At 68.7% G+C, this 54165-nt stretch carries 61 protein-coding genes and 1 pseudogene (1 of these 62 only partly in view); 24 read left to right on the top strand and 38 right to left on the bottom strand.

Translation table 11 applies throughout. The annotated features are described in order from the left end of the window. On the bottom strand, positions 1-1260 hold the 5' portion of the coding sequence (locus tag ACTWQA_RS29995; protein WP_443162399.1) for a cation-translocating P-type ATPase. Its footprint begins 1194 nt before the window's first position; the window shows 1260 of its 2454 coding nt (coding positions 1-1260); the start codon lies at positions 1258-1260; the stop codon falls past the left edge of the window. Positions 1261-1615: 355 nt separating this feature from the next. Here ACTWQA_RS29995 and ACTWQA_RS29990 point away from each other — a divergent pair, with 355 nt between their 5' ends. After that, positions 1616-1795, top strand: coding sequence for a hypothetical protein (locus ACTWQA_RS29990; protein ID WP_443162398.1), 180 nt, complete (start codon positions 1616-1618; stop codon positions 1793-1795). A gap of 52 nt (positions 1796-1847) precedes the next feature. Continuing rightward, on the top strand, positions 1848-2297 hold the full coding sequence (locus ACTWQA_RS29985; protein WP_443162397.1) for an SDR family NAD(P)-dependent oxidoreductase: 450 nt from the start codon (positions 1848-1850) through the stop codon (positions 2295-2297). On the opposite strand, the gene ACTWQA_RS29980 is transcribed toward ACTWQA_RS29985, so the two are convergent. Beyond that, the gene (locus tag ACTWQA_RS29980; RefSeq protein WP_443162396.1) at positions 2224-3000 is read right to left on the bottom strand and encodes an MIP/aquaporin family protein; all 777 of its coding nucleotides are present in this window, start codon (positions 2998-3000) and stop codon (positions 2224-2226) included. The two genes, ACTWQA_RS29985 and ACTWQA_RS29980, sit on opposite strands and share 74 nt — an antisense overlap. Further along, positions 2984-4858 carry a glycoside hydrolase family 15 protein gene (locus tag ACTWQA_RS29975; RefSeq protein WP_443162395.1) on the bottom strand — a complete coding sequence of 625 codons (1875 nt, stop codon included), beginning with the start codon at positions 4856-4858 and terminating at the stop codon, positions 2984-2986. Before ACTWQA_RS29975 ends, ACTWQA_RS29980 begins: the two co-directional genes overlap by 17 nt. On the opposite strand from ACTWQA_RS29975, the gene ACTWQA_RS29970 reads away from it, so the two are divergent. After that, positions 4842-5252, top strand: a complete 411-nt coding sequence (locus tag ACTWQA_RS29970) for an NAD-binding protein (protein WP_443162394.1) — start codon at positions 4842-4844, stop codon at positions 5250-5252. The genes ACTWQA_RS29975 and ACTWQA_RS29970 overlap by 17 nt on opposite strands. Positions 5253-5282: 30 nt before the next feature. Here the strand turns inward: ACTWQA_RS29970 and ACTWQA_RS29965 are convergent, their stop codons facing one another. The 8 genes and pseudogenes from ACTWQA_RS29965 to ACTWQA_RS29930 all read right to left on the bottom strand — a co-directional run bounded on the left by ACTWQA_RS29965 (position 5283) and on the right by ACTWQA_RS29930 (position 12460). After that, positions 5283-5753 (bottom strand): YkgB family protein, encoded by a 471-nt coding sequence (locus ACTWQA_RS29965; RefSeq protein ID WP_443162393.1) that lies wholly within the window; start codon positions 5751-5753, stop codon positions 5283-5285. Positions 5754-5827: 74 nt separating this feature from the next. Next, on the bottom strand, positions 5828-6904 hold the full coding sequence (locus ACTWQA_RS29960) for a hypothetical protein (protein ID WP_443162392.1): 1077 nt from the start codon (positions 6902-6904) through the stop codon (positions 5828-5830). 60 nt (positions 6905-6964) lie between these two features. Beyond that, positions 6965-7589, bottom strand: a pseudogene (locus tag ACTWQA_RS29955) (TnsA-like heteromeric transposase endonuclease subunit). 294 nt (positions 7590-7883) lie between these two features. Next, entirely contained in the window at positions 7884-8348 is a 465-nt protein-coding gene (locus ACTWQA_RS29950) for a recombinase family protein (RefSeq protein ID WP_443162391.1), read from the bottom strand. Further along, on the bottom strand, positions 8345-8527 hold the full coding sequence (locus ACTWQA_RS29945) for a hypothetical protein (protein WP_443162390.1): 183 nt from the start codon (positions 8525-8527) through the stop codon (positions 8345-8347). The genes ACTWQA_RS29950 and ACTWQA_RS29945 overlap by 4 nt, the downstream gene beginning before the upstream one ends. 183 nt (positions 8528-8710) lie before the next feature. Beyond that, positions 8711-9571, bottom strand: coding sequence for an NADP-dependent oxidoreductase (locus ACTWQA_RS29940; RefSeq protein WP_443162389.1), 861 nt, complete (start codon positions 9569-9571; stop codon positions 8711-8713). A 257-nt stretch (positions 9572-9828) separates the two neighbouring features. After that, complete coding sequence (sigJ, locus tag ACTWQA_RS29935) at positions 9829-10719, bottom strand: RNA polymerase sigma factor SigJ (protein WP_443162456.1); 891 nt, start codon at positions 10717-10719, stop codon at positions 9829-9831. An 886-nt stretch (positions 10720-11605) separates the two neighbouring features. Then, positions 11606-12460, bottom strand: coding sequence for a sensor histidine kinase (locus ACTWQA_RS29930; RefSeq protein WP_443162388.1), 855 nt, complete (start codon positions 12458-12460; stop codon positions 11606-11608). A gap of 251 nt (positions 12461-12711) precedes the next feature. Here ACTWQA_RS29930 and ACTWQA_RS29925 point away from each other — a divergent pair, with 251 nt between their 5' ends. Next, positions 12712-13404, top strand: coding sequence for a TetR/AcrR family transcriptional regulator (locus ACTWQA_RS29925; RefSeq protein WP_443162387.1), 693 nt, complete (start codon positions 12712-12714; stop codon positions 13402-13404). Positions 13405-13710: 306 nt separating this feature from the next. On the opposite strand, the gene ACTWQA_RS29920 is transcribed toward ACTWQA_RS29925, so the two are convergent. The 6 genes from ACTWQA_RS29920 to ACTWQA_RS29895 are packed head-to-tail and all read right to left on the bottom strand — an operon-like array spanning position 13711 to position 19528. Beyond that, on the bottom strand, positions 13711-14073 hold the full coding sequence (locus ACTWQA_RS29920) for a hypothetical protein (RefSeq protein ID WP_443162386.1): 363 nt from the start codon (positions 14071-14073) through the stop codon (positions 13711-13713). Between the two features lie 20 nt (positions 14074-14093). Next, complete coding sequence (locus ACTWQA_RS29915; RefSeq protein ID WP_443162385.1) at positions 14094-14897, bottom strand: IspD/TarI family cytidylyltransferase; 804 nt, start codon at positions 14895-14897, stop codon at positions 14094-14096. Then, a complete protein-coding gene (locus tag ACTWQA_RS29910; protein ID WP_443162384.1) occupies positions 14890-16104 on the bottom strand; it encodes a 2-oxo acid dehydrogenase subunit E2 in 1215 nt (404 codons plus the stop codon). The genes ACTWQA_RS29915 and ACTWQA_RS29910 overlap by 8 nt, the downstream gene beginning before the upstream one ends. Beyond that, entirely contained in the window at positions 16104-17135 is a 1032-nt protein-coding gene (locus tag ACTWQA_RS29905) for an alpha-ketoacid dehydrogenase subunit beta (RefSeq protein ID WP_443162383.1), read from the bottom strand. Before ACTWQA_RS29905 ends, ACTWQA_RS29910 begins: the two co-directional genes overlap by 1 nt. Before the next feature lie 36 nt (positions 17136-17171). Next, positions 17172-18188 carry a thiamine pyrophosphate-dependent dehydrogenase E1 component subunit alpha gene (locus tag ACTWQA_RS29900; RefSeq protein ID WP_443162382.1) on the bottom strand — a complete coding sequence of 339 codons (1017 nt, stop codon included), beginning with the start codon at positions 18186-18188 and terminating at the stop codon, positions 17172-17174. After that, the gene (locus ACTWQA_RS29895; protein ID WP_443162381.1) at positions 18185-19528 is read right to left on the bottom strand and encodes an NAD(P)H-dependent oxidoreductase; all 1344 of its coding nucleotides are present in this window, start codon (positions 19526-19528) and stop codon (positions 18185-18187) included. The genes ACTWQA_RS29900 and ACTWQA_RS29895 overlap by 4 nt, the downstream gene beginning before the upstream one ends. 266 nt (positions 19529-19794) lie before the next feature. Here ACTWQA_RS29895 and ACTWQA_RS29890 point away from each other — a divergent pair, with 266 nt between their 5' ends. Further along, on the top strand, positions 19795-20049 hold the full coding sequence (locus tag ACTWQA_RS29890; protein WP_443162380.1) for an HPr family phosphocarrier protein: 255 nt from the start codon (positions 19795-19797) through the stop codon (positions 20047-20049). Between the two features lie 138 nt (positions 20050-20187). Here ACTWQA_RS29890 and ACTWQA_RS29885 read toward each other — a convergent pair whose 3' ends face one another. Then, positions 20188-21138 carry a sugar-binding transcriptional regulator gene (locus tag ACTWQA_RS29885; protein WP_443162455.1) on the bottom strand — a complete coding sequence of 317 codons (951 nt, stop codon included), beginning with the start codon at positions 21136-21138 and terminating at the stop codon, positions 20188-20190. Between the two features lie 295 nt (positions 21139-21433). Here ACTWQA_RS29885 and ACTWQA_RS29880 point away from each other — a divergent pair, with 295 nt between their 5' ends. From ACTWQA_RS29880 to ptsP, 6 genes are all read left to right on the top strand, one after another. After that, on the top strand, positions 21434-21832 hold the full coding sequence (locus ACTWQA_RS29880) for a transcriptional regulator GutM (RefSeq protein WP_443162379.1): 399 nt from the start codon (positions 21434-21436) through the stop codon (positions 21830-21832). A gap of 91 nt (positions 21833-21923) precedes the next feature. Continuing rightward, positions 21924-22553, top strand: a complete 630-nt coding sequence (gene srlA, locus ACTWQA_RS29875; protein ID WP_305925524.1) for a PTS glucitol/sorbitol transporter subunit IIC — start codon at positions 21924-21926, stop codon at positions 22551-22553. After that, positions 22550-23143 (top strand): hypothetical protein, encoded by a 594-nt coding sequence (locus ACTWQA_RS29870; RefSeq protein WP_305925525.1) that lies wholly within the window; start codon positions 22550-22552, stop codon positions 23141-23143. The genes srlA and ACTWQA_RS29870 overlap by 4 nt, the downstream gene beginning before the upstream one ends. 105 nt (positions 23144-23248) lie before the next feature. Continuing rightward, positions 23249-23620, top strand: a complete 372-nt coding sequence (locus ACTWQA_RS29865) for a hypothetical protein (RefSeq protein WP_305925526.1) — start codon at positions 23249-23251, stop codon at positions 23618-23620. Between the two features lie 2 nt (positions 23621-23622). Continuing rightward, positions 23623-24045: a PTS glucitol/sorbitol transporter subunit IIA gene (locus tag ACTWQA_RS29860; protein WP_443162378.1), complete on the top strand. Its 423-nt coding sequence runs from the start codon at positions 23623-23625 to the stop codon at positions 24043-24045. Between the two features lie 141 nt (positions 24046-24186). Next, positions 24187-25869 carry a phosphoenolpyruvate--protein phosphotransferase gene (gene ptsP / locus ACTWQA_RS29855; RefSeq protein ID WP_443162377.1) on the top strand — a complete coding sequence of 561 codons (1683 nt, stop codon included), beginning with the start codon at positions 24187-24189 and terminating at the stop codon, positions 25867-25869. A gap of 374 nt (positions 25870-26243) precedes the next feature. Here the strand turns inward: ptsP and ACTWQA_RS29850 are convergent, their stop codons facing one another. Together ACTWQA_RS29850 and ACTWQA_RS29845 are read right to left on the bottom strand one after the other, a co-directional pair. Continuing rightward, positions 26244-26897 (bottom strand): 4a-hydroxytetrahydrobiopterin dehydratase, encoded by a 654-nt coding sequence (locus ACTWQA_RS29850; protein WP_443162376.1) that lies wholly within the window; start codon positions 26895-26897, stop codon positions 26244-26246. Positions 26898-27447: 550 nt separating this feature from the next. After that, entirely contained in the window at positions 27448-30534 is a 3087-nt protein-coding gene (locus ACTWQA_RS29845; RefSeq protein ID WP_443162375.1) for a BTAD domain-containing putative transcriptional regulator, read from the bottom strand. A gap of 72 nt (positions 30535-30606) precedes the next feature. Between ACTWQA_RS29845 and ACTWQA_RS29840 the strand changes: the two genes are divergently transcribed. Both ACTWQA_RS29840 and ACTWQA_RS29835 read left to right on the top strand, forming a co-directional pair. Beyond that, complete coding sequence (locus ACTWQA_RS29840; protein WP_443162374.1) at positions 30607-31197, top strand: NADPH-dependent FMN reductase; 591 nt, start codon at positions 30607-30609, stop codon at positions 31195-31197. Continuing rightward, complete coding sequence (locus ACTWQA_RS29835) at positions 31194-31739, top strand: dihydrofolate reductase family protein (protein ID WP_443162373.1); 546 nt, start codon at positions 31194-31196, stop codon at positions 31737-31739. Before ACTWQA_RS29840 ends, ACTWQA_RS29835 begins: the two co-directional genes overlap by 4 nt. 398 nt (positions 31740-32137) lie before the next feature. Here ACTWQA_RS29835 and ACTWQA_RS29830 read toward each other — a convergent pair whose 3' ends face one another. The 6 genes from ACTWQA_RS29830 to ACTWQA_RS29805 form a co-directional block, all read right to left on the bottom strand. Beyond that, positions 32138-32440, bottom strand: a complete 303-nt coding sequence (locus ACTWQA_RS29830) for a zinc-binding dehydrogenase (protein ID WP_443162372.1) — start codon at positions 32438-32440, stop codon at positions 32138-32140. A gap of 75 nt (positions 32441-32515) precedes the next feature. Next, positions 32516-32659: a DUF4386 family protein gene (locus ACTWQA_RS29825; RefSeq protein WP_443162371.1), complete on the bottom strand. Its 144-nt coding sequence runs from the start codon at positions 32657-32659 to the stop codon at positions 32516-32518. Positions 32660-33012: 353 nt separating this feature from the next. After that, positions 33013-33237, bottom strand: coding sequence for a helix-turn-helix transcriptional regulator (locus ACTWQA_RS29820; RefSeq protein WP_305925532.1), 225 nt, complete (start codon positions 33235-33237; stop codon positions 33013-33015). A 3-nt stretch (positions 33238-33240) separates the two neighbouring features. Next, positions 33241-33660, bottom strand: a complete 420-nt coding sequence (locus ACTWQA_RS29815) for a hypothetical protein (protein ID WP_443162370.1) — start codon at positions 33658-33660, stop codon at positions 33241-33243. A 482-nt stretch (positions 33661-34142) separates the two neighbouring features. Beyond that, positions 34143-35324 carry a hypothetical protein gene (locus tag ACTWQA_RS29810; RefSeq protein ID WP_443162369.1) on the bottom strand — a complete coding sequence of 394 codons (1182 nt, stop codon included), beginning with the start codon at positions 35322-35324 and terminating at the stop codon, positions 34143-34145. After that, positions 35321-35842: a SigE family RNA polymerase sigma factor gene (locus ACTWQA_RS29805; protein ID WP_443162368.1), complete on the bottom strand. Its 522-nt coding sequence runs from the start codon at positions 35840-35842 to the stop codon at positions 35321-35323. The genes ACTWQA_RS29810 and ACTWQA_RS29805 overlap by 4 nt, the downstream gene beginning before the upstream one ends. Before the next feature lie 631 nt (positions 35843-36473). On the opposite strand from ACTWQA_RS29805, the gene ACTWQA_RS29800 reads away from it, so the two are divergent. From ACTWQA_RS29800 to ACTWQA_RS29775, 6 genes are all read left to right on the top strand, one after another. After that, positions 36474-37379, top strand: a complete 906-nt coding sequence (locus ACTWQA_RS29800) for an NADP-dependent oxidoreductase (RefSeq protein WP_443162367.1) — start codon at positions 36474-36476, stop codon at positions 37377-37379. 77 nt (positions 37380-37456) lie between these two features. Next, a complete protein-coding gene (locus tag ACTWQA_RS29795; RefSeq protein WP_443162366.1) occupies positions 37457-38518 on the top strand; it encodes an alkene reductase in 1062 nt (353 codons plus the stop codon). Between the two features lie 47 nt (positions 38519-38565). After that, on the top strand, positions 38566-38997 hold the full coding sequence (locus tag ACTWQA_RS29790; RefSeq protein WP_443162365.1) for a MarR family winged helix-turn-helix transcriptional regulator: 432 nt from the start codon (positions 38566-38568) through the stop codon (positions 38995-38997). A gap of 116 nt (positions 38998-39113) precedes the next feature. After that, entirely contained in the window at positions 39114-40034 is a 921-nt protein-coding gene (locus tag ACTWQA_RS29785; protein ID WP_443162364.1) for an SDR family oxidoreductase, read from the top strand. 97 nt (positions 40035-40131) lie between these two features. Then, positions 40132-40824, top strand: coding sequence for a LysR family transcriptional regulator substrate-binding protein (locus tag ACTWQA_RS29780; protein ID WP_443162363.1), 693 nt, complete (start codon positions 40132-40134; stop codon positions 40822-40824). A 38-nt stretch (positions 40825-40862) separates the two neighbouring features. Next, positions 40863-41753 (top strand): GNAT family N-acetyltransferase, encoded by an 891-nt coding sequence (locus ACTWQA_RS29775; protein WP_443162362.1) that lies wholly within the window; start codon positions 40863-40865, stop codon positions 41751-41753. On the opposite strand, the gene ACTWQA_RS29770 is transcribed toward ACTWQA_RS29775, so the two are convergent. Then, positions 41750-42529, bottom strand: coding sequence for an NAD(P)H-dependent oxidoreductase (locus tag ACTWQA_RS29770; protein ID WP_443162361.1), 780 nt, complete (start codon positions 42527-42529; stop codon positions 41750-41752). The two genes, ACTWQA_RS29775 and ACTWQA_RS29770, sit on opposite strands and share 4 nt — an antisense overlap. A gap of 138 nt (positions 42530-42667) precedes the next feature. Between ACTWQA_RS29770 and ACTWQA_RS29765 the strand changes: the two genes are divergently transcribed. Further along, complete coding sequence (locus ACTWQA_RS29765) at positions 42668-43513, top strand: helix-turn-helix transcriptional regulator (protein WP_443162360.1); 846 nt, start codon at positions 42668-42670, stop codon at positions 43511-43513. Between the two features lie 53 nt (positions 43514-43566). Here ACTWQA_RS29765 and ACTWQA_RS29760 read toward each other — a convergent pair whose 3' ends face one another. Beyond that, positions 43567-44427: an NAD(P)-dependent oxidoreductase gene (locus ACTWQA_RS29760; RefSeq protein ID WP_443162359.1), complete on the bottom strand. Its 861-nt coding sequence runs from the start codon at positions 44425-44427 to the stop codon at positions 43567-43569. Positions 44428-44520: 93 nt separating this feature from the next. Between ACTWQA_RS29760 and ACTWQA_RS29755 the strand changes: the two genes are divergently transcribed. Then, complete coding sequence (locus ACTWQA_RS29755; RefSeq protein ID WP_305925016.1) at positions 44521-45102, top strand: TetR/AcrR family transcriptional regulator; 582 nt, start codon at positions 44521-44523, stop codon at positions 45100-45102. 24 nt (positions 45103-45126) lie between these two features. On the opposite strand, the gene ACTWQA_RS29750 is transcribed toward ACTWQA_RS29755, so the two are convergent. Then, entirely contained in the window at positions 45127-46008 is an 882-nt protein-coding gene (locus tag ACTWQA_RS29750) for an NAD(P)-dependent oxidoreductase (RefSeq protein WP_443162358.1), read from the bottom strand. Positions 46009-46166: 158 nt separating this feature from the next. On the opposite strand from ACTWQA_RS29750, the gene ACTWQA_RS29745 reads away from it, so the two are divergent. Next, the gene (locus ACTWQA_RS29745) at positions 46167-46514 is read left to right on the top strand and encodes a winged helix-turn-helix transcriptional regulator (protein ID WP_443162357.1); all 348 of its coding nucleotides are present in this window, start codon (positions 46167-46169) and stop codon (positions 46512-46514) included. Positions 46515-46611: 97 nt separating this feature from the next. Here ACTWQA_RS29745 and ACTWQA_RS29740 read toward each other — a convergent pair whose 3' ends face one another. From ACTWQA_RS29740 to ACTWQA_RS29705, 8 genes are all read right to left on the bottom strand, one after another. Continuing rightward, entirely contained in the window at positions 46612-47493 is an 882-nt protein-coding gene (locus tag ACTWQA_RS29740) for an NmrA/HSCARG family protein (protein WP_443162356.1), read from the bottom strand. Between the two features lie 625 nt (positions 47494-48118). Further along, positions 48119-48445: a DUF1048 domain-containing protein gene (locus tag ACTWQA_RS29735; protein WP_443162355.1), complete on the bottom strand. Its 327-nt coding sequence runs from the start codon at positions 48443-48445 to the stop codon at positions 48119-48121. A gap of 1 nt (position 48446) precedes the next feature. Further along, entirely contained in the window at positions 48447-48803 is a 357-nt protein-coding gene (locus ACTWQA_RS29730) for a DUF1048 domain-containing protein (protein ID WP_443162354.1), read from the bottom strand. Beyond that, complete coding sequence (locus ACTWQA_RS29725; RefSeq protein ID WP_443162353.1) at positions 48800-49126, bottom strand: PadR family transcriptional regulator; 327 nt, start codon at positions 49124-49126, stop codon at positions 48800-48802. Before ACTWQA_RS29725 ends, ACTWQA_RS29730 begins: the two co-directional genes overlap by 4 nt. A 103-nt stretch (positions 49127-49229) precedes the next feature. Beyond that, entirely contained in the window at positions 49230-49394 is a 165-nt protein-coding gene (locus ACTWQA_RS29720) for a hypothetical protein (protein ID WP_443162458.1), read from the bottom strand. Further along, a complete protein-coding gene (locus ACTWQA_RS29715; protein WP_443162352.1) occupies positions 49349-49699 on the bottom strand; it encodes an NAD(P)H-binding protein in 351 nt (116 codons plus the stop codon). The genes ACTWQA_RS29720 and ACTWQA_RS29715 overlap by 46 nt, the downstream gene beginning before the upstream one ends. 26 nt (positions 49700-49725) lie before the next feature. Continuing rightward, the gene (locus ACTWQA_RS29710; RefSeq protein WP_443162351.1) at positions 49726-50454 is read right to left on the bottom strand and encodes an NAD(P)H-dependent oxidoreductase; all 729 of its coding nucleotides are present in this window, start codon (positions 50452-50454) and stop codon (positions 49726-49728) included. Next, on the bottom strand, positions 50451-51512 hold the full coding sequence (locus tag ACTWQA_RS29705; protein ID WP_443162350.1) for an LLM class flavin-dependent oxidoreductase: 1062 nt from the start codon (positions 51510-51512) through the stop codon (positions 50451-50453). Before ACTWQA_RS29705 ends, ACTWQA_RS29710 begins: the two co-directional genes overlap by 4 nt. A gap of 365 nt (positions 51513-51877) precedes the next feature. Between ACTWQA_RS29705 and ACTWQA_RS29700 the strand changes: the two genes are divergently transcribed. Further along, positions 51878-52618 (top strand): VOC family protein, encoded by a 741-nt coding sequence (locus tag ACTWQA_RS29700; RefSeq protein WP_443162349.1) that lies wholly within the window; start codon positions 51878-51880, stop codon positions 52616-52618. Positions 52619-52788: 170 nt separating this feature from the next. Continuing rightward, positions 52789-53259: a MarR family winged helix-turn-helix transcriptional regulator gene (locus ACTWQA_RS29695; protein ID WP_443162348.1), complete on the top strand. Its 471-nt coding sequence runs from the start codon at positions 52789-52791 to the stop codon at positions 53257-53259. 280 nt (positions 53260-53539) lie between these two features. Here ACTWQA_RS29695 and ACTWQA_RS29690 read toward each other — a convergent pair whose 3' ends face one another. Continuing rightward, complete coding sequence (locus ACTWQA_RS29690; protein WP_443162347.1) at positions 53540-54091, bottom strand: NADPH-dependent FMN reductase; 552 nt, start codon at positions 54089-54091, stop codon at positions 53540-53542. Positions 54092-54165 lie beyond the last annotated feature (74 nt).

Genomic DNA, 54165 nt, shown 5'->3' with positions numbered 1-54165 from the left:
CACGGCGGCCGCCAACCGCTCGGTGGTCTCGGTCGCGGCGCATCGGGCGAGTATCACCTCCGGGGCGCCCTTCACAGTCAGCACCGGGCCGGCTGTGACCACGGCCATCGACCGGATGTCGGCGTCAAAAGGCCTGGTGACCATCCGAGGCTCCGTCGGCCGCACTCCGTGGCGCTCCGCCTCGACCAGGAGGGCCACGTCCACCGCGTCGCCGAGCCCGTCACGGGCGTCGTTGCAGCGCACCGCTGCCCGCCACAGGTCCATGCCCGGGACCTCCAGGTGGTCGGCCACCGCCAGGCGGCCGGTGGTCAGCGTGCCGGTCTTATCCGAGGCGATCACGGTAATGGCGCCCAGCGCCTGGATCGCCGACAACCGCCGCACGATCACCCCAAGCCGCGCCATGCGCTGCGATCCAAGCGCCAGCGCGGTGGTGACGGCCGCCGCCATGCTCTCGGGCACCGCCGCGATCGCCAGCGCCACCCCAGCCAGCACCAGGTCGAATGGCTCGATCCCGCCCCGGGTGAAGCCGAGCACCACCATGACCACACCGGCCGCCACGGCCAGCACGCCGATGCGCTTGGACACCTGGGCCAGTTCGACCTCCAAAGGCCCCTTGACATGGCCGTGCAAGGCCGACGCGATGCGGCCCACCTCGGTGGTGGTACCTGTGGCGGTGACCACCGCGCTGCCAGAGCCGCGCACGACCATGCTGCCAGAGAACAGCTCCCCGTCTCGGTCACCCAGCGGCCCCTCCGTCAGCCCTCCGGCGCGTTTGCCCGCCGAGCGCGACTCCCCCGTCAGCATCGACTCGTTCGCCGCCAGCGAGGCCGCCTCGACCACCCGCGCATCGGCGGGCACCCGATCGCCCGCCGCCACCTCCACCACGTCGCCGACGACGACCTCGGCCGCCGGAATCCGGCGCACGACGCCACCTCGGCGTACCTTGGCCATCGGCGCGGTCAGCATCCGCAGCGCCCGGACCGCCTGCTCCGCCTTGACCTCCTGACTCAGCCCGATGACCACGTTGACGACCAGGATGGCGAGGATGGCCGCGCCCTCGGGCACCTCGCCCAGCACCACCAGCGTGACCAGCCCGGCGATCAGCAGCAGGAGCGACAACGGGTCGGCGAGCTGACGCATCGCACGCAACGGCAGCGAAGGTTGCTTCGGCTCCGGCAGCTCGTTGGGCCCGTGCTCGGCCAGCAGCCGAGCGGCCTCCTCATCGGCAAGCCCGGCGAACGCATGCGTAATGGCATCCATGTCCCCACCAGATCATCCCCGGCAGTGAGGCCGCGCGAGCCGAAAGCCCTCTTCGAAAAGGACCTTCGGCCCGACCCCTGCGTAAATGTCTCGCATCGCGTTGAGGTCACCTCGTACGTTATGGGTGACGGGCACGTCCACGCCCAGCGCAAAAGTGTGGTCGTGACAACGCCCCCAACTGAGCCGTCGCCAAGCCGTCTTTCCAGGCCATCCTCGTCGTTTGCCTCTTCTCCGCGTCCACCTCGGAAGGATGCCAGTGCCTTTGGTCCCCGAGACCCGGGACATTCGCCGCTACTCAGGCGAAACGTCGGGCATGCACCCTGGGGTTGTTCAGTAGCGTGGAGGTGAATCCATCATGATCGGTGGACGGATGGTCATGGAGGCGCCGGCACTCGATGTCGAGTTGCTGGCGCTGAAGAAGCGGCTCAGCGACCTGGAAGAGCAGGTCCGTACGCTGACGGCAGCGAACCTCGCCCTCGTACGGAGTGTGGAAGACCTCCGCCACACCTATGCCGGCCTGCCCCTTGAAGTGTGAGCCGTTGCCTGTCGAGTCGTTCGACTGAACCCCTATAACCCATTCTCGGCAGGTGCACGCCCCACAGAGCCCGGGGCGTGGCGGTAGGGTCTGTGGGTTCGCAACCACGGCCAGGGGCGGCTCCTACTTCTGGGCGTGCCCATTGACGACACTGAAGCCCGGCGAACATGTGTGCGGGCCGTGCGGCGCGCGAGGAGGCACGGCGAGGCTGTCCGGGGCCTTGGCCCTGGTCACCGGCGGAACCAGCGGGATCGGCAGGGCCGCCGCAGTGGCCCTGGCCGGGATCGGCGCCCGTGTGGCGCTGCCGGGCCGGGATGCGGAGCGCGACGCCCGGGTGGTCAAGGAGATCCAGACCGCGGGCGGTGAGGCGATCTTCCTCGTCGCCGCGCTGGCGCCGGGAATGGCCGAGCGCGGGCACGGCGCGATCGTCAATGTGTGCGGTCCTCGGGTGAGGTGTAGGCGCAGTTCAGGAAGCGGCATGGGTAGGCCTGGTCGTGTATGAGCTTCGCGCAGGCCACGGTCCCCCACAGGCGCCGGTGCAGCAGCGCCGCGGTGAGCGCGCCGAGTGTCGGTGCCACGAGGTATACCCACAGTCCCGTCCAGGTGCCGCCGACCAGCGCGGGGCCGATGCTGCGCGCGGGGTTCAGGCTGGTGCCGGACACCGGCGCCTCGGTGAACACCAGTACGGCCATGAGCGATGACGCGGCGGCCGCGGTGTACGGCATCAGGCGCGGGCGGTCGACGAAGGTGAGGATAAGCGTAAGGAGCAGGAACGTCATCACGGCCTCGGCGACCAGCGCGGTGGCAACGCCGCCGAGCCTGGGTACAGTCGCGCCGACCCGCACGCTGGCCGCCGCGCCGTCCCACGCCAGAAGCGCCGCCAGCGCGCCGGTGATCGCGCCCGTCACCTGCGCTGCGGCGTACTTCAGCGCCGAACCAGACGTCATCTTGTCCAGCATCCAGAACGCGGTCGTGACCGAGGGGTTCAGGTGGCCGCCGCTGATCCGGCCAAGTGGCGAGTAGATGATCCCCGCCGCCGAGGTGGCGATCAGGACGCCCGTCAGGAGCCTCCGCAGATCCTCGTTCGGCACCGTATCGACGAGCGGCGAGCCGGGTGCGAAGCCTGCGACGATCGCGCTGACGACGAGCAGGAGCAGGAGCGCCGTGCCGGCGAACTCGGCGGTGACCTCACGCCATCCGACCATCGCCGTTCCCCCGGCCCGCGCCGGCCGCCCCGCCGGCCCGCGCGGTCCGTTCGGCCTCGTCGATGGCCCAGGCGGCGTTGATGAGCCCGATGTGGCTGAACGCCTGCGGGAAGTTGCCGAGCAGCTCGCCGCTCCTGGGGTCGACCTCCTCCGACAGCAGGCCCACGTCGTTGGTGTACGCGGCGGCTCGCTCGAATGCCTCCCTGGCCCGGCCGACCTGCCCGGACATGGCGAGCGCTTGCGCCAGCCAGAACGAGCACAGCAGGAAGGTGCCCTCCTCGCCGGCGAGGCCGTCGATGCCGTCCGCGGTGCGGTAGCGGTAGACCAGGCCCTGGTCGTCGGTGAGCCGGTCCGTGACGGCGTCGATCGTGGAAAGCACTCGCGGGTCACCCGCGGGAAGGAAGCCGACGATCGGCACCATGAGGGCGCTGGCGTCCAGCTCGTCGGAGCCGAAGGCCTGCGTGAACGCCCCTACCCGGTCGTTCCAGCCCTCGCGCAGCAGGGTTTCGCGGATCTCGGCGCGGGTCCGCCGCCAGGACTCGACACGCTCCTGCGCCCGTAGGAGGCCGGCGAGGGCGATGCCGCGGTCCAGCGCCACCCAGCACATGAGCTTGGAGTACAGGAAGTGCAGCGGTTCCCCGCGTATCTCCCAGATGCCCTGGTCCTTTTCCATCCAGCGCTCGGCCGCGGTGTCGGCGCAGGCGACGAGGAAGCGCCGGACGTCGTCGTCGATGTCGCCGATCTGCCGTTCGAGACGCATGGCCGCATCGAGCAGCTCGCCGTACACGTCGATCTGCCGCTGGCTCCACGCGTCGTTTCCGACGCGTACCGGTCGGCTGCCGCGCCAGCCGCGCAGGTGCGGCAGGGTGCGCTCGCTCAGGTCGTGCTCGCCGCGGACGCTGAACATGATCTGCAGCGCGCGGTCCTTGCCCAGGGATGGGGCGGCGGCGGTGAGGAAGGCGAAGAAGTCGCTCGCCTCGTCGGGGCAGGCCGCGACCCACAGGGCGCCCATGGTCAGTGACGCGTCCCGTACCCACGTGTACCGGTAGTCCCAGTTGCGCTCGCCGCCGGCCCATTCGGGCAGCGACGTCGTGGCGGCCGCGACGATCGCGCCGCTGGGCTGGAAGGACAGCGCCTGCAGCACCCGCCCGCTGTGGTGCACCAGGTCGCGCCACGGGCCGTCGTAGGCCTGGTGGAGGCTGGACCACGACTGCCAGGCGACGATCGTGTCGTCCAGCCGGGCCGCCAGTTCCGCCTGGTCCCACACCCGCGAGGGAGTCTCCTGCAGCGTCGAGTGGTGCATCCCGAAGTGCCGTGTCTCGCCCTCTCGCACCGTGAACACGCCGTATCCGCTGCAGTCGCCGATGCCGAGAGGGACCGGCGTGGTCAACACGAGCCACTCGGCGCCGCCGCGGGCGGTCACGCCGCCGTCGACGACGGACAGGATCGGGTAGATCAGGCCGTACTCCGGCCGGGGCCGGTACTCCATCTCCATCGGCACCTCGCCGCCGACGCCGGACACCCGTCGGGCGAGCAGGTGCGGCACACCGACGCCAAGCCGGTGGCCGCCGTCGTCCGGGCCGGTGAGCAGGGCGTCGGTGAGAACGACCGTGCCGCTCCCGGTGCGGAAGGTGGTCTCCAGCACCATCGTCTGCGGTAGGTAGCGGCGCGTCGTCTCATACGGGACGGCCGGGCGGATCGCCCAGTGCCCGGCCTCGTCGTCCAGCAGGCGGGCGAAGACGGACGGCCCGTCGAACCGGGGGAAGCACAGCCACTCGGCCGATCCGTCCCGGCTGATCAGGCCGGCGGAATGGCGATCGGACACCAACGCGAGGTCGGCGATGGGTGTGGTGCTCATCAGTGCTCCCGGCTGCCATTGGCATCAAGAACTGGTCGAACTGTCCGCACTGGCTCCTGGCGATGTCGTCAATCCCGACATGGCGGTGCACATCTCTGCCGTTGGACTGTCCTTCGCTCAGCACGGGCCAAGTCGCTCCGCGGACGTCGACGCGCTGGCTCGACCGACCGGCCGAACACCCCTGGCATTCCGCCAGTACGTCCGCGCCGATCCCGACGCCTTGTTTCCGACCGACCGGCCCAGCGGCACGACCCTGCCCGGACGGCGTACGATCGTGGGCGCCGGATACCAGGGCATCGAGTTCGCCTCAATCGACCGCAGGTTCGGTTCACAGGTCACCGTGTTCGAAGCCGCTCCGATAATTCTGGGGCGTGAGGAGGGCCGGGCGGCATGACCGGCACATCCCTCATGGCTGGGGTCCGTCCTACGGGTCCGCGCCACCGGCGGCTTGCAGGGCGTCCGCGGCCGTCAGCAAGGAGGCTCCGAGGAGCACGACGTCCTTCACCAGGAACTGCCCCGCGAAGGACAGCTTCGGTTCCCCGCTTGTCTCTTGCCACGCCTCGGGCGTCGTAGCCAGGAAGCTGAGGGTGGTGGCGAACATGCCGACGGCGGCGAGGCTGCCGAGGGCTGACGCTCTCGGCGCAATCGGTTTTGCTCCGATCAGCGAGCCCAGAACAATTTCAGTGACGCCGATCAACCTAGCGACCTTCTTCTCCCCCAATCTGGCGATAAGCCACGAGAGCGGGGGGCTTGAGCTTACGAGGGGACGAATATTTTCTACCTCGTAGTCTTCAAATTTTATTCGCCCAATCTCCAGAAGGTTTATCACAAGTCCATACCGAACTGTCGAAATCCCCACACTACGCACTATTTCGCCGATGCGGTGCATTTCCATGAAATCCTCCCCTAATGCGTCGTTTATATCGCCCAGTGTAGGACTCGAAACATCAACCGACACTGAGCATCAGGTCATGCTTCACCATCGGCGTCGAGGCCACCGCCGATCACCGCTACGCGGTCGGCGACGGCATGCTCCATCCGCGCGTCGATGTCCAGCAGCCGCTGCCAGGGCAGCGCTGAGCGAGACATCGCGAGAGCCTGCGCCCAGCCGGGCCGCATCGGCTCAGGGGTGACGGTGCGGGCCAGCAACACGCTGGCGTCCACCGACTTCGTCGTCGGCCGCAGCACCGCGGCCGTCACGGTCCTGGTCGCAACATCGATCACGCCGGTCAGATCGACCCGGCCGACCACTCCGTCGTCCAGGCGGACCAGCACGTCCAGCGGCGTGGAGTCCATCTGCATCACCTCGCCCGGCGCCCACGCGTCCGCCTCACCGAACGGGCCGTCCGGGCGAGCAGCAAGGGAACGGCGGGTGCGAGCCGACCCGGTGGTGTGCTTGCCCGCCGACAGCTTGTCCAGCAGCCGATAGAGGCTGCGCTGCGAGGGCAGCTCCACCACGCCGCGGCCGTGCGTGGCCTCCAGGATCTGCTCGGTCCGCCAGAACAGATGGCTCGCTGTCCGCGACGAGGACTGCGTGGCCTCCTCGATCGCCTTCCGCATCGCCTCCACCACCGCCGGGTCCGCCCGCCCGTGCGGGGAGACCGGCTTGTCGACCCGGTGGTCGACCATCCCGACCACGCCGCGTGCCTCGTAACGGCGTCGCCGTTTGGCGATCGCACTCGCCGTCACCGGCCTGCCCGCCGCGACCAGCTCTGCGGCCTTGGCCTGCTCACGCCGGGTCAACGACACCGTCGCCGGGTCGTACTCCGGTTTCGGCCTGGTCCCCGCCGGAGCGTGCGGCGGAACACCGCGCAGCACCTCCACGATGTGCCGTTCCCACCACAACGCCTCCGCCGCCACCGCCTCCGGCAGCCCATCCAGCGGAGTCGATGAAGGAACCGCAAGACGGGACGAGCCGGTGACGACCTCGACGTCCTCGGCCGTCTGCAACTCGACCAGGGCCATGTCGGTGACCACTCCATCGGTGCCGGCCAACCGCACGTCCGTCCCCAGCACCGCGATCACCGTGTGCAGCGTCCCTGCCACCCGTATCCGATCCCCGATCGCCAGCCGCGCGGGCCGCCGCGGTCGGCGGGCTGCTCCCGCTCACCGCCGACCGCCCTGCGGCCAAGCGGTCCGCACCAGCGTCGCCGGGCCCAACCGCTCCTGCTCCAGGTCAGCGATCAGCTCGCACTGCCACATCAGGTGAAACAACGCAGGCAGCACCGCTAACCGGTCTCCCACTTCCTCTGCACCGGCCAGCAGAGGCGCCGGCGAGACGAACACCTCCCGCAGCCGGTCCCCGACCTCGGAGTGGCCAGCGCACCGCGGATGCCGGTAGCGGGACAGCCACCGAACATTCGCCCGCAGGACCGCGTCGATCTCTCCCACCCGCCGGAACTCCCAGCCCGCCAGAGCACACAGCCGCGCGGTCACTGCGAACGCCTCGGCGTCCCTGTCCTCGATCCGATCATCGGCGCGGACATCGAGGACCAGGCCCGTCCACCCGCCGAGCGAAGTAGTCCGGCGCATGCCGCCGCCAGCCCCGCTCGCCCTCCCAACGCAGCCAAAACGGCTGCGAAGCGATCCCCACAATCTCCCGGTCGAAGTCCAAAGCCTGAACGTGATCGCGTTCCAGCCAGGACTCATAACCCACATGACGTCCCGTCGTCGCCGCCCACCACCAGCCCGGGAAGTGCTCGAGCCCTGGAGACCACCGGAACGAGCGCACCGGCCTCACATCCTCGAACCGCACTCCCGAGCACGACGAGGACGTCACCCGACGCTCGGCCCCAAGCGCATCAACAAAATCCAGCTCGACCGGCCAGCCAAGACCCTCAAGCCGCTCGGCAGCGGCACCGCCCACAGGCCACCATCCAGCCCAAAACGATCAGTACACGAGCAAACCGTAGTGGCAGAACCGTCCCCATGAGCAAGATTCACTGACAAAAAGGAACATCGCCTGTCACAGGACACTGTGGCAGACCGGCAGCAAAGACTGGCCGATCGACACGACTGTCCCGTCTCAAATGATCTTCTTTGATCGCGATGCGCTGAGCAGGGCGTGTGGAATGTAGGTGAGACAGGCATGGGGTCGGATTCTCAGTCGTGTTGCCAGCGAGGCCTGGATTCGAGCAGGCGTCTCAGGCCTGTGTTGTCGGCCGGGATCGTTTCGGCGTTGCGGGCGAGGCTGACGGTCGCGGCCTTCGAAGGATTCGCTGTCGATGTTCTGCTCGACCTGGAGTCTGATGCCGCGGTTGGTGAGTTCGGTGCCGAGGACGACGAGATTCTGGATGGAGTAGAACAGCCGGTCGAGCCGGGTGACCTTCAAGGTGTCGCCGCGGCGCAGGCGCTCGGCCACGGTGTCGAGCGGTTCCCGCCAGGACTTCGCGAACGTGCCGACGCCTTCCCCTTCGAGCACCCGGAACACACCGGCCAGGTCGACACCGGCCGCGGCGAGCCGCGCGGTATTGACGCGCTGCGTGGTCATGCCCTCGGGTCGTCGACCTTGAGCTTGTCTCCGGTGTTGGAGACGAAGACGACCAGGAGCTTGGCCCGTTTGGTCCGGCTGGTGTTCTCGGTGAGGACGTGGTGGGCGCCCGGCTGCTCAACCCAGTTCTCGCCTTGGCGGCAGGTGCTCACGGGCTTGCCGGCGAGCTTACTGCGCACGGTGCCTCGAGGACGTAGGCGTAGACGAACGCCTTGCCGTGCCGGTGCGGCCTCGCACGTGCGTTGGGCGGGAAGTCGACGATCGCCGAGGTGAACGTCTTGCCCTTCACATTCGGGAGGCTCTGCTGGCGGCGGCCAGTAGTCCACCGGCGATCCGCATTCCGATCACAATGGGTCTCCTGTTCAGTCTTCTGTGACGCGGATGATCGTCTTGCCCCGGGTGCGCGTGGCGGGGGCGAACGCGGCGGGTGCTTCGGCGAGCGGCCGTACGGCGCCGACGACCGGCTTGAGCCGGCCGTCCCTCAGTCGCGTGGCGAGCTCAGTGAGCCGGGCGCGGTCGGGTTCGACGACGAAGAAGATCGCCCGCCCGGCCTTGGGCTGAACCTTGGGCGGCAGGGTGATGGTGACGAGCGTGCCGCCGGCCCGGACCAGGGCGGCCGATCGGTCGAGAATGTCTCCGCCGATCACATCGAACACGACGTCGGCCTCGCCGACGTCCTCCAGCTTCTCCGTCTGCAGGTCCAGGAAGGTGTCGGCGCCCAGTGCAAGCGCCCTGTCCCGGTCGGCGGACCGGCCAGTGCCGATGACACGGGCGCCGGCCTCGCGGGCGAGCTGTACCGCGATCGAGCCGACGCCGCCCGCGGCGCCATGGATCAGGACGGTCTGGCCTGTGGTCAGGCGGCCGTGGTCGAACAAGCCCTGCCAGGCGGTCAGGCCGGAGATCGGCAGTGCAGCGGCCAGGGTGTGGTCGACGTCCGCCGGCAGCGGCGCGAGATTGCGGGCCTCCACCGCGGTGTACTCGGCGAGCGAGCCGTTGCGGGTCCAGTCAGCCAGGCCGAACACCCGCTGGCCGACACTCAAGCCGGTCGTGCCGAACCCCAGCTCTTCGACGACACCCGACAACTCGTGCCCGGGCACGCTCGGCGTCCGGTCGCGGCCTGCGCGATCGGTCCACGTGGCCGGCCAGTCCAGCTCTCCAGGGGTGAAGCCCGCGGCGTGCACTCGCACGATGACGTCGTTCTCGGTCGCGTGGGGGTAAGGCATGTCCGACAGGGACAGGCCGGCGAGACCGGCTTCACGGTCTCGGACAGTGATGGCTTGCACAAAGGTCCTTCCTGAGGAGGGGCGCTCGAGCGCGCAGCCCGTTCACACGCAGGGCTCATCGCGGCTCGTCGGAGGAACGCAGCAGGTGGACGCGTGCCGTCCGGCATGATCGATCTCATCTGCTCACGAGCGTTCCTTCGTCTGTCCCGTTTGGGTTCTCATCAGGGAGACGAGGTGGCCCCTCGGGTTGTGACAGCTCAGACGTGAGAAAGCTTGTCCGGGTTGATGACCCTGCGGTACGCGGCGATCAGACCGTCTGTGATCTGCAGCGTGTCCACGGAGTAGACACGGCCCTCCCGGTGGCACACCAGGGCGAGCTCGCCGCCGACCTCGACGAGGTCGATGCGGTCCGGACGCCACTGGCGGCCCACGCGCACCATCACCTCAGCGACGCGTTCACCACCGTAGATGGGCTTGCGCATCGCGGCGACCTCGCCGCCGCCATCGGTGACGTAGACGGCGTCCGGGTGCAGCAGCCTGACCAGGCCAGCCAGATCCCCGGCCTCGTAGGCGGCGCGAAAGGCCGCCAGCACACGTTCGCGCTCCGCCTTCGACGCCTGCGGCGAAGACTGCTTCGCTTTGGTCACCCGCCGCCGCGCCCGCGAGGCCAACTGCCGGGCACCCGGCACGGAGACATCCAGCACTTCGGCGATCCGAACGAACTCGAGACCGAAGACATCGTGCAGGACGAAGGCCACCCGCTCCGGCGGGCTCAACTCCTCCATGATCAGGAGCATCGCTGAGCCGACGGACTCATCGACGAGGACCGGCTCGGATGCGTCCGGCCCCGTCAGCAGCGGTTCCGGCAGCCATGGCCCGACATAGGTCTCCCGGCGGAAACGGGCACTCTTGAGAATGTCGTACGACCGCCGTGCGGCCACCGTCACCAGCCAGGCCCGCAGATCATCAATGTCCTGCTGATCTGTGCCGGCCGCCCGCAGCCACACGTCCTGGGTCACGTCCTCGGCATCGGCCACACTGCCCAGCAGCCGGTAGGCCACGCCGAAAACCGCGGGCCGGTGCCTCTCCCATTCGGCTCCGAGCGTGTCCTCGTGCTCAGACCGTCCAGGCGCGTTCTCGTTGCCCATACAGATCGTGACCTCCTCCATCTTGCGGATCCAGCGTAGGCATCCGAGCTCGGGATCTACGCAGACAGCCCCGGAAGCGAGCCAGCGTGCACGCTCACACCGACGACGCGTCGTCCTTCATTCGACAGGGCGGTGTTTCATTGGTCGCCTGTGAAACAGCCCCCGCCGGGGAATATGCCTCGGCACCCTCGCCCACATGCTGGCGAGGGTGCCGAGGGCCAACCGTTCAGCGACGAGTTCGGCTGCGGCGGCGGCGCCTGGAGGTGGAGCCTCGCCGGCGCGGCAAATCGCTGTCCGAGCCGATCGTGCGGAGCGTGATGGGCAGGTAGTGCTGGATGGACATGACATCTCCCAGTTCATGGTGTGCCGGTCAGACGTGGACCGGCTTATGCGCATTCATTTAAGTTTCAAAGGTCCTCCAACCGGGGATGCGGGCGGAGACTTCCCCGAAATGGGCCGCTTTGGGGGCATTTCGCCTGGCGTTGGCCGCGTGCCGACCTGATCTGATCGTCCTTGGGTGTTGCTGGACCGGTCTGCCACCTAAATGGGGCGCAGACCAAGTAACGGTGAAGGCGTTGCTCGATATCCACCGGCCGCCCCTTCCAGCCGTACTTGGGCGGTGGGCCAAGCTGACCCGCGAGGACGGCAAGTCCTTCGCTTTGAGTTGGCCCACCGCGCTGCCGACGCCGCGGATCGAGGGCAACAAGGCTGTCTACGCGGGCGCCGCCGGTCTGCCAGGCGCCGACCTGGTGATTACCGCCCTGCTGACCGGTTTCCGGCACGATGTGGTCTTGCGGAAGCGGCCCACCGGTCCGGTGGAATTCAAGCTGCCCGTCATCACCGACGGCCTGACCCTCAGCTTCTCTGTGCTGGCCGGCACCGGGCATCATGCCCGTGCCGTTCGTTTCGCTGGTGTTGTGGGATGTCCGCTGATGAGCGGCAACTCCAGCACGAACCTCGCTCCACGTGGCGAGTCCTCGACCGTGAGGGTGCCGTGGTGGGCGTGCGCGATGTCGCGGGAGATGGCCAGGCCGAGCCCGCTTCCGCCGGGATCGCGGCGGCGGCCGTCGTCGAGGCGGACGAAGCGTTCGAAGACGCGTTCGCGGTGCGCGGGCGGGATGCCGGGCCCGTCGTCGGTCACCGCGACCGCGACCCCGTCGTCGGCCGGCTCGACAGTGACCTCGACAGAGGATTCGGCGTGCCGCTGCGCGTTGGCCAGGAGGTTGCCCAGCACGCGGATCAGTTGCATGCGGAAGCCGCGGATCTCCACCCCGGCGGGCGCGTGGACGTTCATCGGCACGGACGTGGACTGCGCGCTCACCTCGGCGGTGACGAGCTCTCCGAGGTCGATCTTCTCCGGGGGGCGCGGGTCGGCGGCCCGGAGTCGGGCCAGCAGCAGCAGGTCATTGACGATCGCCTCCAGCCGGTCGGCGGTGGTCAGCGCCGTCTGGAGCGTTTGCCGGGCGTCGACGTCGTCGGGGTAGAGCAACGCCTCCTCCAGTTGCGTGCGCAGCCCGGCGATAGGGGTGCGCAGCTCGTGGCTGGTCGTGGAGGCGAACTGGCGTAGCTGCTCCACCGCGCCGTCGAGCTGGCTGAGGGTCTGGTTCGTGGTGGTGGCGAGCCGGGTGATCTCGTCGTCGCCCGGCGGTACGGGAACACGCAGGCTGAGGTCGCTCACCGTGATCTGGGAGATCTGGGTCCTGATCGCCTCGAGCTGAGCAAGTCTGTCTGTAGCACTCATGGCTGCTTTCCCTTCAGGTGTCGGGAGTTCTTGGTCTTGATGTGCGGCTCACTGTGGCGTCGGCGGTGAAGCCGAACCCGCGAGGCAACGTCTTGTGGACGGCCGAGGCTCCCTCCGCTTGCACTTTCGTTACAGCAAATGACTGTAACGAAATTATTCCTCAACCCTCCAGCAGCCGTGCTTGTGTTACAGTTACGATCTGTAACGTATCTCGTACGGCATGGGCCCAGCCGTCATCCGCGAGGTGAGCCATGGTCCGAGGACGACAACCGCAGGGCGAACAACGTGGCGGCAATGGCACGACAGGCGAGGCCGAACGTACGCATCAGGGAGGCCGGCCTCGCGACACGGCCATCGACGAAGCCATCATCCGGGCCACCCGCGAGCGGCTCGTACGCGACGGCTACTCGAGGATGACGATCGGTGACATCGTCGCCGACGCCAAGGTGACCCGACCCACGCTCTATCGCCGCTGGAAGAACAAGTTCGACCTGGTGATGGACGCGCTCGATTATGGGTTTCGCAAGCAGCGCGAGACATACACCGTCGACCTTTCCGAGTTGTCTCCTCGAGACGCGCTCGTCGAAGCCGTCCGCCGACTCGACCCCGCGTACTTCAATCCCGACGCCATGGTGCTGATGGGCAACTTCGCCGGCGAGGCGCTTCGTACCCCGGAGCTGCTTGAGATTCTGCGCGAGCGCGGTGTCGAGCCTCGCGTCGCCCTGGTGGAGGAGGTGCTGAAGCAACTGCAGGAACGCCACGCGGTCAACGCCGACATCGATACCCGCACGATCGCGATGATGTGCTTCGGCAGTTACTTCGCCGCATTCTACTCCGGCGAGCCGAAGGAGGAGCTTCCCGAAAGCGTCGTGGCCGTACTTTGGCCAGCCATCGCCACCGCACCGCGAGGGCGTTCCGGCACTGGAACCGGACGATCCAAGTAGTTCTCATGGGACGGCCGTGGCGGATGTAGCCGGGGTGTGCGCGAGATCGGTGTAGATCCCATGCCGGACTTGCGCACTCCAACGGGCGGCGCTCGACCAGACGGCGCCGAAAGCCGCCCTCCGCCACCTGCCCGATCTGCGCGCAGCCGCCGACCGCATCGAAACCCTGGCGGCCGAGGACAGCCCTAGCCCGTCCCACCACACCACGCCCTGAACCCCAGCCAGGTGTCGAACTCGCCCCGTCCACCTTCCCACTGATGGAGGAGGAGGTGCGCTGGGCCTACGGCGTGCTCCTGTGCCGATGGCTCACTCCTGGCCGCCCGCCGCCTCACGGCCGCGCACTGGCATCGGACTGGTCCGGGCGTCGACGGCCTGTACGACGGCCGCGAGCTCCCGCATCATCTTCAGGGGCTTGATCAAGGCAGCGACGGGCTGGGTGCGAACGAACTCGCCAGGGTCGTGGACGAGGCGGCGGAGCAGCCGGCGCGGCTTGGTCACCAGTCTGTGCCGCAGATCCCCGAGATAGCGGCCCGGGTCCGCCTGGCTGATCTCGGTATCGCACTTGGTGCATCGGACACCCGCCAAGAGCCGGCCGAGATAGCGGATCTCATGGAGGGTGTCTGCGGCGCACCACTGGCAGGTCAGAACAGCACGGTGAACGTCGAACATACGGCTTCTCCCACTCACGGCTATGGCAGAACATAGCCGGTGCTCGTCAGGAGGTGCTCGGCCCGGAACAAGTCCTGCGGATGAGTGATCTCAAGATTCAGCGTGTCTCCCGTGACCCATCGCGACTTCACGGAGCTGAAGCGTGTGATGCACGACATCGTGTCCGCGCCCACGAACGAGTCCCGCGCGGCCGCCTCGAACGCGGCGAGCATCGACCTCGCCTCGAACGCCTGCGGGGTCTGCGGGCGGAGCAACCGCTGTGGAGATCCGATGACCATGTCGTCGGCATCGGCCTTGACAAGATCATCAGCGAGAAGGCCAGGGATCGCGCCGCCGAACATTCGCGCGGCGTGAATGACACCAGCGGTCAGCGTCGACGATGCCAGCGGACGCGTCACGTCGTGGATCACCACGACGTCGACGGCACCGGTGTCGATCCGTCCGGCGAGGTGCCGCAGAGCGAGCAACTGTGATTCCTGCCGTGTCTCCCGGCCCAGGACGATCTCCACGGGGAGCCCGTCGGTCTCGCGCGCCACGAGGCGGCGGGCCGTCTGGTAGTCCTCGGGCGGGACGACCAGGAGCAGCGGGCCGATCTCCTTCGTCGCGGCGAGCGCGCGGAGCGCCCAGGACATCAGGCTGCGGCCGAGCAGAGGGAGATAGGCCTTGTGCAGCCCTGGTGCGAATGCCGTGCTCTCGCCGCTCACCAAGACCACTCCCGCGGCGTGCGGGCTGCCTGGCACACGTTCGCGCGAGAGGGGGTCCATGGTCTCGGCGGGAAGGGCGGACGGCGGGTTCGCCGATGAGCGGTTTGGCGCCTCATCCATATGCTGGCCGCCTTCCGTGGTGCAATGCATCGGTATCGACCAGTATGGCGTTCAGCCTGGTGAGCAGGCGAGCGGCCTCGGTGGCATCTCCCACGCGTTGGTCCACGGTCAGGCCGGCCCGGCACCGCATCCGTACGGAGACGCGATCGCCGTCGACCACCGGATGCCGCCTCACCTCCCCGATGACGAGTGACGTGGCTTGGGGCGGGATCAGCGGGAGCTGACCGGCGGCGATGCCCAGACGGCCCACGTTGAGCAACGTCCCGGTGGCTCCCGAGAGAGAAGCCAGCGGAAGCCTGCCCTTGCGCGCCTGAGCGGCCAGGTCTCGAAGCCGCATGTCAAGCAGCGCCGGGGTGACCAGATCCGGATCATGCAGTACCGGAGCGAGCATTCCGCCGGTGGTGTCGACGGCCACCGCGACACCGACACGTTCCAGCAGGGTGAGCCGCCCGTCCGTCCACGTGGCGTTCAGCTCCGGGGCCTGCCGCAGCGCCGCCGCGAAGGCCCATACGAACAAAGTGGTCCAGCGGCATCCACGCCGGTCGGCCTCGAGCGCATCAAGGTCGAGATCGGCGTACAGGGTGAGCTGGGGTGCGGTGGTTGCGGCCATCAGCCGACGAGCGGTGGCCCTGCGCGCCGTCTGCCTCCGTGCTGCGGCGGAGGTGCGTGTCACCTGGTGGGCGGCGCTGAGGGACGGGGAGGCGACCGATCGCGGCGCCGCAGCCTGCTCGACGTCGATGACCCGGATGCAGCCGCCGGGCCCGCTCCCGGTCACGGTGCCGAGGTCGACCGAGAGCGCCACCGCGCGGGCTCGGGCCAGCGGCACGGCGGGTCGCCGGGCGGTGGGCACCGGGCTGGCCGTCCCCTCTGCGCCGGTTCCGGGGAGGTCGATTCGCCCGCCGGGGTCATCCTGGCCGATGTCTCCTGACGTGGGGGTGTCGAGCAGTCCGCTCAGGAGATCGTCGTCGCCGCTGGTGATGTAGGCGATGGCGGTCCCGACCGTGACCACCTCTTCGGGATCGGCCAGGATCCTGCTCAACGTGCCGTCCGCGGGTGCCTCGACCTCCATGTCGACTTTGTCGGTCGCCACCTCGCACACCGTCTCGCCGCTGCGGACCTGGTCACCTGGCTTCTTGTGCCAGGCCAGCAGCGTGCCCTCCTGCATGGTCATCGACATCTTCGGCATCAGGACCGGTATCTCGTGCATCACCACGTCCTGACCAGGTCCTCGGCGGCGGCCACGATGTCGGGAATTTGCGGGACGCTGGCGGTCTCGAGCTGAGGAGCGTACGGGATCGGCGCGTCCAGCCCGCACAGCCGCCGGATCGGCGCACGCAGGTGGCCGAACGCGCGCGACCCGACGGTCAGCGCTGCCAGCTCGGCGACGTAACCGCAGGTCAACGGTGCCTCCTGGACGAGCAGCAGGCGGCCGGTGTCGGTGACGGAGTCCAGCATCGGCTCGGCGTCCAGCGGTTTGAGTGTTCGCTGGTCGATCACGGTGGCCTCAATACCGACGGCCGCGAGGCGCTCGGCCGCCTCCAGCGCTCGGGACACCATCACACCAGTGCCGACAATGGTGACATCGGCGCCACGGCGGCGCACGACGCTGTGCCCCAGTGGGATCCGATCGGCGCCGGCCGGCACCGGGCCGCTGGTGCGATAGAGCAGCTTGTGCTCGAGGAGCACGACGGGATTGGGATCGTCGATGGCTGCCAGCAGCAGTCCCTTGGCATCGGCCGGCGTGGCGGGCATGACCACCTTGAGGCCGGGCACGTGCGCGAACCACGCTTCCAGACTCTGTGAGTGCTGGGCGGCGGCACCGGTTCCCGAGCCCGTCGGCGCGCGCAGCACCATGGGCACCGTGGCGGCACCGCCCAGCATGAAATGGATCTTCGCTGCCTGGTTGACGATCTGATCCATCGCCTGAGCCGTGAAGTCGGAGAACTGGATCTCCACCACCGGGCGCATGCCGCACAACGCCGCGCCCACCGCCGCCCCCACGATGCCGAGTTCGGCGATGGGAGTGTCGCGGACCCGTTCAGGGCCGAACCGGTGGATGAGGTCACCGGTGACGCCGAAGGCGCCGCCGTACACTCCGATGTCCTCACCCAGGAGGAAGACCCGGTCGTCGGCGGCGAGCGCCTCGGCCAACGCCTCGCGTACCGCCTCGGCGTAGCTCAGTTCCCGGACGCTGTCACCTGCCTGCGACGGGGCAGGGGTGGGCAGAGTCGTTGTCACGTGTCATACCTTCCGTGAGACGGGCTCGGGGGCGGATCAGGTGGCGTAGACGGCCTCGGCGAGCTCCGCCGGGTCCGCATCGGGTGCCGCGGAGGCGGTCTGAACGGCCGACCGCACGCTCTCGCGGGCCTGGGCCCGGCACTGCTCGATCTCGGCGGTGGTCAGCGTGCGCGCCGCCTCGGCGGCCTTCTCGAAGCGGACGATGGGATCCCGTTCCCGCCAGTCCTCGATCTCCTCACGAGTGCGGTAGAGGTTCTTGTCGCTCTTGGAATGGCCCTTCCACCTATAGGTGGTCGCTTCGACGAACGACGGCCCGGCGCCGGATCGCGCCCTCGACACCGCGACGGTGACCGCGGCGAAGACCTCCTGGACGTTGTTGCCGTCCACCGTGACGGCGGGGATGCCGTAACCGGCCGCCCGTTCGGCGAGTGGCGTCTTCGACGCCCGCCCAACCGGCATGGACATCCCGTAGTGGTTGTTCTCGCACACGAAGACGACCGGCAACGACCAGATGGCGGCCAGATTGACCCCCTCGTGCCAGGCGCCTTCGTTGACCGCGCCGTCGCCGAAGAAGCTGAGTGCCACCTCGTCGCCGCCGCGCAGCTGGACGGCGAGACCGGCGCCGGCTGCGATGGGCACGCCACCTGCCACGATGCCGTTGGCTCCGAGGTTCCCTGTCGCGACGTCGGCGATGTGCATGGATCCGCCTCGCCCGCGGCAGTATCCGGTCCGCTTGGCCAGGAGCTCGGCCATCATCCGGTCTGGGACCGCGCCCTTGGCGATGCAGTGGCCGTGGCCGCGATGGGTCGAGGTGATGTAGTCCGACGGGCCCAGGGCGAGGCAGGCGCCGGTGGCCACCGCCTCCTGCCCGATCGACAGGTGCATGGTGCCGTGCATCAGTCCGCGCGCGAACAACTGATCCACCGCCTCCTCGAAAAGGCGGATCGTCCACATGGTGAGCAGCACTCGCCTGGCCGTCGCGGGATCGCCGGCGAGGGCGGGCAGCGGCCGGTCGCCGTTCGCGACGTGCTTGGTGACGATGTCGGCGGTCATGCGCGCGTACCTGCGAGAGCCCAGGCCGGAGTGGGGACGAGCGGTGAGCCTCCGCCCTTCTCCTCGCCCGTCCATTGATCCTGCAAGCGGCGCAGCGTGGCGATGACGGTGTCGTCCCGCAGCGCGACCGCGTCACGGGTCAGCGGCTCACCGGCGGGCACCTCGCGCAGCAGGGTGGCGCCGGCGGCCAGGCCGAGCGGGACCAGGCCCTCGTGAGCGGCGACGCCGGCGGCTTCGATCAGGCCGCGGACCAAGTGACCGCCGATCCCGTCGATCACGTCACCCGGCTTGAGATCCCGCTTGGCGACCGCCACCACCTCCGCGGTCCAGCTCGTCGGTGCGAGGCTGGGTGTCCGGTCGAGCACCGTTTCCGCGACCGTCAGAGGCGCCTCCACGCTGGCCAAGTGGTACGGCCGGTAGAGGGCGTAGTAAGGGCCGGTACCCAGGCTGAGATAGTCCAGCTCGGCGGCGACGACCGGGTCGGGGCAGCGCACGACGGTGAACACGCCGGGAGCGACCGGGCCCGTGCAGTAATCGACCACTCCGGGGCGATCCAGTACGCCGCCGTCGACCACCGGGCGGAACACCTCGGACAGGCGCTCGACGGTCGCCGGCGGCCCGTACATACCCCTCCGGCTGACCTCCAGCCCGGTGGCGTTGGCCAGCGCAGCCATTTCGATCATCGTTTTGGAGCCGTCGACGAAGCTGGTGAGCATCTTGGGGTTCATCCCCCGGGCGCGGGCCTGCTCCGCCAGCACGTCCGGGTTCGCTTGGGGATCAAGCGGGTTGTTCTTGCCCTTGCCCGCGCAGACCACCTCGAAGCCGAGCGTACGGGCATAGTCCACGAGGCGCAGAGCCTCCACCGGCTCGTCACCGCGACAGACCGTGTAGACCCGTCCCATACGCCGGGCCAGGCCGGCCAGGGCGAGACCCACGGTGACGTCGCACTCGACCGTCAGCAGGGCGATATCGCGGCCCGCGAGCAGCGCGTTGAATGCGATCCGGGCGGCGACCTCCGGCACCCCGCTCGCCTCGACCACGATGTCGACCGGCAACCGGACCAGCAGCTCGGCGTCGTCGGTGACGACCGGTCTGCCATCCTCGACCGCCTCGGAGAGCCGGTCGGCATCGTCAGAAAGGAGCGGGTCGATGCGCCCGGCCTTCCGGTACGCCGACACCGCCCGGTCGGGCTCGATGTCGGCGACCGCGGCGATCTCCATGCCAGGCATCCTGCCTACTTGCGCGATGAATCCAGTCCCCATCTGACCGGCGCCGACGAGCCCGATCCGGATGGGACGGCTCGATCGTGCCCGCTCCGCGAGCCGTTCAAGGTATGCCATGCGATCCCCTTCTCCCAATGGGCAGGGCCGAGCATTTGCACATTTGACCAATGCTCGGAACAGATGTGATACATCATGACTCTGTCTCTATCGCTGGGCAAGAGGCCTGAAGGATCCTCCTTGCCATGTCCCGGGATTACCGATCTGCACATTTGTGCAGATCTCGATGCCGGGGCTTGCGCCCGAGGGGAGCAATCGGTTTACACTTCTGCTCGCCATTTGCTCACATTTGTTCAGCGAGGAGAGCACCAGTGCCCCAGGGAGTCGTGACCATCGCGGCACGCGCAGGATTGCACGCACGGCCGGCGGCACTGCTGGTCCAGGCGGCCGCCCGGCAACCGGGCGCAGTGCGCATCGGCCGGCCGGGCCAGCGGCAGGTGGATGCCAAGAGCATCCTGTCCGTGCTGTCGCTGGCCATCGCGTGCGGCGAAGAGGTGCTGGTGGAAACCGATGGCCCGAGCGCCGATGAGGCGCTCACCGAGCTGCTCGCGATGCTGAAGGTCGATCCGGACGGCCACTGACCCGCGCGCCAGAGAAGCTGAAGATCTGTCCGGACGGTCACGTCCGACGCACGCGGCCAAGGCCAGGGGCGCGAAGACCAGCGGCGCCGGTTCGGGAGGAACTGGCGCCGCGGCGCGATCGGCACGGCCGGACTACTCCTACCGCACCATCCCCAGCAGCGCCCTGCCCAGCGCGCTGTCGCAGATGAGCACATTCATGAATCCTGCGCGCAGGGCGCCGAGCACCCCCCGCGCCTTCTCCACTCCCACGGCCATTCCGACCACGGTGGGGATGGCATGCAAATCCTCCAGCGAGACCGCGAGAACGCGGTCGTGCACGGCGCCGAGGATGGGCTGCCCGTCTTCGTCGAAGTAGCGGGCGCAGACGTCGCCGACGGGGCGGGCGCGCTCGAACTGCTGCCGCTGCCGGGGCGTCAGCCGTAGCGTGTCGATGATCGCCGCCGACGACCCGGCCCCGAACGCCCCGATGCCCACGAATGACAGCGACGACCGCCGCGCCGCGTCCAGAACCGATGCGATCGCGGGCTCGGCCAGGAGAGTTTCCTTGCTGGCGGCCGACTCCAGCAAGGCAGGCGCGTGCAGTCGCTGCGAAGTCGCGCCGAGCCGTGCGGCGAGCTCGCGCACCAGCTCCTCGCCCGTGATCTCCGAGGCCACCGATGACAGTCCGCCGACCAGCGGCAGCACCTCGACCGGGATGACCCGGTCGGTGCGTACGGCTTCAACCAGCGCCTGCAGAGTGCGCCCCCAGGACAGCGACAATCGGTGCTCCGGCCGCAGCGTGTCGAGCAGCCATTCGGCGCCCGCCGAACCCACTTGGGAGAGCGTCGCGTCGTGGCCTCGCCCGCCGACCACCCGGCACTCGGCCAGGGCGAAGGCGGACTTGATCTCGTCTTCCAGGGCGATGTCCCTGAGCGAGAGGTCGCGAATCCGGATGTCCACGATGCCCTGCTCGCGGGCGGACGTCAGGATCCGCGAGACGTTGGTGCGACTCAGGCCCAGCCGCTCGGCGACCTCCTGCTGGGAGAGGTTTTCTTCGTAGTACATCCGCGCCACGCGGACCAGCAACTCACGATTGCGGGGCGCGGGCATCGTCACGTCCGTTCATGTCCTCACCAACGACCTGGTTATCCCACCTCTTGAGCGACCGTTCAGCAGCATGGGCGCGTTCCCGCGACTCTGGCCCGATTCGGTCGAGGGGGTGCCGGATGAGTCGTGTTTCGTGAGAGCTGCGTCCACAAGGTCTTGCATGTGCCTTCCGTCACATGTTATTAACTTGCACATCGGTCCACCCTAAATGAACAGATGTGACAATAGTCGATCAACTCGGCGACCTGCAAGTCCAGGGTGGGCCGGCGTCCGGCCCCGCGTCGAAAGGAGGCTCGACGTGGAATCCATCACCGTCTTGTTCGTTGGTCTCGGCGTCTTGTGGCTCGGCCAGCTCGTCCTGGCATGGACACAGGCCCGATCGTTCCTCCGGTCCGCCCGCGAGCTGCGAGCGCAGGGCCGGGTCGCGATCGGCATGGGGCGGCGCCGGTGGATGCGCCGCGCCTACGTCGCTTTAGCGGCCGACGAAACCGGCCACGTCATCGCCGCTCGATCCATGCATGGCCTCACCGTCTTCGCCCGCCCCCGACCGCTACCCGGTCTGACCGGGATCCCGGTGGCCGATCTGGCTCATGGGGACACAGAAAGGCAGCTGTCGCCACTGATGGCCGCCGCCGCGTCGCAGGCGGCGGGGTTTCTCGCCGACTCGTTCCGCCGCAAGCCCGGGCCGGCGAGGTAACCGAAACCCGTAGGGCCCATTCGCTCTACGCACCCCCATTCACCCGGTCGCCAGCTGAGATGGTGACCGCAGGTTCGCAAGGAGCAAGTTCGTGCCAGCTAACTTGATCTATCTGGTGGCTCCCGCCCCGCCCAAAGGGCCGCAAGGCGTGCTCGGCACTCTGGCGCACTGGGCCGAGGACTTCATCGGCATCTTCAAAGCGGGTGCGGAGACCTTCGTGTCCCTGGTCACCGGCATCATCCCGCTACTGATCATCCTGCTCACCGCGGTCAACGCGCTGATCAGGATGATCGGGCCCGAGCGCATCGACCGGCTCGGCGTGCTGGCCGCCCGGCCGGGGCTGATCTACTACCCCCTGCGGTATCTGGTGCTGCCTGTGCTGGCGGTGTTCTTCCTCACCAACCCGATGGCATACACCATCGGCCGGTTCCTGCCCGAGGACAAGAAACCCGCGTTCTACGACTCCGCGGTGAGCTTCGTGCACCCCATTCTCGGGATTTTCCCCCACGCCAACCCGGGTGAGTACTTCGTCTACGCCGGCATCGCCGCCGGCGTCACCACTCTCGCCGCCAAGAACAGCGCGATCCTGCTCGGCGACCTCGCGGTGCGCTACTTCCTGGTCGGCCTGCTCGTGATCTTCATCCGTGGCGTGGTGACCGAGCTGATCACCAAGGCGATGCTCAACCGCCAGGCCCGCAAGACTCAGGAGGCGACGGCATGACCGCCACCACCACTCCCGACACGGCTCGCCGCGGTCCGCTGGACCTCGTCAACAAGGTCCTGGTCGTCATCGGCAAGCGGGTCGGCACCGTCGTCGGCACGCTCTACCAGGCCGGGCGCGACGCCATCGACACCACGCTGCGCAACGTGATGCCCTTCATGGCCTTCATCTCACTGATCATCGGCATCATCACCACCACCGGGGTGGGCGAGTTCCTCGCCAACGGCCTGCGTCCATTGGCCGGCTCCTTCATCGGCCTGCTGATCATGTCGATCGTGTGCGCCCTGCCGGTGCTCTCCCCGCTCCTCGGGCCGGGCGCGGTGATGGCCCAGATCATCGGCACGCTCATCGGCGTGCAGATCGGCCAGGGCAACATCCCGCCGCAGTACGCATTGCCCGCGCTGTTCGCCATCAACCCGCAGGTCGGCTGCGACTTCATCCCGGTGGGCCTGTCGCTGGGAGAAGCGGAGCCGGAGACCGTCGAGGTCGGTGTGCCCGCCGTGCTCTTCTCCCGGCTGATCACCGGTCCGCTGGCCGTGGTACTGGCCTACCTGGCCAGCTTCGGCCTCTACACCTCCAGCACCCAGTGACAAAAACCCGACAAGAGCGCGATGATGCCCTCAATTCGGGCCACAGCCGGCCCGCAGGCCCTTCGAGAGCACTGACCGGTCGGGAGCAGATCAAGGAGACGAGATTTGACGGACTACAAAGCGGTACGGATCACCGCAGGCCGCGGCGGATGGGGCGGCCCTCTGGTCATCCGACCTACCGAACAACGAAACCTCATCTACTCCGTGACCGGCGGTGGGATCCACCCGGTGGCGCAGCGCATCGCAGATCTGACCGGAGGGCAGGCGTTCGACGGATTCCGTAGCTCGGCGCCGTTCGATCAGATCGCGGTCGCGGTGATCGACTGCGGTGGCACCGCCAGGATCGGGGTGTACCCGATGAAGAAGGTGCCCACGGTGGATGTGCACGCGACGTCGCCCGCCGGGCCACTGGCGATGTTCATCAAGGAAGAGATCTTCGTTTCCGGTGTCAAACCCGACGACGTACTCGAGGCGTGAGGATGGACGCGGTTCCGACCAGGCCGGCTCCCAACGGCTCGTCCCCGGCAGCCGTCCGCTACGCGAGCCAGGTGACTGCGGTGGGCCCCATGGTGCCCGACTTCGCCGAGCAGCGGATCCTCGTGTTCTTCGGCGGCAACGCCCCGGCGGAGCTGCATGACTTCTGCGTCCTGCACAGCGCCACCGTGGCGACCGGTGGCCTGCGCGTGGGCGACGAGATCGTCATCGACGACACCGTTCTGTCCGTGCTCGCGCTGGGGGAGGTAGCCGAGGAGAACCTCCTCAATCTCGGCCACCTGAACCTGAAGGCCAACGGAGAGACGCGGGCGCCGCTGCCCGGCGATGTCTGCGTCGAAGACGGTCCACTGCCGGTCCCCAGGCCGGGGAGCCGGTTCTGGATCCGGGAGGCGGCCGGCCGCCGCTGATCACGGTGGCGGCCGTGATCACCACGGCCGCCACCCCCGAGTCGTCGCTCAGGGGCGGCGACGCACAAGAACGACGTGGACGATCGGGGACGGCGGTCGGGTGACCGGATGCCGCGCCCCTGGACGAGGGGCTCGTGACACATGCACACGCTGACAGGCATCGGGGTCAGCCCGGGAATCGTGGCAGGACCCGCGGCAGTGATGAACGCGCCGCCGGTCCTCCCGGCCCGGCCACCGGCAGTGACCGACGAAGACGCCGCCGTGGAGGCCGCCCACACGGCCCTTGGCGAGGTCGCCGCCGAACTGCTGGAGCGGGCCGGGCAGGCGGGACCACCGGCAGCGGACATCCTTGCCGCCCAGTCGGCCATGGCCGCCGACCCGGTGCTGGCGCAGCGCGTGGCGGAGCTGATCAAGGCCGGCCGCCCGCCGGCGTACGCCGTCAGCGACGTCATCGCCGAGTTCGCCGAGCAGTTCCAGGCGGCGGGCGGCTATCTCGCGGAACGGGCGGCCGACCTCGAGGACCTGTGCAACCGCATCGTCGCCCGGCTGCTCGGGCTGCCGATGCCGGGCCTGCCCGATCCCGGCCACCCGTACGTGCTCATCGCGGACGACCTGGCGCCTGCCGACACCGCCACCATCGACCCCCGGCAGGTGCTCGCCATCGTGACCGAGCGGGGCGGGCCGACGAGCCACACGGCGATCCTGGCCAAGTCACTCGGGCTGCCCGCCGTCGTGGCGTGCACGGGCGCCATCGCGGTGGCGGACGGCACGCAGCTCCTGGTCAACGGCACGATCGGCACCGCCGTCGTGGCTCCCACGCCTTCCCAGGTGCGGTCCACCCTCGATCGCGAAGCCGTACGTCGGGCCGCCGCCGCCCGGGTGACCGGGCCGGGACGAACCTCGGACGGCCACCCGGTCAAGCTCATGGCGAACCTCGGGACCGCTCGCGAGCTGCCCGCGGCGACCGCGGCCGAGGGCGTCGGCCTGTTGCGTACCGAATTCCTGTATCTCGACCGTGCCGAGGCGCCCGGCTTCGACGAGCAACGGGCCGCCTACGCCGAGATCTTCGACGCCTTCGGGGGCCGTCGCGTCGTCGTGCGCACCCTCGACGCGGGTGCCGACAAGCCGCTGCGGTTCGCCACGCAGCCCGACGAGCCCAATCCGGCCCTCGGCGTCCGGGGCCTGCGGATATCGCGCCGGTCACCCGAGCTGCTGGACGAGCAGCTCGCCGCGATCACCGCGGCGGCCCAGCGGGCGCGGGCCGAGGTGTGGGTCATGGCGCCGATGGTGTCCACTCCCGGCGAGGCGGAGGCCTTCGCCCAGCGGGCCCGAGCTCAAGGGTTGCCGACGGTCGGCGTCATGATCGAAGTGCCGGCGGCCGCGCTGCGTGCGGACGCCGTGCTCGCCGCTTGCGACTTCGTCAGCCTCGGCACGAACGACCTGGCCCAGTACGCCTTCGCCGCCGACCGCACGCTCAGCGACGTCGCCGACCTACTCGACCCGTGGCAACCGGCCCTCCTCGACCTGATCCACCTCACCGCCCAGGCCGGTCACCGCGCTGGCAAGCCGGTCGGGGTGTGCGGCGAGGCCGCCGGCGACGCACTGCTCGCCCTGGTGCTCGTCGGTCTCGGCGTGACCAGCCTGTCCATGGCCCCCGCCACCCTTGTCGACGTGCGCGCCGCACTCGCCCACCACACCATCGCCGAATGCCGGCACCTCGCCGACCTGGCCCGGGCGGCCCCCGACGCGGCCGCCGCCCGAAGCCATGTCGAAGCAGCCGCACACACCGGCAGTTGGACCGGCGCGCGAGACGGCTGGCACTGAACCTGCTGGGCGATCCGGGTTCGACGTCGGCCATGCCTCGGGCCGCCAGCCGCGCGACACCAGCGGCTCGGCGAGGGCCTGGCACCGCGCGGTGGCCGCGCCGGTGCCACCTCAACTCCCGAGCTTTCTACGAGCACGAACGCGCCGACGGCAAGCTGCACACCCAGGCCGTGCTGGCCCTGGCCAGGAGACGGGTCAACGTGCTGTGGGCACTCATCCACGACCGGCGCTGCTACGAGGTAATCCCGCCACGTCCTCAAGCGGCATAGCGGTTCACCTTGTGTCGGCGTACGAGTTCCTGTGCAGAGCCGGCTACGACCGACCAGATGACGCCCTTGTTCTGCTGCCGGGCCGCGGACGGGTGCCGGCTGCCATCAGCCACGGGCCTGCCAGGTACACAGGCAGGCCCGGTTGCCTTCGGGGTCGGCGAGCACCCAGAAGCTCGGCGCCTCCGCGTCGCTGACCAGCGTGCCGCCGGCGGCGAGCGCCGCGTCTATACGTGGCTGGACCTGCGCGGGATCCACCCACACGTCGAGATGCCAGCGCTGGCGAGGTTCCTCGCTGCCGGACGTCTGGAACCACACGGTCGGCAGAACATCGGCTGGGTCGCGGAGTTCGTCGCCGATGTCGGGGCCGGACAGATGCTCCATCGCCAGCACCGCGGCCCAGAACGGCAGAATCGACTCTCCGGCCGGGGTGTCGAGGGCGAGCTCGAGCCGGGAGACGCTCGAGGACTCCAACTGCACCCCGGCGTCGGCCGCGATGGAGGAGATGATGCGGGCCAACCGGATATCGCGGCCTGTGACCGCGCGCTCGTCGTGGCTGGTCAACCGAACGTCTACGTGGGTGTAACGCAGGTTGAGGTCGGGATGATGGTTCATCTCCTCGGCTGCAGCGCCGATGGCGTTGACGACGGAGAGCCCGGTCGCGAAGTTCTTGGTGTGGATGCGGGTCTGCAGGCCACCGAGCAGGTAAGCCCACCCGTCCAGCCCTTCGTCTGCGATCTGCTGTCCGGTCAGCTTGCTCATACGACATTCTTGCATGTCAGGCACCTGACGACGAGCCAGTCATGGATCTACACGGGAACCTCATCGAGCGCGCCGCGGATGGGCCGGACATGCGCGTTGGCCGATCCTTCGCTGTGCGGCAGAAGGGGTTCTTTCACCGCCGAGTGTCCAAGCGCCGCGGCGACCCCCGCCGCTCGCAGGATGACCTCGGCCTCGGAGCGGGAAGCAGGCGCCGCCGCCGCTGATGTCTGGCCGGTGCAGCCGGGTCAGCCGGACTTCCTCCGGGAATGCCTTCACTAAGAAGGCCGCTTCGTCGGGCGTCAGAGGGATCGCTGTGACGCGGTGGCTGCGTTCTGGACGACATCGGACCTTCCATCCGTTTAGAGGCGGGAGGAGGTGCTATGACGGGTCCTCGTCATCCTTGGGTGCGCCCGAGCTGCCGCGTCCAGGTAGACAGTCGTCCATAGAACGATGCAATTGAGGACAAGTCCGAGCACTCCGAGTTGGTTCTCCAGTCCGCGTGCGTAGCCGCGCGTATGAGCAGGATCTTCCGTACAGGACCACGACGTGCTTATGTGATCGTCTCGTCCAGGGTCAGGTGGCGGCCGGCGGTGTATTCAGTGGTGAAGATCTCTTCGCCCAGGATCTGGCGACAGGTTGCGGCGATTCTGTCGGCGTCGGCACGTTCCGCTGGGGACTGCGGGAGGGCGGTGGCCTCGCGGGACGCAGCAGCCGCGCCGAGGAGCCGGGCGGCGTGGGCGTGGGCGCCCGCGAGGGCCACGGCCCCGGCCAGGCCCTCCGTGGCGGAGATCGCGCTGTGCGGGGCGTCGAGCTTGCGTGCCGCGTTGTACGCCTCCAGGTGAAGGGCGCGGGCGGCCTCGGCGTCGCCGCGTTCCTCGGCGGTGAAGCCCAGTTCGACCAGCACCATCGACAGGTACAGGGGCTCGGCGCCGCCTCCTGACTTCGCCCGCCGTACCAGGTTGCCGAGGTGTTCCTCGGCGAGATCGAGCTCGCCCTGCCTGCGGGCGGCGTAGCCGAGGCCGATCTCGGCGAGGATCTCGCCGCCCGCGTAGTCCTGTTCCGTGGCGAGGCGGAGGGCGCGCTCGCACAGCTTCCAGGCCTTCGCGTAGTCGCCCAGTTGCACGTGGGTCCAGCCGAGCCAGGCGAGTTGACCGCTGACCTCCGGCCACAGGCCCAGCTCCTCCGCCATGTGCACACCTTCCTCGTGCAGCCTGGCGGCGCGGTCGTTGTCGCCGGTCAGTTCTGCCAGGCCGCCCAGCCAGCCCGATGCCTGCAGTTGACCCCATCGGTCGCCGAGTTCGGCGAACAGCTCCGCGCTTCTGGTCGCTGCCCGCTCGAGTACGGTCAGGTCGCCGCGTACGTGCGCGAACTGGGCGCGAGTGCTCAGCGCCGCCGCCTCGCCCCACCGGTCGCCCGCGGCGCGCAGGGCCTCCAGAGCCCTGTCGAGCAGGTCTTCAGCGGCTTCCATCTCACCCAGGTTCACCAGCGCGAGGGCCATGAACCATGCGGCCCTGGCCCGCTCGCCCAGCTCTCCGGCGAACACCTCCGCTGCCTGCTCCCGGCGTGCCACCCACTCGGCACTCCCGCCCTTCAGAACGGAGATGCCCATGAGCCACGCCATCGCCACAGACCGCACCCCGCCACCCGCTGCGGTGAGGGCGGTTTCGAGTGAGCGACTGGCTTCGGTCAGGCGGCCGCGGAGGTACCAGTACCAGGTGAGGGCATGGGCGAGGCGGAGGGTCAGCTCTGGGTGAGCGCCGTCCACGACGGCGCGGAGGTTGGCCGCCTCCGCGTCGAGCAGGCCAAGCCACTGGCGCTGGTTGGGGCCGTAGAGGTGGAGGGCGGCTCGTTCAGCGAGATCGGTGTAATAAGCATGGTGGCGGTGCCGTACCTCATTCAGGTCGCCCGCCTCTCGCATGCGTTCCACGCAATAGGCGGCGACGGACTCCAGCAGGCGGAAGCGGTTTCCCACCCTGGCCACCAGCGACCTGTCGACGAGGCGGGCGAGCAGGTCGAGGACGTCATCGGCGGCCACGCCGTCGCCGGGGCACACGGCCTCGGCCGCCTCCAGGATGCACCCGTCGGCGTGTACGGCCAGGCGGCGCAGCACGAGCCGCTCCTGTTCGGTCAGCAGCTCCCAGCTCCAGTCGATCATGGCGCTCAGCGTCTTCTGGCGGGGAGGCGCACCCCGATGCCCGGTCGCCAGCAGCCTGAAGCGGTCGTCCAGCCGGTCCACCAGGCCGTCCACGCCCAGAGCCCGCACCCTGGTGGCGGCCAGCTCCAGCGCCAGCGGGATCCCGTCCAGCCGCCTGCACAGCAACGAGACGGCGGGGGCGGTCGAGTCGTCGAGCCGGAAATCGCTCTGCGCGGCCGCCGCCCTGGCCGCGAACAACCGGACCGCGCTGTCCTGCTCCAGCGGCGGCACGTTCCACACCACCTCGCCAGGCAGCGCCAGCGGCTCCCTGCTCGTCGCCAGGATTCGGAGTTCCGGCGCGGCCCGCAGCAACGCCTCCGCCAGGTCCGCCACCTGTTCCACGACGTGCTCGCAGTTGTCCAGCACCAGCAGCACCCGCCGGTTGCGCAGCGCACGCGCCAGCCGGTCGCGTGCCGAGAGCGGCTCGCCGCCCGGGTCGCGGATCTCCATGACCGCCATCACGAGCTCGGCCACCTCGCCGGACCGGGGCATGGGGGCCAGCTCGACCAGCCAGACACCGTCGGCGTGGGCGGAGACCAGCCGGCCCGCCGTCTCCACGGCCAGCCGCGTCTTGCCCACCCCGCCGGACCCGCAGAGCGTCACCAGCCGGTTCGCCCCGAGCTGTGCGGATACCGCGGCCAATGACTCGTCCCGTCCGATCAGCTCGGTGAGCGGAGCGGGCAGGTTGGTGGCGTGCCGTACCGCTGGAGCGAGGTCAGGGTCCTGGGCGAGGATGGCCCGCTGCAACTCGGCCAGCTCGGGGCTGGGGTCCAGGCCGAGCTCCTCGCCGAGCCGTTCGCGCAGGTCGGCGTAGCTGTCCAGCGCCTCGCTCTGCCGTCCGGCCCGATACAGGGCCTTCAGGTGTACGGCACGCAGCCGCTCACGCAGCGGATGCCGCGCCACCAGGTCGGCCAGCTCCCCGGCGAGCAGGGCGTGTTCTCCCAGCTGCAGCCGGGCCTCGGCGTGCGCTTCCACGGCGGCCAGGCGCTGCTCCTCCAGCCGGGCGATCGCCGCCCTGGCGAATTCCTCGTCGGCGAAATCGGCGAACGCCGGGCCCCGCCACAGGGCCAGCGCGTCGGCCAGCAGCGCGGCCCGCGTTCCCGGGTCTTTCGCCGCTTGGGCCTGCTTGGTGAGCTCGGTGAACCGGCGCGCGTCCACGGCGTCCGCCTCCACCTGCAGCAGGTAGCCCGCGGGCCCGTGCGCCACCAGGTTCCGATCGCCCAGCGCCTTGCGCAGCTGCGAGACCCTGACCTGCAGCGTGGCCGATGGATTGGCGGGGGCGTCGTCTCCCCACAGGTCGTCGACCAGCCGGTCGGCCGACACCGGGCGGCCCTCGTGAAGGAGCAGGTCGGCCAGGATCGCGCGGACCTTCAGCCCACGGATCGTGACGGGCACGCCGTCCGCGTCCCACACCATCAGCGGGCCAAGCACCCCAAACCGCATGACCGTCACCCTATGCCGGAGCGGTAAGAGCGGTGGAAGGAACCGGTAAGGGCCGCCCAGCACAGTAGTCACATGGCAAGCAACGAACGGCTGCGGGTGGCGGTGATCATCGGTAGCACCAGAAGCGGCAGGTTCGGCCCGACGGTGGCCGAGTGGTTCGCCGCCCAGGCCCGCAGGCGAAGGGAGCTGGAGGTCGACGTCGTCGATCTGGCCGAGGCGCGGCTGCCCGAGGTCCTCACCGACGAGGACGATGAGCTGCCTGCCGAGGTGCGGGCGCTGGCTCCGCGGCTGGCCGCGGCGGACGGCTTCGTGGTGGTGACCCCCGAGTACAACCACAGCTTCCCCGCACCACTCAAGACCGCCATCGACTGGTACTACGCGGAGTGGCAGGCCAAACCGGTCGCCTTCGTGTCGTACGGCAGAGAGTCGGGCGGCCTGCACGCGGTCGCCCAGCTCCGTGAGATCTTCGCCGTGCTGCGGGCGGTGGCCGTCACCGAGGCGGTCAGCCTGCCCTGCTACTGGGATCTCTTCGACGCCGACGGCTCCTGGCCCAAACGGGGCGCGAGCTGCCACGCGGCGGCCGGAATCACGCTTGACCAGCTGTCATGGTGGGCCCGTACGCTGCGGGACGCCAGAAACGATTACCGATGGAGAGAACAATGAGGAAACTCATCGCTTCGACCTACACCACACTCGACGGCTACATCGACGAGCCGCAGAACTGGTCGTTCGACTACCGGACGGACGATGCCATGCAGTACGCCCTGGACCTGATGCGCAGGTCGGATGCCCTGCTGGCGGGGCGGGCCACCTACGAGGGGTTCGCGTCGGTCTGGCCGACCAGGCCCAGCGACGAGTTCTCCGACCGGATCAACGGCATGCACCATTACGTGGTCAGCGACACCCTGGAGAAGGCCGACATCTGGGGCACCTCCACCATCATCAGAGGCGAGAACCTCGTCGAGGAGGTCACCAAGCTCAAGCAGCAGCCGGGCGGCGACATCATCATCTACGGCAACGGGCAGCTGACCGACGCGATGTCGCAGGCCGGGCTGCTCGACGAGTACCACCTGTGGGTGCACCCCCTCATTCTCGGTGAGGGTCAGCCGCTGTTCAGGCGTGAGTCGAAGGCGAAGCTGAAGCTGCTGGAGAACAAGACGTTCAGCTCCGGCCTGGTCATCCTCGTCTACCAGCCCGAGCAGTAGAACAGGACGACCGTTGCGAACCCGCCTCGGTCACCGGAATCCGCCGAAGGCCACCGCTGTCGTGGAGGGTAATCGAGGCCCGCCCGATGGGGTGACGGTCAGATCTCGTCGTCATCGTCGGCACCGTCCGGATCGCGCAGGTCGTGGATGGTGCCGGGGGCCAGGTCGGGAAGCAGGAAGTTGTAGGCGCCGTGCACGTCAAGGTGCCGGCTGACAAAAGGCGATAGATTCTCGAGCCCACGTTCGTAGCGGTGGTAGAGCTGTCGAGGATCGGCGTGACCGTGCCGGCGTCGATCAGCTCGGTCAGGGTGTGCAGGTTCTTGGCGGGCGCCGTGGTCAGGACTCCGCGCAGGTGCTGGCCGACAAACGGCGACAGCAGCATCGCCCGGATCAGGCGGTCAGTGCCGTGCAGCCAGCGCCCGCCCTCGGCGCCGCCGACCATGACGAGCGTTCCGCGGGGTGTGAGGGCGGGTCGCAGCCGGGCCAGGGGTGTGGGTGCCGGTGGTGTCGAGGATGAGGTCGTAGTGGCCGACCTGGTCGGTGAAGTCCTCGCGGGTGTGGTCGATGACGTCGTCGGCCCCGATCGATCGGACCAGGTCGGTCTTGCTGGTCCGGCACACGCCGGTAACGTGCGCGCCGAAAGCCTTGGCGAGCTGCACGGCGAACGTTCCGACGCCGCCGCCGGCGCCGATGACCAGCACGTGCTGGCGGAGGGTTCAGGCAGTGGCCGGGATCGCGGTGTCGTGTCGGGGTGCCTTGGCGCCTTTGATGAGCAGTCAGAGGAGCATCGAAATCTCGGCGACGGCGGGCGGGGCGAGGACGAACGGGGCAAGCACGGCTGCGAGGTCGGGAACCAGGAACTGTGCGAACAGGTCCACGAGGTAGCAGAAGCACCCGATCATGAGGAGGACCCCCAGCACCGCCGGCGCCGAGGGCGTTGACGTAGGTGGGGTCAGTGGCGACGAGCAGGGCACCGAACTGGTGCACCATGTTGAGGCCCATCATGGCCGCGGCGGCCACTGTAAAGATCACCACCGCGCGGGCGGCGTTCTTGTTCACGTGCTTGAGGAGCACGTACGCGGCATGGCCGTTAACATCCCGAACATGACCGCCACGAGGTCGGCGGCGACGCCGATGCGGACGAGGCCGGCGTTGGCGACGACGTTGTGCGCGGTCGCGGCGGCGTCGTGGGGCTCGTGGATGGTGGTGCTTTTGGGCGCGGTGAGCCGGGGCCGCGCGGCGGTGTCCTCGCGTGCCGGCCGTAGTGGTGGGGTTACTGCTCGGGGTGGGGGTACTGGAAGACGTCGTCGAGGGGGACCTGGAACACGTGCGCGATCTCGAAGGCCATCTCCAGTGACGGCGAGTAGCGGCCCTGCTCGATGGCGATGACGGTCTGGCGGGTTACGCCGATGCGGTCGGCCAGCTCCGCCTGCGTCATCTCCCCGTGGGTGAACCGCAGGGTCCGGATCGAGTTGGTAACCCTGGTGGGCTTGGCCATGGTCTACAAACCCCGCCGGTAGGCCACGATCTTCACGACCGCGGAGGTGAGCGCGGCGAGGACGAACGCCAAGTACAGCGAATTGGCGATCCAGAACTGCTCGACGTTGGCCATCGCGAGGCCGAGCGGCACGAGGGCGCAGATGCTCATGACGTAGAACCCGACATAATCGCCCAGCCGGTTGATCTGCTTGTCGCGCTCGTCGGCCCGGCCCGCGTCCTTGGGCGAGGCCACGGCGGCGACGATGCCCAGGACGATGCCCGCACCGATGCCGACGCCGATGGCGGTGAGCATCGGCCCCACATAGGCGATCTCCGAGACGTCCGTCCCGGGTACCTTCGTGAGGATGGTCACGAAGTACGCGACGGGCACGGCGGCCGCGACGATGGCGTAGATCCACGAGCGCTTCTCTTCAAAGGACATGTCCCGCTCCCATGTACAACAAACTTGACATGGTCAAGGTAAGACATTTTTGACATGGTGTCTAGAATATTTAACCTACAACGGCAGCCGCATTCGTGACCTGATCTTGGCTGGCCGCCCCCGGAGGGCTCGGGGTTGATACTGGTGAGGCCGCCTATTCAACTGTCGCGAGTTGTCGTTGAAGATGAGCTCCACCGTGACGGTGCGTGCTCTCCGGCGGCGCATCGGTCCATGCGCCGCCGTTCTCGTTGAGGGTCCGAGGTGGCCTTGTCGTGGTAGCCGGTGCCGTCGCCGAGCCGCGTCTTCGTGCGTGTTCCCCACGTCATGGCACCGTCCCTCGTCATGGCACCGTGAGGCCCTTCATGATCCCGCTGCAGATCACGCGCCGCGTAGTCACCACGACGGCCAGGCCGAACTCGGGCATCCAGCGGTCATCGCCGGCATCGTGCAACGACCCCTGCTGTGAGGCAGGAAGGTCGTGGTCATATCGCCCCGGGAGGACCGGGCATGGCGATACCGAAGATGTCCTGCGCCCTGAACGTGGTCACTTTCCTGGCCTCGCCGGTCCTGACGTTCACCGCGTAGGCCGTGAAGGTCTGGTAGGGCGGCGGCGCCGTCTCGTCGTCCGGCACCTCGGATGACGGTCTGCAGCGGACGGACGTCGTCAGGGCCGTAACCTCGTCGGCGCTGCGCCACGTACGCAGGTAGATCTGACTGACGTCAGGCGACAGGCCACGGATGGGGACGGTCTTCCGCTTCTTGCCGGTGAGCGGGTCCAGCAGGACGAGGTCGCCCATCTGGCAGGGTTTCTCGGCGGTGCTGTGGTCCTCGACGGCCGCGACGGTCTTGCCGTCCGGCGCCAGCGGGCTGAAGGCGTAGTGCTGCGGCAGGATGACCGCCGTGGAGTTGCCCGGCGAGGTGGGCGGCCAGAGGTCGGAGATCGTGCGCAGCTGGGAGTTGGGCGAGTACTCCGCGAGGGTGATGGTGGCTCCATCCGGTGACAGGCCGATGGGGACCCAGCGGGCTGGAAGTTCACGGACGACCCTGTCGTGCATGTCGAAGAGCAGCGCGGGATCCTTGAGATCGGGGACCTTGCTGAAGGCCAGGTAACGCCCGTCGTCCGACAACATCAGCCGCGTGATGCTGTACAGCCACTTCTCCGGGGGCAGCTTCATCGGCGCCGTGGTCTTCGCGCCCGAGGCCAGATCGCGAACCTGGAAGGTGCCTTCCTTCGCGCTGTAGTAAGCGATCTTGCGGCCGTCCCGGCTGATCGCCAGCGGGCTGTCTTGCAGGCTGAGGCTCGACCGCGCCTCCGGCACGTGGTAGGTCCTGCCGCTGCGGGTGACTACTCGCCAGCCCCCGTCCTGGCAGTGTGATGGAGCCTTCCCGCTGACAGGCCTGCAGAAGGACTTGTACGCGTGGCTCAGCGGCCCCACCCCACGCGCGGGCAGGTCGTCCTTGCCGGAGGTGGCCGGGGTGGGCGCCTGCGGCATCAGCCGCACGGCGAGCGTCCCGCCCAGCGCGGTGACCACGACCATGGCCGCCGCGAGGAGCGAGATCGCGGTACGCCGCCTGTGGTCGCGCGTGGCGATCGTACGTTCGGCCAGGTCCACCCGTGGTGACTCGTCGGCCAGTTCGACGAGGACATCTCGCAGCCAGGTCATCGGCAGGCCTCCTCGGTATCCATGCCGGCGAGCTTCGGCGCCAGGCCGGGCGCCAGCTCGCGCAGGCGGGCCAGCGCGTAGTGGGTCTGGCTCTTCACCGTCCCGATCGAGCAGTTCATCAGTTCGGCGGTCTCCCGTTCTGTCCGGTCCTCGTAGTAACGCAGCACGATCACCGCCCGCTGCCGAGGCGGCAGCCCCATGAGGGCCTTGCGCATGACGAGCCGTACGAGGGTGGAGTCCTCGCTCGAGTACGGCCGGTCGGGTGGTTCGGCGGTCGGGAACTCCGTCCTGACCCGGCGCCGCCGCCAGGAGATGTGCTGGTTCACCAGCGCCTTACGCGCGTACGCCTCGGGGCGCTCGACGTGCGATAACCGGGGCCAGCGCCGCAGCACCTTCAGCAGGACGCTCTGCAGCAGGTCCTCGGCCTGGTGGGCGTCTCCCGTGAGCAGGTACGCCGTGCGCATCAGCGCTTGCTGGTGCGCGGCGACGAACTCACGGAAGCTGTCATTGCGATCCAAGACGACTCCTCTCGACCGCTACGACGCCGGAGAGGAGTGGAAAGGTTCGATCCGCGCTAGAAGGGGTGCCGGCAAGGACCACCGTCACGAGTGGTCGACAACGTCATGGCCACTGTCTCTTGCTGTCCTGCAAGCCTTCCACGTGTCGACGACGCGTGAATTCGGCCGTCGTTGAGACCACGTGCGCTGCCCGCCCAAGTGGGCTTGCGGCAATAGGGCACATGCCATCGCGAGGCTTCATACGTCGGGCAGGATACGCGCCGGTCGTGGCCGCAGTTTCTCGATTCCGGTGGGCGGCGTGGGCCCGCGTCGTCATCCGCGAGGCCGCGTTCACCGGCTGGGACCGCAGGTGCGCCTGACCGCCGCCTACCCCGAGACGGCCGGGGCCGCCAGCCGGAGGGCGCTGGGCGCCGGCTGACGGCCCTGCTCGATCAGCAATTCGCCGGGCTCCGATCGCGCGTGGCTGCTGCGGCGGCCGGAACACTCCCGGGTGCGGCACCGGGCGACGCTGTCGGCCGCAGTCGATCTCGCACGGACCAGGCGGCAGCAAATACTTGGCTAGCCACATATTTGCTGCTACGGTGATTATGTGTCTAGCCACCTAATGTGTGGCGCAACGCTAGGAGCTGTCATGAAAGCCATGGTTTTCGACCGTTTCGGCGGCCCGGAAGTACTGCACGAGGCAGACATCGAGGTCCCGCAGCCCGGCCCCGGGCAGGTCCGTGTCCGCGTGAAGGCTGCCGGGCTGAACGCGCTAGACGGCAAGATCCGCTCCGGGATGCTGGAGGCCGTGTACCCAACGACCTTCCCCGCCGTTCCCGGTGGCGAGCTCGCCGGCGTGGTGCACGCCCTGGGTGAGGGCGTGCAGGGCGTGCAGGTCGGCGACGAGGTGCTGGGCTGGTCGGACACCGGCGCGTACGCCGAGTACGCGCTGGCCACCATCGTGGCCCCCAAGCCCGCCGCCCTCGACTGGCCGCACGCGGCCGCGCTGCCGGTGGCAGGTGAGACCGCCGAGCGGGTCCTGAATCTGCTGGGTGTCGCCGCCGGGGAGACCGTGCTGATGCACGGTGCATCCGGAGGGGTCGGAACCCTGGCGGTTCAGCTCGCCACGGCCCGTGGAGCACGTGTCATCGGCACCGCCGGCCCCGGCAACCAGGACTACCTCGCCTCGCTCGGCGCCACCGCGACCGTGTACGGCAAGGGCCTGGTCGAGCGGGTCCGGGCGCTCGCCCCTGACGGCGCGGACGCGGTGTTCGACCTGGCCGGGAAGGGCGCCCTTGAGGACTCCATCACCCTGCGGGGCGGCACCGATCGCATCGTCACCATCGCCGACTTCCGCGCGCAGCAGCTCGGCATCACCTTCTCCAGCGGTCCCGCGGGGGCCTCGGCCGACCGCCTGGCCGCCCTGGCCCAGGACGCCGCCACCGGCAAGATCGTCACCACCGTCACCACCTATCCGCTCGACCAGGCCGCCACGGCCCAGCGGGTCAGCGACGCCGGGCATGTCCGGGGCAAGCTCGTTCTCACCGTCGGCTGAACACGCTCGCCTCTTCGTCCACCCCGCCCGCCGTTTCCCGATGCCCACCCGGGCCTCGCCGCACCGAAGGACCATGCATGCTGGACTCTCTGTGGACGCCGACCACTGTCGGCGGCACATCCCTGCCACACCGCCTGGTCATGGCCCCCATGACTCGGGACCGCTCCACGCCGGAAGGCGTCCCGACCGAGCTGAATGCCGAGTACTACGCCCAGCGGGCCTCGCACGCGCTGATCATCACTGAGGGAACGCAGCCCTCCGCCGACGGCCAGGGCTACCTCCTCACTCCCGGCATTCACCATGACGAGCAGATCGCAGGGTGGCGCAAGGTCATTGACGCCGTGCACGCGGCCGGCGGCCGGATCGTCATCCAGCTGATGCACGTCGGACGCATCTCCCACCCCGACAACACCCCCCACGGGCGCCGGCCGGTCGCCCCGTCGGCGATCCGCCCCGAGGGCGTGATGTTCACCGCGTCCGGACCCCAGGAGATGCCCACGCCCCGTGCGCTGTCGACGCAGGAGGTAGCGGCGACGGTCGACGACTTCCGTCGCGCCGCGGCGGCCGCCGTCGCGGCGGGCGCGGACGGCGTGGAGATCCACGGGGCCAACGGTTACCTGGTGCACCAGTTCCTGTCCGACAACACCAACCAGCGCAGCGACCGCTACGGCGGCTCCCTTGACAACCGCATCCGCTTCGCCGTCGAGGTCGCCGCCGCCGTGTCCAACGAGATCGGCGCGGAGCGCACCGGTCTGCGCATCTCCCCCGGCAACCCCTACAACGACATCGCCGAGTCCGACACCGCCGAGCTGTATCCGGCGCTCCTGGACGCGTTGCGCCCGCTGGGCCTGGCCTACCTCCACGTGATGCACGTGGGCGAGGAAGCTCTGCTGGAAACCCTGCGCGCGCAGTGGCCGGCCACGCTGATCCTCAACCGGGGCGGCACCGACCTGCCCACCCGCGCCAAGGACATCGACAACGGTACGGCCGACCTGGTCTCCGTCGGCGCCCTCGCGCTGGCCAACCCGGACCTGGTCGAGCGGCTCCGCGCCGGCGCGGAGCTGAACGCCCCCGACCCGGCCACCTTCTACGGCGGCGGTGCGGTCGGCTACACCGACTACCCCATCTACACGGATTGAGGCACCGAACCATGCCCCACATCCCCACGACGGCCAGCAAAGGGCCGATGAGCTACGCGATCTTCCAGCTCGCCCGCGCCCACCGCGCCCACGCCGCCGCCCTGCTTCGCGCGATGGACCTGCATCCCGGACAGGAACTGCTGCTGATGCAGCTCTTTGACCGGGACGGCCAGACTCAGTCCGAGCTGCTCGAAAGCGTCGGCCTGGACCACTCCACCGTCTCCAAGTCCCTGCGCCGCATGCAGGATGCCGGCCTGGTCGTCCGCGAGCCGGCCGCACATGACCGGCGCGTCATGGTGGTCCACCTCACTGACAAGGGCCGTTCCATGCGCGAACCCATAGCGGCCCTGTGGCAGGCCCTGGAGGAGACCTCCGCGCGGAACCTGTCGGAGCAGCAGGCGGAGTCCTTCGTCGACACCGCCTACGCCATCGCCGAGGCGCTAACCAGCCGCGCGCTTCCGCAAGAAGAATCCGAGTAACCAGCCGGTGCGGCCGGCCGTCTGCACATCGAGGACGGCCGCATCACCCCGTCCCATCCGCCTTCGGCCTCGGCAACCAAGCCCCTTGCTCCTGACCTGATGGAAAGTGAAAACCCATGCCTGCCACCGGCTCCACCACCCTCCCGGTCCTCGTCGTCGGGGCGACCGGCTCTCTCGGGGGTAAGGTCGTCGACGAACTACTCAAGCGCGGCAAGAACGTCCGTGCCCTGGTCCGGTCGGCCACCGACGCGAGCAGGCTCGAAAGCCGGGGCGTGGAGATCGCCCGCGGCGACATGCTCGACCTCGACTCGCTCGTCGCCGCCATGAACGGCGCAGATGCCGTCATCACCACCGCCGCCGGCTACACCCGCGGCGGCAAGAACGCGCACGACATCGACACCCTCGGCAACACCAACCTCGCCGAGGCCGCCCACCGCGCCGGCATCCGACGGTTCGTCCTGACCAGCATCCTCACCAGCGACCAGACGCCCGATGTCCCACACTTCTGGCACAAGAAGCTCGCCGAGGACAAACTCGAACAGCTCGGCGTCCCGTTCCTCGCACTGCGCCCGGGGGCGTTCCTCGACCAGATCGCGAGCATGGCGGGCGACCCGATCGACAAGGGCCGCCTGATCTGGATCGGCAAGACCACCGTCCCGCTGACCTTCGTCCACACCTCCGATCTCGCGACGTACCTGGCAGCCGCAGTCGACGCCGAGGCCGACGACGGTGAGCGCATCGACATCGGCTGGGACCGTCCGGTCAGCATGCGCGAGGTAGCCGACCTCATGGGCAGCAGGGCCGGAAAGAAGATCAAAGTGTGGGCTGTCCCGTCCGCCGTCGCCCGCACCGCAGGAGCCATCGCCGGCCGCTTCATGCCCCTGATCAAGGACATGGCCGCGATGTTCGGCTGGTTCGACACCGGCCGCTACGTCGCCGACCCCCGCCGCCAGGAGCAGCTGTTCGGCCCCGTCCCCATGGCCGAGGACGTCCTCACCCGGTATAGCGACGAGTTGGGCACTGCACAGCACCGGTGACAGGCCCGCGTCCCGGCGCCCTGACCAGGACACCTTAGGCTGCCCTACCGAATTCGATTCCCTACCGGAACACCAGCCAGCCGAGACAGAGCCCCAGGTGGAGGTGTTCCGTAAGACTGTTCCGGTGAAGGAACTCCGCGACGACGGGCTCCACGTGACGATCCTCTACGACGAGCCGCGGGTCCTGCTCGTCACTCGCGATCATCGCTTGGCCCGCAAGGAGCACGTCACTCTCGACGACATCGGCGACGAAGCCCTCCCCCGTCTGCCCGACGCGACCTGGGACGCCTACTGGCGGATCGACCCGCGGCCAGGCGGCAGTCCCGCGCCGGACGGCCCGCTCGTCGAGGCTCCTGAGGAGAAGTTCGAACTCATCGCGGCCGGACAGGCCGTGGCCATCGTCTCGGCCGGCCTGCGCGCCGAGACCCTCCACCCCGGCGTCACCGGCATCTCTTGGAGGGAGTGGAGCCGAGCCAGGTCGCCCTCGCCACGCGCGCAGGCGATGACAACCGCCTGCTCACGCCCTTCCTCAAGGCCGCCCAGACCACCTCACGGGCGGTTAGCCGCCATCAGGGCGTCAGACCCAACGGCGACTCCAGCCCGGTCGCCAGCTCGGTGCGGCGACCCGGCGCCGATGAGACGGCCCTGGATGCACGGAGCCCTCCCCGTGGCCACGGCAGCTCCCAACCGTGCGGAAGGACTTCCGGCCGCGCGCGGGTGGGCTTCAAGGAATGACCGGACACTTGGCTCAGATGATGACAGACAAAGGTCCGCTAGTTTATGCGGGTGATCTCCTGTCGCCCTACCGTCTCTGCCGACCTCGACCGTGTGACCGCGTGGATCGTGACCGAGCCCGTCGGCTGGATCCCCGCCGACCGTTACCTCGCAGATCTGGCCGAGGACATGTACCGGCCGGAATGGACCTGGATCGCCGAGGTTGACGACCGCGTCGTGGGACGGGCGTTGTGGTGGGGGCCGAGGGACAGCATGCACCCGGTCGCGCTCGACTGCCTCGACGTGGATCCCGCAGTGGGTGACCGCGCCGCCATCGCCGCCGAGCTGATCAGGGCCGCGCTGGCCGGATTCCCGCAGCCGGTGCAGTACGCGATCAAGGCGGTCGGCGGCTGGCGGGACGATCCGGCCATCTCGGTGGCCGTGGAATGGCGGCGGGCGGCAGCACACGCGGCGGGCCTCACCCGGGAAGTGGAGCGGCTGCAGTACGAGTGGGCACCCGCCGACGGGGTGCCCCCGGCGACCGGTGTGCTGCGGTTCGCCGAGGCCTCCGACGAAGAGTTCCTGGCGGTGTTCACGAGAATCGCCGAGGGCAGCCTGGACGCCCAGACCCGGGCGAACCTGGCGGCCAAGGGCGTGGACGCGACCGCGCGCGACGAGATGGACTTCTATCTCAGGGCGCCGGGCAAGCGGGAGTGGTGGCGGATCGCCTATACGCACGAGGGTGAGGTGGCGGGCATGGCGATCCCCTCGGCGACGCCGTACAACGTGAACGTCGGGTATCTCGGGGTGGTCCCGGAGTTCCGGGGGCGCGGCTACGTGGACGAGGTGCTCGCCGAGATCACCCGCATCCACGCGGCCAACGGCGAGCAACGCGTCACCGCCACCACCGACGTGGGCAACGCGCCGATGGCGGCCGCGTTCGGGCGCGCCGGATACCGCAACACGGAGATCCGGATCAACCTCTCCAACGACCTCCAGCCCTAGGGCCGGACGTGCAGCCCGAATCCCGAGCGGCCCGCGGGCTCCAGCCCCTCCTTCAGGTGCAGCGACGGGATCTCGTAGTCGCCGAAGTTCTGCCGCCGGAACGCGATCGGCTCGGTCGACTCCAAGGTCAGCAGCCGCTGCTCCCAGGCCTTGGCGATGTCCGGGAAGTCCTCGTCGGTGGCCCGGTCCGTGCCGTACAGCACGAACGGCGGCAGCACCTCGATCCCCGGGTAGTAAAGGATCCCGTGGTGGATCGGGAACAGCAGGTCGTCGATCGGGCCGTTGATCCCGCGCTCGGCGTAGTGCGACTCCGGGCCGCCGACGGTCACCGACAGCAGCGCCCGCCTGCCCACGAGGGTCCCCTCACCGAAACGCTCCCCGTACTTGACGTCGCTGTGCTCGCCGACACCGTACGCGAAGCGGTACGTGAAGACCCGGTCAACCCAGCCTTTGAGGATCGCCGGCATCGTGTACCACCACAACGGGAACTGAAAGATGATCACGTCCGCCCACAGCAGCTTCTCCTGCTCGGCGCGGACGTCCGAGATGAGGGTCCCGGTGTCGAAGGCCCGCCCCGAGTCCGCGGCGACCTTCAGCGGGCTCGAAGCGGACGGGCCGAAGTCCCCAGCGTCCACGACCGCCTTCCAGCGCATCGCGTACAGGTCACTGACCCGCACCTCGTGCCCCGCCTTCTCCAGCGTGGCCACCGCCAGGTCCTTCAGCGAGCCGTTGAGCGACCTCGGCTCCGGGTGGGCATAGACGATCAGCGTCTTCATGCGAACTCCTTTGGATCAGGTGCCTTCGATCCTTCACACCCGGGCGGCCGCCGTTCAGGGGCGCTACTTCCGTCGGACCCGGCTTCCTGGTAACGGCAGGGCCACCTTCACCGCCGGCGCCCGCGAGATACTTGGCCGATGGACGATCTCGCGGGCTTCCTGCGCACTCGCCGCTCCCGGGTCGACCCGGCCGGAGCGGGCATCCCGGTCGACAGCCGCCGCCGGGTCCAAGGGCTGCGCCGCGAAGAGGTCGCGCACCTGTCCGGGGTCAGCGTCGACTACTACGTGCGCCTCGAGCAGGGCCGCGCCACGCAGCCCTCGGAGCAGGTGCTCGACGCACTCGCGCGGGTCCTCGGGCTCGACGACACCGAACGCGGGCACCTCTACCGGCTGGCCCGGCAGCGGCGCCGGAAGGCGAAGTCGCCCACCGGGCGGCTGCGCCCGGAACTGCGGCGGGTCCTGGACCTGATCACCGACGCGCCCGCGCTCATCGTCGACCATCGCCTCGACGCCGCCGCCGGTAACCGCCTCGCCGAACTGCTGTACGGCCGCCCCATGAAAGGCCTGAACACGGCCCAGCACATCTTCCTGGAGGAGACCGAGCGCGGCCTGTACGCCGACTGGGACCAGTGCACCCGCGACGTGGTCGGGCACCTGCGCCTGGCGGCCGGAAAATACCCCGAGGATCCGCGCCTGGCCTCGTTGATAGGGGAGCTGGCGATGGGCAGCGAGCGCTTCCGGCGCTTGTGGGCCCGCGCGGACGTGCGGGCGCGGACCTACGGGCGCAAGGCCTACCGGCACCCCCTGGTCGGGGAACTGGACCTGCACCAGGAGAACTTCGCGCTGCCGGATGAATCGGGCATGGAGCTGCTGGTGCTCTCGGCGGCCCCCGGCAGCCCCTCCGCGGACGCTCTGCGGCTCCTGGCCGGCCTGGACGCCGATGGTGACGTCCGTCCCACAGCCCAAGCACAGCTGGGTAGGTAACAGCCCCGAAACCGGCACATGCGACGTCGGCGCGGTGCACCGTTGGTGATCCGTCAGCGTCGCTTCAGCACGCCGACCAAGCTCGTGAGGCTGTTCTGGCCATGGCCGGCGGTGACGCCTTGGCGAAAAATCTTCAGGACGGCGGCCGGAAGTGAGCCATCCACGCCGGACGCTTGTGTGGTGCGCAGCACGTGTTCCAGGCTCGCCACGCCCATGGAGATTCGGTCGACGTCCCCCTCGTGGTTGCCCGCAGTGATGCGTGGCGCGTAGAACTCCAGGAAATAGCGAAGGTCCATGGTCTTGACCGCGTGCGGCAGGAAATCCTCCGCCGAGATGCCATTGGCCTCCGCCACCGCCTGGCCGTGCAGATAGCCTGCCAGCGCTGTCCAGAACATGTCGATCCCGATCTGGTAGTACAGCGCCGCCAGTCCCTGGTCCTCGCCGAGATATTCGATCCCGGTCAGCACCTCGAGGGCGGATCTGTGCGCCTCGACGGCGTCCTTGGGTCCGCTGTAGTAGGTCATGGCGTCCGGCGTGCCGATGCCTGGAGGCGGCACCTGCACGCCACCGGTGATCTGCACGGCCTCGCGCTCGGCTAGCCACGCGGCCGCCTGACGTGCCCTGTCCGGGGTGTCGGAGGTGAGGTTGACCAGGGTACGTCCGCTCAGGGCGGTACGCGGGGCCTGTGCCAGGATGGCATCCATCGCGTCATAGTCGGTCAAGCTCAACACCACCAGTTCGTTGGCGGTGAGCGCCGCCTCGACGGATTCCGCTCTCCTCGCACCCCGCGCCACCAGTACGTCTGCCCTGGCAGAAGTACGGTTCCACACGGTCACTTCGTAGCCGCTGTCGAGGTAGGCGCCGGCCATGGCCTGCCCCATGGGGCCCAACCCGATCACCGTCACAGCCTTCATCCACGATCTCCTCACGAGTAGAACGAACGCTCTATTTAGCTGACACGGTAGCACACGACTAGAACGAACGCTCTACCCAGTACGATGAGAGCCATGCGAACTCAGCACGAGATCGGCACCCGCGAGCGGATCGTCCGGACGACCTCTCGCCTGATGCAGCGGCAGGGGTACGAGGCGACGGGCCTCAAGCAGATCTCCCAGGAGGCTCAGGCCACGCTGGGCTCGGTCTACCACTTCTTCCCGGGCGGGAAGCGGGAGCTGGCGGTCGAGGCGGTCCGCCATGGGGACCGAGAGTTCGCGGAATTCCTGCGCGCGGCGTTCGACCGGGAGGACGATCCGGCCGCGGCGATCGTCACCTGCACTCGAGACCTGGCGAAGGGGCTGCGCGAGTCCGGCTGGCTGGACGGCTGTCCCGTCACCACCACGGCGTTGGAGAGCGCGGGCCGGGTGCCCGAGATCCAGCAGGCCGCAGAGGACGCCTACGAAAACTGGCGCGCGCTGGTCCGCGACAAGCTCAGCCGTGCCGGATTCGCCGACGACCTGGCACACGACCTCGCCCACAGCGTGATCAACCTGTTGGAGGGCGCGGAGTTGTCGGCGCAGGTGTCCCAGAGCGAGGCACCCCTGGAGATCGCCGGTCGGCACCTCGCACGGCTTATCGACTCCTACCGATGAGTTGAGCCGGTCCACGGATGGCTGTCACGCCGGTTTTCTGAGCACCTCGGTGAGGGCCGAGATGTTGTGCTCGCCGTGGCCTGCCTCGGCCGCCCGCCTCACCAGGTCGTGCAGGGGCGCGAGCCAGGTCGTGTCGACGTTCGTCTCCTTGGCCAGGTCCGCGTCGTGGGCTGCCCCGGCCAGGAAGAGGTTCACGGAGGAGGCGGCGTTGGTGTAGTCACCGCTGTCGATCTCGTTGGCATAGATCGGCAGCAGCGACTTGATCATGTCCAGCCACTTGCCGGCGAACCGCACCATGGAGGCTGCCTCGAGCCCGCGCGCCTGGACGGCGGCGGCGCCCTGGAAGAAGCCGACGAGCGCGGGCAGCAGCATGGCGCCCACCGCCATCTCGTACAGGGCGGCGAGGTCACTCTCGTCGCCGAGGTGGACGGTGTCGCCGCCCAGGACCTTCAGGGTTGTCTCGAACTCCTCGAAGACCGTCTTGTCGCCGCTGTAGTACAGCAGGGTGCCCGGCGCCCCGATGGCCGAAGGCACGTTCTTGACCGCCCCGGCCAGGAATCGGGCCCCATGACCGATGGCCCAGGCGGCCGTCTCGCGTGCGTCCGCGGGGGAACCGCTGTTGAGGGTGACAAGAGACTGTCCACGCAGCGACGCGACGGCCGGCCGCAGCGCCAGCCGGGTGTCATCGAAGGTGGTCAGGCAGGTGATGACCAGCGAACTTGCCGCCACCGCGTCCTCGATCGCCTCCGCATGCTCGGCTCCCATGGCGATGAGGGGCACGGCTTTGGCGGCGGTCCTGTTCCAGACAGTCGTCGGGTGCCCGCCCTTGATGAAGGCCTCGGCCAGTGCCCTGCCCATCGAACCCAGCCCGATGACGGTCACCGGTGTCGCGTTCTTCCCCGTCATATGCATACTCCAGCCACAGAGATAAGGAGGTGAGCGTGCTGCCTCGCAGAACCGCCCTGGTCTTGGCGCGGCGCCTGATCCATGCTGGCCGGAACACCGACATTCTCTCAAGTACCGACATTTTCGCCATGTACTGACAAAAATGTGAGTATGGGCCGATGACGAAGGCAAGGAAACGGACATTCACCTGCGGTCTCGACGCTGCCATCGCCGTCATGGGAGGCAAGTGGAAGGGACTGATCCTTTTCGCGCTCCAGGATGATCCCTTGCGCTTCGGGGAGTTGCGGCGCGCGGTCCCCGGCGTCAGCGAGCGGGTGCTGATTCTGCAGCTGCGGGAGATGGAGGCCACCGGGCTGCTGCATCGCGAGGTGTATCACCAGGTTCCGCCGAAGGTGGAGTACTCGCTCACCGAGTTCGGTCATTCGCTCAACACCGCGATGGCGCCGCTCGGGGAGTGGGGTGAGGAGCACATCGAGCGCATCGAGGCCATCCCCTGGGACCTATGACCACACCACGATCTGCGGGCCGCTGGATCGTCCAAGTGTCCTTCCCGGCCTGGCTGTCCGGGGCGCCGGCCCCGGACAGCGCCCGGCGTGGGCTGATCTAGCCGTTCTGTCCCGTGAGGATTCTGTCCCAGTCCACCGTCTTGGCCCATTCGGCGTAGCTGTGCCAGCGCACGGCGGGGTATCTGGCGTGCAGAGTCTCGATGTCAAGGAAATCGGTGTTGTTCTCAAAGCTCTCGAACATCGTGGCCACTTCCTCGCCGGCCCACTGTCGCACCATGTCCAGCGGCAACTGCTGGTAGGGGATCTCCCTGCCGAGCACCTCGCTCAGAATCCGGGCCGCCTCCTGCCCGGTGACGCGATCGGACGCGATGTCGATCCGCTCGCCGATGAACTCGCCGGGGTTCTCAATGGCATGTACGGCCATGCCTGCAATGTCCAGGACGCTGACCTGGTCGAGCGGCTTGCCGGGAGTCAGCGGATTGGCGAGCAGGCCGTCACCGAGCCGGCTGAAGCCGAGGTTGAGCACATTCTCCATGAAGTACACCGGGCCGAGCACCGTCGAGCGCACCGGCTGCTCACGCACATACGCCTCGACGAGCTGTTTGCTGTCGGCGTGGTCGACGTTGGTGGCCACCAGCTGGTCGCCGCCCCGCACAGAGGAGTACACCAGGTGGACGTCGAGGCGAGCGGCGGTGTCGACGAGCAGGCGTCCCTGCGCGACCTCTTCGTCCTTGCCGCCCGCGCCGAACGGCACCGACAGGCCGAAAATCGCATCGGCGCCCGCGCAGGCCTGCTGGAGCGCGCCGGGATCGGCGAGGTCGCCGGTGGCAAGCCGCGCCCCCTGAGCCGACAGCGCCTTCGCGGCCGGCGACTCCCCCGAGCGCACGTACGCCACCACCTCGTGACCGCGCTCCAGAAGCAGGTCGGCAACCGCGCCACCCTGTTTGCCGGTGGCGCCAACGACGACGATTTTGGTCATGACAAGCATCTCCATGGTTGGGATGGGAAATAGCCAGGACATGCGGGCGCGTCTCGACCGGCCCCATCCGGCCGCGCCGCCCGCCGTCAGTGATTCTGGGACCTCAACCACAGTTGAGGTCAAGCGCCGGACAGCTTGCCCACCACCTTGACCACCACCCGTCAGGCCGGCCGCCCCGTCCACCTCGCACGATCACAAACCTGGCGGCACATCAAGCAAGCATCCGGCTGAGGAGCGAAATGTCGGCGGCTGCTCTCCGGGGCCCGCGTCCTGAGCACGCCGCTCACCTCCTGGCTGCCCTCCCGGCCGTGGTACTGAGCGGCGCGACCGCTCACCGTCCTCCAGCGTGGGAGCCTGCCGACACGCAGCCGCCTGAGCTGCCCGACGGGGCCGGGGAATCCGGCGATGCGCTGACCGGGACGCCGCCTGCGCTGCTCGCCGCTGACGAGCCGCCGGCGCTGTCGCGTGGTGAATGCGCCGCCGACGATGAGGCGCGCCGCGACTACCACCGCGACCGGCCGTTGGTGAACACCGCGACGATCCGGCGGCTTCGGCGGGAGACAGCCGGCGCAACTCGGCGCGCGCAGCGGCAAGCAGGCTGTCGACGGTCAGGGACCCGAGGGTGTTACTTCTCGGCCGTGCCGGTTTTCCCGCTGATGGACTCCTGATAAATGTCCGCGTAGGTGCGCGAGTCCTTGATCAGGTCGTCGCAGAAGGCAGCGACATCGTTGCCGATGAGTTCCAGGACTCCCCTGCCGGCCGCGACACCCTCCTCGAAGAAATCGAGGATCCCTGAGAGCAGGGACCCGTCAAGCAAGTCGATCGGTCCGACCTTGAAGATGTACCTCTGAATCTCCTTGTAGACGATCCGATAGTCCGGCGGGAGCGCCTTGACCCGCGCCATGTGCGCCCGCCACTGCTTCTTGCCCTCGATGATGTCTTGGATGCCCACGTCAGCCTCCTAGCCGGCCCAATTTCCTTGCGACGTTCCTGTTCAACTGCTCGCGCCACCGGTCGCGATAGCTCCGAGCCCCTTCTCCGCCCGCCAGCGCCGCGCAGAAGCCCTTGATGTCGTCACCCAGCACCTCGTGAATGCTCTGCCCATCGGACGCTGTCTCTTCGAGCAGCCCCAGAGCACCGTCGAGAATCGGCATCAGGTTTCGACCTGTGAAGTCCCCGTAGGGAAAAAGATGACCTATGATCTCTCCCCACGCCGCCCGGTAGTCGGCCGGCAATGCCTCGGCCCGAGCTTCGAACGCCTTCCATTCCCTGGTGAGATCGCTGCCTGTGATGGTCTCCCAGAAGTTCATCTCCCGCCCTCCTTGAGCTTGTCGATCCGCGATGTGACGTACTCCCATTTCGCCCAGAACGTCGCGAGTTCTTCGCGCCCCGCGTCGTTGAGCGCATAGAACTTGCGCGGCGGGCCCAGCCCGGACGGTCGTTTCGTCACCTGGACGAGCCTCTTCTTCTCCAGCCGCAGCAGGATGGTGTAAACCGTCCCCTCGACGACGTCGGCGAAGCCGAGTTCGTTCAGCCGACGCGTGATGGCGTACCCGTAGGTCTCCTCGCTGCCGATGATTTCCAGCACGCAGCCCTCAAGCGTGCCCTTCAGCATCTCCGTCAGGTCGTCCATCGTGGGTCCTCTTCGGTTCTCCTGGTACTTTGTAGTACCGAGTACCAGTACACGGTACCACAGAGTAGCGAACCAATGCCCAGCCAGCGGTGAGCGCTTCGCATCATCGGCCCGCGACTGGATACTCGACATCACCACCCGGCCTGGCGACGGGTTGATCGCCGTCACCCCAGTAGCTGAAGGTGCCGGACTCCCAGTCGACCCAGTTGTAGAAGGGCATGTTCAGGATCTCGAGGAAGGCGCCGTTGAGGACTGAGGTGGGTGCCACGGTGCTGGACCGGTAGGCCTCGGCGGCCTTCTTGCGGAGGTCGGCGAAGTGGTTGTCACCGTAGTCGGCTCCCCCTGGACGGCGGAGACAACGACGTCGACTCCCTGGAGGGCGCGGGTGAGGCGGTCGGCGGGATCGCGGATGTCTCCTTCGACGACCTCGATGGCCGGGTCGTCGAAGGCCTGGCGGCCCTTGGTGTTGCCGGGCCTGACGAGTGCGCGGACCTGCACGTCTCGTCGTCGCAGACTGTCGATGACCAGACGGCCCAGGCGGCCGGTGGCGCCGGCCACGAACACAGTGGACATGGATACTCCCTGTCGCAGAGTAGGTGTCAGTGAGTTGGGGTGAGGTGGGAATGGGAGCCCGCGGATTCGGGCTTCTGCCTGCTGGATGCGCTCGGCGAGAGGGCCAGTGGCTTGTGCGGGGGCCGGCTGTTCGCTGGTCCGTGGTCCTGTGTTGCCCCAGGGCCCGTCGCGTGAGCTTTGAGAAGGTCTGCGACGTCAGTGAGCCCGACCTGGATGCGTCCGTAGATGCGAGGGTTGAGCAGTGTCGTGCCGTCGAAGTCTCCGGCGGATGCGAAGAACGCGACCGGGATCGTCAACGCCTGGAAGAAGGCGAACAGTGGCCGCATGGCGTGCTCCAGGACGAGCGCATGGTGGTCGCCTCCGCCCGTCGCGGCAAGGAGGACGGGCTTGTTCGCGAGCGCGTACTGGTCGACGAGGTCGAAGAAGTGCTTGAACATGCCGGGGTACGTACCTCGGAACACGGGTGCGGCGGCGATGAGGAGATCGGCATCCTCGGCGAGCCGGAGCGAGTCTTCGACCTCGGGCGTGACGTCGTCGCGCTCGATCGCGCCGGTGAACCCCTCGCCCAAGCGGTACACGTCGACCCGGGACACCTCGATGGGGAGCATGTCCTTCAGGGTGTCGAGAACGACGTCGACGAGTCCCATGGTCTTGGACGGCTCACTGGGGCTGCCGTTGACGACGACGACTCGCAGGGTCGGGCCCCGCAGGGGCGTGACCGGATCTGCGTTGCCTGCTTGCGGGACGCCAGTCATGCCACGCTCTTCTCGCGCAGTGCGACCTCGCGGCGCACGACGGGTGCCACCTCTGTGCCGAGCAGTTCGATCGCCTCGAGGTGCTCCTTGTGCGGCATGCCGCCGAAGCCCATCTGGATGATGGCGCGGGTGACGCCGTACAGCTCGTGGTAGGTGAGCAGCTTGTCGATGAGCTCCTGCGGGCTGCCGACCAGCAGTCCGGCCGCGGGCGACGACTGCGCGTCGAAGGCGGCCCGGGGAAGCCGGAGGCCGACGCCGCGCTGGTGGTTGTTCTCCATCATGCCTCTGGCGAAGTAGGGGTACATGGTGTCCCGCGCGCTCTGACTGGTCCGCCCGACGAACCCGTGCGAGTTCATGCTGATCGGCAGAGCGTCAGCGTCGTGCCCGGCCTTCGCTGCCGCCGCTCGGTAGAGCTGGACGGTCTCCTCGTGGAAGGTCATCGGGCCGAGCAGCAGGGCCAGTGCCATGGGCAGGCCGAGGTGGCCGACGCTGATGGCGGAGGCGGGCGATCCGCCGACCCCGACCCAGATCGGGATGGTGTCGCCGTCGGCGCGGGGTGCGATGTCGGCGTCGACCAGGGGCGCGCGGAAGCGACCCTTCCAGGTGAGCGGGTTCTGGTCGCGGATCTTGAGCAGCAGGTCGAGCTTCTCGCGGAACAGGTCCGCGTAGTCCTTCAGGTCGTACCCGAACAGCGGGAAGGACTCGGTGTAGGAGCCGCGGCCGGCGATGATCTCGGCGCGGCCGGCGGACAGCAGGTCGATCGTGGCGAACTGTTCCCAGACGCGTACGGGGTCCTCCGAGCTGAGCACGGTGACCGAGCTCGTCAGCTTGATGTTCTCGGTCTTCTCCGCGGCGGCGGCCAGCAGGATGGTCGGCGCTGATCCGACGAAGTCGGTGCGGTGGTGCTCCCCCACGCCGAAGACGTCCAGGCCCGCCTGGTCGGCGACCTGCGCTTGCTCGATCGTCTCGCGGACGCGCTGCCGCGGGGACGGCAGGGTCCCGGTGGCCGGGTCCTCCGTGAGCTCCCCGAACGTCATGATGCCGATCTCGAATGGCATGTCGTTTCCCTTTCTGCGGAGGGCGGCGCCGCGCGCCTCCGACCGCTGATCCGCATCCCTCAACCTGTCTGCGCAAGCAATTATTCCGGATGCTGCCTGGCTTCTGCGTGACGTGCTTCGCTCGCGGCCCGGCGGCCCGGTGAGACTTCCAGGGCGAGCTCAGGTACGGAATCGAGGCAACGCCAAAGGCCAAATAGTTGCCTGTGCAGGCATTTTGTGGCTCGTGCGTGAGGAGGTCGTCAACAGTCCTCGCGTATCCTGGCGATGCCCGCACGCTACGTGCCGTGCCCGCCGGAAGGAAGCCGTCTACCAACCGAAGGTGCGTGGTTCATCCCGGTTGATCCGTTGGGCATAGGGTGGGCGGCATGGCGCTGCGACTTATTCAGGCGAATTTCAAAGCTCGGGATGACTCGGCGCTCGGCCGGTTCTGGGCGGAGGCGCTCGGCTGGGGTGTTTCCAGCGAGGGACCCGGCGTGACCAACCTCGAGCCCGAGGGCTTCGCCTGGCCGGACCCCGCCGCGTTCTACATCGATATCGTCACCGTCCCGGACCCCGAAACGGTGAAGTACCGCGTGCACCTCGAGCTCGCCACCACCTCTGCGGCCCATCAGGCCGAGCTGGTCGCGCGTCTGAAGGAGCTCGGCGCGACGCCCGCCGACGTGGGCCAGGGCGACGTTCCGTGGACGGTTCTGGCCGACCCGGAGGGCAACGTGTTCTGCGTGCTGGAGCCTCGGGAGATCTACCGGGATACCGGGCCGATCGCCGCGGTGGTGGTCGACTGCGCGGACCCGCGGGCCATGGCCCGCTTCTGGGGCGAGGCAGTGGACTGGACCCTGCATGACGTGACCGACGATCACGTGCTGCTGCGCTCGGCCAAGGGTGTCGGGCCGTATCTTGAGTTCCGCCGCACAACGCCCGGCGTGAAGACCGTGTGGAACCGCGTCCACCTCGACCTGGTGCCGTACCCCATTGACGATCAAGAGGCGGAGGTGGCCCGGCTGCGGACCCTCGGCGCGACGCCCGCCGACGTCGGCCAGGGCGACGTCTCGTGGATCGTCCTCGCCGACCCGGAGGGCAACGAGTTCTGCGTCCTCGGTCGGGCCTGACGCGGAGCCTTCCCCCGCCTGCGTGCCGGACAGCGGCAAGCCGCGCGACGTCGGGGCGAGCAGGTCACGCACGGGCTTGCCAACACGATGTCCTCGCCGCGAACAAGGTTTGCTGTGCAGGCAGACACATCGGTTGGTTCTCGAGCTGACCTGCCGATACCGTGCTGCTCATGGCGACCGACAAGCTGCGAGAGCTTGAAGACCAGGCGTGGCGGGGATTCCTGCTCACTCACGATCGGATCTGGCGTGAGGTCGAGGCCGGGCTTGCCCCGCTCAACGTGAGCATGGCCGAATACAGCGTGCTGGCACTGCTGGGTGAGGCCGGTCGCAACGGCATGCGGATGTCAGAGCTCGCCCAGCAGCGCCTGATGTCCAGCGGCGGGTTCACCCGGCTCGCCGACCGGCTCGAGCGTCGCGGCCTGATCGAGAGGCATCGGTCGGCCGACGACGGCCGTGGCTTCACGGTGGTCCTGACCAAGGACGGGAGGGCACTCATGCGCAAGGCCTGGCGCCAGCAGTACGGCGACCTGCGCAGGCTCTTCTTCGACCGGCTCGAGGACGAGCACCTGCGCAGCCTCGCCGACGTCTGGGCGCGGCTCGCCCCGGACGACCGGGGCGAGCCGAATCAGCACACCTCGTAGCCGCCCCGGGTATGTCACACCCCGTGGTGGGCACCTTCCTGAGCCCTGGGGCGGCGCCGGCACCCGGGTCGTCAGCAGGTCGGACTGATGGCCGTCCTCTGCCGCGACGGGAGCGAATACAACACTGTCGCCCGCGTAGTCGGCTCGAACATCCCCCACCGGTCTCGCTCAGCGGAAAGGCATGACGACCCGCACGCGGTCGCTGTCATTGCCCGGACAGGAACGACATCAGGCGCCGCCGCAGTCATCCCCGATGGGACCATGGCCCGGTCGAAGGGGCTCACCCCCTGAGCGGACGCAGGGCGGAACCCCAGGCGAGGACCTGGTCGAGGACGAGGTTCAGCCGGTCCTCATGGGCGGCGGCGGGCCGGAAGCCGTCCGCGAAGTCGGTATTGATCGACAGCCCGACCTGGTTCGATACGGTGGCCACGCTGAGCAGGCCCAGGACGTGCCGCAGGTGCGAGATCGCCCGGGGCGCGCCATCCACGCCGTAGCCGACGAACCCGGCCGCCTTGTTGGTCCATTCCGTGTACAGGAAGTCGAGGGCGTTCTTGAGCGCGCCGGGGTACGAGTTGTTGTATTCGGGGGTCACGATCAGGAACGCGTCCAGGGACGAGACCTTGGCCGCCCAGCGCTTGGTGTGCTCGTGCTGGTAGTTGCCCGTGGAGGGGTGTTCGGGCTCGTCCAGGTTGCCCAAGTTGTAGTCCTTCAGATCGACGAGCTCGTACTCGGCGTCGCCTCGTTTGACCGCCAGATCGCGGACCCAGTGCGCCACCGCCTCGCCGTTGCGGCCGGGACGGGTGCTGCCCAGGATGATGCCTACCTTCAGCATGTCAATGCTCCCTCAATCGGTTACTCGAACCACCGTAGGGAGACTTGCTGAGATACTGAATGCGCTACCGTCCA

This window comes from Nonomuraea sp. 10N515B (genome assembly GCF_052245915.1).
Lineage (GTDB): Bacteria > Actinomycetota > Actinomycetes > Streptosporangiales > Streptosporangiaceae > Nonomuraea.
Note: the sequence above shows the minus strand (reverse complement) of the source record. Positions and strands in the feature narration are given on the sequence as shown.

Coding starts and splice junctions, on each gene's coding strand:
- ACTWQA_RS29990 (WP_443162398.1), top strand. CDS start 1,616: ATGATCGGTGGACGGATGGTCATGGAGGCGCCGGCACTCGATGTCGAG.
- ACTWQA_RS29980 (WP_443162396.1), bottom strand. CDS start 3,000: ATGGTCGGATGGCGTGAGGTCACCGCCGAGTTCGCCGGCACGGCGCTC.
- ACTWQA_RS29970 (WP_443162394.1), top strand. CDS start 4,842: ATGGGTGTGGTGCTCATCAGTGCTCCCGGCTGCCATTGGCATCAAGAA.
- ACTWQA_RS29975 (WP_443162395.1), bottom strand. CDS start 4,858: ATGAGCACCACACCCATCGCCGACCTCGCGTTGGTGTCCGATCGCCAT.
- ACTWQA_RS29965 (WP_443162393.1), bottom strand. CDS start 5,753: ATGGAAATGCACCGCATCGGCGAAATAGTGCGTAGTGTGGGGATTTCG.
- ACTWQA_RS29950 (WP_443162391.1), bottom strand. CDS start 8,348: ATGACCACGCAGCGCGTCAATACCGCGCGGCTCGCCGCGGCCGGTGTC.
- ACTWQA_RS29940 (WP_443162389.1), bottom strand. CDS start 9,571: ATGCCTTACCCCCACGCGACCGAGAACGACGTCATCGTGCGAGTGCAC.
- sigJ (WP_443162456.1), bottom strand. CDS start 10,719: ATGGGCAACGAGAACGCGCCTGGACGGTCTGAGCACGAGGACACGCTC.
- ACTWQA_RS29930 (WP_443162388.1), bottom strand. CDS start 12,460: ATGAGTGCTACAGACAGACTTGCTCAGCTCGAGGCGATCAGGACCCAG.
- ACTWQA_RS29925 (WP_443162387.1), top strand. CDS start 12,712: ATGGTCCGAGGACGACAACCGCAGGGCGAACAACGTGGCGGCAATGGC.
- ACTWQA_RS29920 (WP_443162386.1), bottom strand. CDS start 14,073: ATGTTCGACGTTCACCGTGCTGTTCTGACCTGCCAGTGGTGCGCCGCA.
- ACTWQA_RS29915 (WP_443162385.1), bottom strand. CDS start 14,897: ATGGATGAGGCGCCAAACCGCTCATCGGCGAACCCGCCGTCCGCCCTT.
- ACTWQA_RS29910 (WP_443162384.1), bottom strand. CDS start 16,104: ATGCACGAGATACCGGTCCTGATGCCGAAGATGTCGATGACCATGCAG.
- ACTWQA_RS29900 (WP_443162382.1), bottom strand. CDS start 18,188: ATGACCGCCGACATCGTCACCAAGCACGTCGCGAACGGCGACCGGCCG.
- ACTWQA_RS29895 (WP_443162381.1), bottom strand. CDS start 19,528: ATGGCATACCTTGAACGGCTCGCGGAGCGGGCACGATCGAGCCGTCCC.
- ACTWQA_RS29885 (WP_443162455.1), bottom strand. CDS start 21,138: ATGCCCGCGCCCCGCAATCGTGAGTTGCTGGTCCGCGTGGCGCGGATG.
- ACTWQA_RS29870 (WP_305925525.1), top strand. CDS start 22,550: ATGACCGCCACCACCACTCCCGACACGGCTCGCCGCGGTCCGCTGGAC.
- ACTWQA_RS29860 (WP_443162378.1), top strand. CDS start 23,623: ATGGACGCGGTTCCGACCAGGCCGGCTCCCAACGGCTCGTCCCCGGCA.
- ptsP (WP_443162377.1), top strand. CDS start 24,187: ATGCACACGCTGACAGGCATCGGGGTCAGCCCGGGAATCGTGGCAGGA.
- ACTWQA_RS29850 (WP_443162376.1), bottom strand. CDS start 26,897: ATGAGCAAGCTGACCGGACAGCAGATCGCAGACGAAGGGCTGGACGGG.
- ACTWQA_RS29845 (WP_443162375.1), bottom strand. CDS start 30,534: ATGCGGTTTGGGGTGCTTGGCCCGCTGATGGTGTGGGACGCGGACGGC.
- ACTWQA_RS29840 (WP_443162374.1), top strand. CDS start 30,607: ATGGCAAGCAACGAACGGCTGCGGGTGGCGGTGATCATCGGTAGCACC.
- ACTWQA_RS29835 (WP_443162373.1), top strand. CDS start 31,194: ATGAGGAAACTCATCGCTTCGACCTACACCACACTCGACGGCTACATC.
- ACTWQA_RS29820 (WP_305925532.1), bottom strand. CDS start 33,237: ATGGCCAAGCCCACCAGGGTTACCAACTCGATCCGGACCCTGCGGTTC.
- ACTWQA_RS29815 (WP_443162370.1), bottom strand. CDS start 33,660: ATGTCCTTTGAAGAGAAGCGCTCGTGGATCTACGCCATCGTCGCGGCC.
- ACTWQA_RS29810 (WP_443162369.1), bottom strand. CDS start 35,324: ATGACCTGGCTGCGAGATGTCCTCGTCGAACTGGCCGACGAGTCACCA.
- ACTWQA_RS29800 (WP_443162367.1), top strand. CDS start 36,474: ATGAAAGCCATGGTTTTCGACCGTTTCGGCGGCCCGGAAGTACTGCAC.
- ACTWQA_RS29795 (WP_443162366.1), top strand. CDS start 37,457: ATGCTGGACTCTCTGTGGACGCCGACCACTGTCGGCGGCACATCCCTG.
- ACTWQA_RS29790 (WP_443162365.1), top strand. CDS start 38,566: ATGAGCTACGCGATCTTCCAGCTCGCCCGCGCCCACCGCGCCCACGCC.
- ACTWQA_RS29785 (WP_443162364.1), top strand. CDS start 39,114: ATGCCTGCCACCGGCTCCACCACCCTCCCGGTCCTCGTCGTCGGGGCG.
- ACTWQA_RS29770 (WP_443162361.1), bottom strand. CDS start 42,529: ATGAAGACGCTGATCGTCTATGCCCACCCGGAGCCGAGGTCGCTCAAC.
- ACTWQA_RS29765 (WP_443162360.1), top strand. CDS start 42,668: ATGGACGATCTCGCGGGCTTCCTGCGCACTCGCCGCTCCCGGGTCGAC.
- ACTWQA_RS29760 (WP_443162359.1), bottom strand. CDS start 44,427: ATGAAGGCTGTGACGGTGATCGGGTTGGGCCCCATGGGGCAGGCCATG.
- ACTWQA_RS29755 (WP_305925016.1), top strand. CDS start 44,521: ATGCGAACTCAGCACGAGATCGGCACCCGCGAGCGGATCGTCCGGACG.
- ACTWQA_RS29750 (WP_443162358.1), bottom strand. CDS start 46,008: ATGACGGGGAAGAACGCGACACCGGTGACCGTCATCGGGCTGGGTTCG.
- ACTWQA_RS29745 (WP_443162357.1), top strand. CDS start 46,167: ATGACGAAGGCAAGGAAACGGACATTCACCTGCGGTCTCGACGCTGCC.
- ACTWQA_RS29740 (WP_443162356.1), bottom strand. CDS start 47,493: ATGACCAAAATCGTCGTCGTTGGCGCCACCGGCAAACAGGGTGGCGCG.
- ACTWQA_RS29730 (WP_443162354.1), bottom strand. CDS start 48,803: ATGAACTTCTGGGAGACCATCACAGGCAGCGATCTCACCAGGGAATGG.
- ACTWQA_RS29725 (WP_443162353.1), bottom strand. CDS start 49,126: ATGGACGACCTGACGGAGATGCTGAAGGGCACGCTTGAGGGCTGCGTG.
- ACTWQA_RS29715 (WP_443162352.1), bottom strand. CDS start 49,699: ATGTCCACTGTGTTCGTGGCCGGCGCCACCGGCCGCCTGGGCCGTCTG.
- ACTWQA_RS29710 (WP_443162351.1), bottom strand. CDS start 50,454: ATGACTGGCGTCCCGCAAGCAGGCAACGCAGATCCGGTCACGCCCCTG.
- ACTWQA_RS29705 (WP_443162350.1), bottom strand. CDS start 51,512: ATGCCATTCGAGATCGGCATCATGACGTTCGGGGAGCTCACGGAGGAC.
- ACTWQA_RS29700 (WP_443162349.1), top strand. CDS start 51,878: ATGGCGCTGCGACTTATTCAGGCGAATTTCAAAGCTCGGGATGACTCG.
- ACTWQA_RS29695 (WP_443162348.1), top strand. CDS start 52,789: ATGGCGACCGACAAGCTGCGAGAGCTTGAAGACCAGGCGTGGCGGGGA.
- ACTWQA_RS29690 (WP_443162347.1), bottom strand. CDS start 54,091: ATGCTGAAGGTAGGCATCATCCTGGGCAGCACCCGTCCCGGCCGCAAC.